Below are 54,294 nucleotides of genomic sequence, written 5' to 3' on the forward strand. Positions count from 1 at the left end.
AGGGCGAGCGCGAGGGCCCCGCCCGCGTACAGGGCGAGGGTGCCGGACGCGGCGTACAGCTGGGCCGTGCGGCGCTGCTTGCGCGTCTGCTCGCGCACCTCGTCGCGCACGGTCTCGCGTGCCACCAGCGCCAGCTCGTCCACCAGTTCTTTGTCCAGGTGCTCCAGGTGATCAAGGCCTGCCATGACCGCCGAGTACCCGTCCCGCGCGACCGGTAACACGGCCCACGGGAGCGCGGCGATCTTGTGAAGTGATCACCTGCCCCGACCGCCCGCAACTAGGCTCGTGCGCATGGAGATTCTGGGCGCCTCACTGCGTATCTGTGTCGACGACCTCGAGACCGCGATCCCCTTCTACGAACGCCTCGCGGGCGGCACCGCTCTCCGGTTCGAACGCGGCGGTGTCCAGGTGGCCGCCATCGGCTCCTTCCTGCTGATGAGCGGCCCCGAGTCCGAGCTGGAGGTGCTGCGCAAGGTGGCCGCGACGATAGCGGTCAAGGACGTGGACGAGGCCCACCGGCTGCTCACGGACCTCGGCGCCCACGTCCTCGCGGGCCCGGTCCCCACTCCGGCGGGCCGCAATCTGCTGGCGATGCATCCGGACGGCTCGCTGTTCGAGTACGTGGACCATCGCGCCTGATCCGGATCACCGGTCCTCGGCCACGGCCCGCGCCAGCCGGCGGGCCACCGGCCGCAGCTCGCGCTCCACGGCCCGCACGGTCCTGTCGTCGCAGACGACGGCCGGCTCGCCCGGGCCGCGCCGGTCGAGCAGGGCCATGCGCAGATGCGTGGGCGGGTGGGTGTCATCCACGTGGTGCCATGTCAACTCGCTGATCCGGCGCAGCCGTTCACGCTCACGGGCGGGTACGGCGGCCACGTGCTCGGCGAGCAGCGCCCACAGCCGCTCGTCCCGCGGCGCCTCCCCGTCCGCCGCCAGCCGCCGCAACTCCTCCTCGACGCGTTCGGCGTGCAGCAGCGTCTCGATGAGGCCCAGCGCGGCCTCGGTGGAGGCGATCCGCGCGGCCACGTCGTCGGCGAGGTACTCGCGGCGCGGGAAGCCGTGCACCGAGAGCCGGTCGAGGAGCCGGAGCACGGACTGGGCGGTGTGGTGCGGCACGGTGAGCAGCGCCCGGACGGCCCGGTACCGGCCGCGCTCCGGACGCAGCAGGTACTCCCACACGCGCAGCGTGTTCAGCGCGGTGCCCACGGTGAGCCCGTGCCGGGTGTCCCCGCCCGCGAAGTGACCCAGTTCGTGCCCGAGGAGCGCGACCCGCTGCTGGGGCGTGAGTACGTACCAGAGGCCGAGCCCGAGGTGCAGCACCCGCCGGCGGATCCCGTACGACCCCACGGCCGCATTGAACCAGGGGTCCACCACGACGACGTCGACGCTCCGCGTCCCGAGTTCCGCGGCGACGGAGTCGATCAGCCGGAACAGCCGTGGCGCGTCCGCCCGGCGCAGCCGGGTCGGGCCCGAGCCGAGCCGGGGGACGCGGGGGCGCAGGAACGGGAAGAGCAGTACGAGCACACCTCCGGCCGCGAGCGCGAAGGGCTGCGGCCACCCGAGGACGATCAGCGCGGCCCCGGCGGCGAGCAGGGCGAGCGACGACGCGTGGACCAGCAACCCGAGCGCGTACGACGCGAGATGAGCCGGTGTGAGCCGTACACGCCGCCCCTGAGTGCCGTCACGGGCCAGCTCCTCGAACACGTCAGTGCCGTGTCGCCCGGCCAGTTCGCGCCGCAAGGTCGCCGTGCCGCCGACGCCGTAGACGAACAGCTCGGGCGCCACGTTCCAGTCGCACGCGGCGCACCAGGCCGGGTAGCCCTCGTCGGCGGGCATGGCGGCTCCGCACTGCGGACAGCGCTGTGTGTCGTCGGCCACGGCACCCTCCTCGCCGAATCGGGACACGCCCCGGGTGTTGTCGGCGACGAAGGCCGCCGGTCGTCCGGTTCGCCCGCGGCGGTACCAACTGCCGTACGTCTCAAGGGGTGGTGGGACGCATACGGAAGTCGTAGCGGGCGGGCAGCGGCTCGTCGGTGAGACGGGACCACAACCGGCCGACGGCCTCGTCGCCCTCTCGCAGGTCGGCCACCTCGAAGCCCGCGTCGAACACGGCCCGGGCCTCCCCGCGCCGCCCCTCGACGAGCAGCAACTCGGCCTCGATCAGCCGGAATCGGCCGCCGGCCCGGGTCGCCGGGCGCAGCCGGTCCCACACCGCGCGGGCCTGGGCCGCCCGCCGGACCGCGAGCAGCGCCTGGAGGGCCTCGCGGCCGAGCGCGGCGGTGGCCGCGGTCCACTGCGCGCCGTCGTCGCGCCGCTCATGGCAGAGGTCGTCGAAGGCGTCGGCGTACCGGTCGGCGGCCCGTTCGTGCTGGCCGGACTCCCGGTCGGCGACGGCGAGGCAGCGCAGCAACGGCCAGAGCGACGGGGCGAGTTCGAGGGCCCTCTCCCAGCTGCGCACCGCCTGCGCGCGGTCGCCGGCGTGCCACTGGGCGACACCGAGGTGGTACTCGGTGAGCGGGGTGGCGGGCGCCGTCTCCAGCATGTCGCGCCAGTGCGGGGCGACCAGGGACTCACCCGGCGGCCGCACCCGGCGCGGTTCGGGGAAGGAGCCGGAGCGCAGCAGCTCAAGCCAGGGCGCCTGGGCCTCGCCCAGCGTGGACTCGTCGAAGGGAGTGCCGGGCAGCTTCCAGCCGCCGCGCCGCACTTCGAGCGCGCCCCAGCCGGACCCGGTGGCCAGAATCTCGCCGGGTTCGGCGTCGGCGTACGGCTTCCAGGCGGCGTACGCGGCGTCGACGTCCGCCCGTGGCAGGGCCGCCTGCAGCCGCTCCTCGGCGGTGCGCAGGACGGCGGGCCACTCGCCGTCCGGCGGTGCGTCGAGCGGGCCGTACGCCTCCAGCCAGGACACCTCGCTCTCCGCCTCGAGGCGTACGTGCTCCAGCTGGGTGCGGGCGAGACCGGCCTGGATCTCGCAGTAGCCGCCGGTACCGGGTTCGGTGAGCCACTCCTGCCAGCGCCGGCCGCCCGGCTCCACGCCCCAGACGAACAGCTTGCGTCCGCGCAGCACGCCCGTGGACGTCTGCACCAGTCCGTGCCCGTCGGCGTCGAGCGCGGCGATCCAGCGACGCCGGCCGTCGGGCACCTCGTAGAAGTAGTCGGCGGCGTAGGGGCTGTTGAGCGGGTACGTGCGGTCGATGCCGTCGTAGGACGGGACGGGCACCCGGCGCAGCATGCGCTCGTACCCGAAGTGCCAGGCCTCCTCGGCGGGGGCGAGCACCCGGCACTCCTCGGGCACGGCGATGTTGGACCACCAGTACGCCGGCACGGGCCGCTCGTGCGGATTGCGGACGCGGACGCCGACGTACAGGAAGTCGGAGCCGTCCGGCAGCCACAGGTCGACCTGGAAGGGCAGGTCGCGCAGCCGCTCCCACTCCCACAGGCGCAGCATCTCCCCGCCGTCGGGAGCGGGGACGCGGGCGGCGTGCAGGGGCGAGCAGGAGAGGGTGGTGTGGCCGGTGGCGCCGATGTTCCACTCGATGCCGCCGGAGTACCAGGCGCCGTTGAGGGCGAAGTTGGCGGGCTGGAACACCGGGTTGCGGTAGAGGAGTTCACGGCCGGTCGGCAGGTGGACCAGGGAGGCGACCCGGCCGCCGAGGCCGGGCAGGACGGTGGCGCGCAGCCGGTCGTTCTCCAGCACGAACGCGTCGAGGCCGCGCGGCTCATGCGCCCTGGCGTACCCGTCCCTCACCCGGACCGGCAGCAGGCTGCGCAGCGGCTCGTAGCCGACCTGCCGAGCCATGTCCCGTGGCAGTTCGTCGCGGTCCCGGTCCTCGATGCGGTGGACCTCGTCGAGCGGGCGGAGCGGGGGCAGGGGGTTGTCGGGACCCAACTCGGCTGCGGGCAGGGTCAGTACCTCACGTCGGATCGTCGTCACGATCACCATGGAACCCGCGGACCGGTGAGTCGGCCAGAGCCGCGACCGGTCAGGATTGCGCAAAAGCGGCGGGGACGCCGGAGGGGGCCGGAAATTCCGTGTGCGGGGGGTGCCTGGCGACGTACAGTCGCTCGTCCATCGAACGCGAAGCGGAACGGAACGGCACATGAGCGGTGAGCAGCACACCTACCGGGTCATCGTCCGGGGCACCTGGGACGGGCTGACCGACCGGGCCCGGGAGCGGCTGCTGGCCGAGGCGGCGGAGCACGGGCTGACGAGCATGCGGTTCACCGAGGAGGGCACGCTGTCGTACGAGCCCACGCCGCTGAAGCATTTCTCGATGCGGTTCGTGGTGGTGTCGGACGCGGCCGACGGCGAGGAGATGGCGGGCGCGATCGCGGAGGACCGCGCCGAGACCGTACTGCGCGGCCTCGGCTACGGCTTCACCGGACTGAAGTCGACCGTCACGGACCTCGACACCATGAAGATCAACTTCAAGCCCGCATCTCGGCGGTGATCGCCCAGCGCTCGTGGTCCCGCCAGGCCCCGTCGATGAAGATCATGTCGGGCGAGAAGCCCTCGAGCCGGAATCCGGCACCGCGGGCGAGGGCGATGGAGGCGGCGTTGCCGGGCTGCACGTTGATCTCCAGCCGGTGCAGCCGCATCGGCCCGAACGCGTACCCCACCACGAGGTCGAGGGCCTCGCGCATCAGCCCGCGCCCGGCCGCGTGCGCGAAGACGCCGTAGCCGAGGGCGCCGCACTGGAAGCCGCCCTCGACGATGTTGTTGATGTTGACGAACCCGGCGATGGCCCCACCGGCCTTCTCGCAGACCAGGAAGCCTGCCTTCGTCGGGTCCTCGATCAGCCGCCCCGCGTACGCGGCGTACGCCGCCTCCGTGACCGGCGGGAACAGCCACGGCTGGTGCAGGGCCTTGCTCTCCCGGGCCCGGGCGGTGAACTCGGCACCATCCTCGAGGGTGAAGTGACGTAGCCCCACGCGGGGCCCCTCGGCGAGATAGCGGGATGCGGTGTGCGGCATCCCGCCAGCCTACGCCGCCCGGCCCGGGTGACCGGGCTCAGCGCAGGGCGGGCTCGTCCAGGATCAGCGTGCCCGCGTCCGCGTCCAGTTCGGCCGTGACCCCGAGCGGCATCGTGAGCGCGCCCTCGCAGTGCCCGAAGCCGAACTCCTCCACGACCGGAACGCCCAGCCCGCCCAGTCGGTCGGCGAGCATCGGGCGCAGCTCCTCGTACGGCCCGCAGCGGTCCCAGGATCCGAGCGCGATACCGGTGACGTCGTCGAACCAGCCCGAGCGCAGGAGTTGGGTGATGCTCCGGTCCAGGCTGTACGCCCCCTCGCCGACGTCCTCCAGCAGGACGAGGCCGCCGCGCGCGCCGCCGTGGGTGAGCGGCGTGCCGAGCCCGGCGGCGAGCAGCCGCAGACAGCCGCCGAGCGTGCTGCCCCTGGCCCGCCCCGGCACCAGGGTGGCGCCCCGGGAGGTGATCGTGCGGACCGTCTCAGGCGCGAACAGGGTGGCGCGCAGATGCTCCTGCGCGTGGGCGTTCTTGACGAAGTCGACGCCGGCGGCCACTGGCCCGTACAGCGTGACCAGGCCGAGGCGCACGGCGAACGCCTCGTGCAGCGCGGTCGCGTCGCTGAACCCGACGAACACCTTCGGCCCGGCGGCGCGCATGGCGTCCCAGTCGAGGAGGTCCACGAGGCGCTGTGCGCCGTAGCCGCCGCGGGCGCAGAGCACGGCGGCCACGGACGGGTCGCACCAGGCGCGCTCCAGGTCCGCTGCGCGGTCGGCGTCGGCGCCCGCCAGATAGCCGAGGCCGTCGTGCACATCCAGGACGTGCGGGGCGACCACCGGTTCCAGGTCCCAGCCGCGCAGGATGTCGAGGCCGGCCTGCAGTCGCTCCTCCTGCACGGGCCCGCTGGGGGCGACGACCGCCACGCGGGCGCCGGGGGCCAGACGTGGCGGTCTCACGAGGTGGGTCACTTGGCCAGCTCCAGAGTGGGAATGCCGAGCGGGTTGAGCCCGAACACCTGTGCGTACAGGGACAGTTCCGCCTCGAGCGCGCGCACCATCGTGTCGGCCCGCCGGAATCCGTGCCCCTCCCCCTCGAAGGCGATGTACGCGTGCGGCACCCGCTCCTCGATCCTGGCCAGGAAGCGCTCGCACTGGGCGGGCGGGCAGATGACGTCGTCCAGGCCCTGGAGCAGCAGGAACGGCACGGTGAGCCGGTCGGCGTGCTCGCTGGGCGAGCGCTCGACGTACCGCTCGGGCACCTCGGCGAGCGGTCCGACCAGGCTCTCCAGGTACTGCGACTCGAAGTCGTGCGTCTCGCCCGTGCCCCAGCCGGTGAGGTCGAGGATGGGATAGATGATCGTGCCGCAGGCGTAGACGTCCGTGCTGGTCAAGGACGCGGCGCTGGTCCAGCCGCCGGCGCTGCCGCCGCGGATGGCGAGCCGGGCGCGGTCGGCGGTGCCCTCCTCGGCGAGGGCCAGCGCGACGGCCGCGCAGTCCTCGACGTCCACGACGCCCCACTGCTCGCGCAGCCGGTTCCGGTACTCCCGGCCGTACCCGGTCGAGCCGCCGTAGTTGACCTCGACGACGCCTATGCCGCGCGAGGTGAAGTAGGCGATCTCCAGGTCGAGCACCAGCGGCACCCGGCTGGTGGGACCGCCGTGTGCCCACACCACGTACGGCGGCAACTCGCCGGCCGGCCCGCTGACCTCGGGGTGGTGCGGCGGATAGACATGGGCGTGCACCTCGCGGCCGCCGGGGCCGGTGAAGGTGCGGGACCGCGGGTCGGGGTAGTAGGCGGGGTCCGCCGGGTCCCTGTGCGGGGCACCGATCACCCGCGTCCGGCCTGTCCGTGTGTCCAGCTCGACGACCTCGTGGGCGCTGCGCGGCCCTGCGCCCACGGCCACCACGCGCTCGCCGTGCGCCGCGAGCGTGGACCCGAACTCGGTCCAGGGTCCCGGTGCGTCGACGATCTCCCCGGTCTCGGGGTCCAGGACGCCGAGCGCGGTGCCGCCGCGGCCGTGCACGACGGCGAGCGTGCCGTTGCCCAGCGGGGCGAACCAGGTCAGCCCCAGCTTCCACACGGGTCCGGCGAACTCCTCCTCGCGCTGACACAGCCGCTCGCCGTCCCGGTACAGGTTCCACCAGCCGCCGCGGTCGCTCGCGTACAACAGCCGGCCGTCGGCCGACCAGTCGGCCTGCGCGATGGACTCTTCCGGTCCCCCGGCGACGGTCCGCGGCTCGCGCAGCGTGCCGTCGTCCGCGATGTCGGCCAGGATCAGCTCGGTGCCGTCCCACGGCATGCGCGGATGGTCCCAGGCCAGCCAGACGGCACGCCGCCCGTCGGGCGAGACCCGCGGACCGGTGACGAACCGATGCCGCTCGGGCGCGAGTTCACGTACGGCGGACCGGTCACCGGCCGCCGAGCCGTCCAGCGGCACCGCGGCCAGGACCCGGCGCACGTCGGTCGGTCCCTCGCCGGTGAACTCCTCCAGGACGCACCACACTTCGCCGCGCTCCAGGTCGATGCGCGGCTCGGCCCAGCGCAGTCCGCCGCCCACCGGCGACACCGGCGTCAGCGGCACCGGCTCGCCCCCCGGTTCGAACCGGTACAGGCGCTGGTCGGCGAAGTTCGTGAACACCACCAGCGGCCGTCCCTCGACCACTTCCCCGGCCCAGGGCAGTCCGCCGTACTCGATGACCCGGCTGCGTACGTTCCACGGCGCGGGCAGCACCGACTCCTGCGTGCCGTCCGGCCGCCGCCGCACCAGGGTTCGGCGCCCGCCTTCGGTGGGCCGGGGTTCCGTCCACCACGTCTCGTCGCCCACGAAGCCCACCCACTCGGGGTGTCCGTCGTGCGCGGCGGCCAGGGCCGCGTCGATCGGCGAGGGCCAGGAGCCGTACGCCATCGTCCGCATCTCTTCCCCCATCTTCTAGGCCGTCCGCAGGAAGCGGTCGAGGACCCGGACGCCGAAGTGCAGCGCCTCGACCGGTACGCGCTCGTCGACTCCGTGGAACATCGCCTGGTAGTCGTATCCCTCGGGGAGCTTCAGCGGTGTGAAGCCGTACCCCGTGATGCCGAGCCGGGAGAACTGCTTGGCGTCCGTGCCGCCCGACATGCAGAACGGCACCACGTGTCCCTCGGGCGCGAACTCCTGCACGGCGGCCCGCATCCCGGCGAACGTCGGCGAATCCACCGGCGCCTGGAGCGCGACCTCCCGGTGGTCGAACTCCCACTCCACGTCCGGCCCGGTCAGCCGGTCCAGCGCGGCGCGGAACTCGTCCTCGCCGCCGGGCAGGAAACGCCCGTCGACATGCGCGACGGCCTCCCCCGGGATGACGTTGACCTTGTAACCGGCCTCCAGCATCGTCGGGTTCGCGCTGTTGCGGATGGTGGCCTCGACCAGCTTCCCCGCCGGGCCCAGTTTCTGCAGGAGCCCGTCCACGTCGCTCAGGTCCGCCTCGATGCCGTACAGGGCGGCGAGTTCGGTGAGGGCGGCGCTGACCGTCGGCGTGAGCCGCAGCGGCCACTCGTGCTCACCGATGCGGGTGATCGCGGCGGCGAGCCTGGTCACCGCGTTCTCCCGGTTGACCTTGGAGCCGTGTCCGGCGCGGCCGCGCGCGGTGAGCTTGAGCCAGCCGGTGCCGCGCTCCCCGGCGGCGATCGGATAGATCTGCCGGCCGGTGCCGTCGTGGAAGGTGTACGCCCCCGACTCGCTGACGCCCTCCGTGCAGCCCTCGAACAGCTCGGCGTGCCGGTCGGCGAGGAACCCGGAGCCGTCCTCGGCGCTGGCCTCCTCGTCGGCGGTGAAGGCGATCACGAGGTCCCGCCGTGGCCGCACCCCGGTGCGCGACCAGTCCCGCACGACGGCGAGGATCATCGCGTCCATGTTCTTCATGTCGACCGCGCCCCGGCCCCAGACGACGCCGTCGCGGACCTCGCCGGAGAACGGGTGCACGCTCCACTCGTCCGCCTGCGCCGGCACCACGTCCAGGTGGCCGTGAACGAGCAGCCCCGGCGCCGAGGGGTCCGTGCCCTCGATGCGGGCGACGACATTGGTGCGCCCCTCGGTGCGCTCCAGGAGGACCGGCTCGAGACCCGCGCCCGCGAGCTGCTCGGCGGCGTACTCGGCGGCGGGCCGCTCCCGGCAGTCGCCGCCGCCGCGGTTGGTGGTGTCTATCCGAATGAGGTCGGACGTGAACCGGACGACCTCGTCCAGCGCTCGCTCGTCAGCCATACTGCTCCTCCACCGCGGCCGAGACGATCGTGGTGACCGCCTTGAAGGTGCGGATTCCCTCGTACATGGTGTCGCTCGTGTACGCCACTCTGCGTTCCCCGGTCTGCCGAACGCCCGGGACGACGGTGGCGGCCATCGCCAGGTGCTCGGCGTCGAACTCCAGGGCGACGGTGAACGGGCCGCCGGCGACGGGCTCGGACCGCACCGCGAGCCGGGCGGCCTCCTTGGCGGCGGCGCGGATGTCCGCGGCGGTCCTGGACGGTGTGCGGCACACGGCGGCGTACCGCGACACATGGTCCTTGACGGCGACCTTCAGCGCCTCGGGCGCGTACCCGAGCGCGTCCTCGCAGGCCACGTCGTCGCCCGTGACCAGGACGACGGGCACGCCGTACTCCGCGACCACGTGGGCGTTGAGCAGGCCCTCGCTCGCGCGGACGTCGTTCACCCACACTCCGGTGATGGAGTTGGCGAGGTAGGTGTGCGCGAGGACGCCCTCCATGCCGGCGCCCGCGTGATAGCCGACGAACGCGATGCCGTCCACGTCGCCGTGCTGCACGCCCTCCACCATGGACAGCGACTTGTGCCGCCCGGTGAGCATCTCGGCCCGCTCGTCCAGCCGCTCCAGGAGCAGATTGCGCATGGTCCAGTGGGCCTCGTTGACGAGCACCTCGTCGGCACCGCCGTCGAAGAAGCCCCGCACGGCGGCGTCGACGTCGGAGGTGAACATGCTCCGGCAGCGCTCCCACTGGGGTGTCCCCGGGAGCACGTCGGCGGGCCAGGTGACGCCGGTGGCACCTTCCATGTCGGCGCTGATGAGGATCTTCATGCAGCGCACGTTACGCGGTCGCGGGAGATCGCGGCAGGCCTGTGGATAACTCTCACCGGTGCAGACCAATGACGGTACGCAGGTCCGCTGGGCGGGCCGGCCTCCGTCAGTGCGTACGCCCCGCCACCAGCCACTTCGACGGCAGTTCGAGGCGTGTGCCGTCCGGTGTGAACTCGGTGGTGATCAGCGGGAGTTCGCCGCTCGCCAGCACCGAGAGCCCGGCCGAGCGCAGATACTCGGGGACCGCGTCGTCGGCCACCTCACCCGGCGCGATGCCGTGGCGGAAGACGGGAGCGAGCTTGGGCGGGGGGCCGGACGGACTCTGGGCGAGGCCGAGCAGGACGGGGCGGGCGGCCTCGGACAGCTCGACGAGGAAGGCCCGGCCGCGTCCGCCGACCAGGGCGGCGACGCCGTCCACCAGAGACTGGCGGTCGTCGGGTTCGGCCTGGTGCAGGACGCCCCGCATATAGACGTTGGCGTCCCCGAGTTCGGCGTGCAGTGTCTCGGCCTCGGTCTTCTCGGCGGCGTCCAGCAACCGGTAGGCCGCCTGCCCGGCCGGGTCGGCGTGCCGGGCGTGGGCGAGGGCGGCCTCGGCGATGTCGGCGCCGACGACGTGCGGGAAGCGTTCGGCGAGGTACCTGGTCTGTGTGCCGTTGCCGCAGCCGAGGTCGATCAGGGGCAGTGCGGGGTCGGTCAGAAGCGGTTCGAACAGGGCCAGATGGCGGCCGGCTGTCAGCGCGGGCTCGGCGTCCCAGAACACGGCCCCCGGTTCCTCCGGCGCCTCGCGCCAGAACTCCTCCCAGGACTCGCGGTACCGACTCGTCACGCTCATGTCCCACTCCCCAGGATGGATGCGACGCCGATCCGCCTTCACCAATGGACCGGTTGAGTCCCGTACGGTCTATCGCGCGGGGGTCGCGGCCACAAGCGGGCGGCGCGTTCCTTCACCCCGCTTTCGATCCGGGTACGCCGGCACACGCCCCGGGAGGTGTTCAGCGTCACCGCGCGGTGAGTTCGAACCAGACGGTCTTCCCGGCGCCCCTACGGCTCGTGCCCCACTCCCGGGCCAGCGTGCTGACGACGCGCAGCCCGCGCCCGGTCTCGGCGCCCGGCCCGGCGCTGAGCAGGGTCGGCAGGGTGAGGTCGTCGTCGTCCACCTCGCACAGCAGGGTCTCCCCCCGCACCAGCCGCAGCTGGATCCGACTGGTGTGCGCGTGCCGTACGGCGTTGGTGACCAGTTCGCCGGCCAGCAGCACGGCGTGGTCCGCCAGGTCGTCGAGTCCCCATGCGTGCAACTGCTCGCGGACCGCCGCACGCGCCCGGCGAGCCTCGGCCGCGTCGAGCGCGAACTGCCACTCGGCCACGTCCTGCGGCGCGATGCCGGACAGGCGGGCCATCAGCAGGGCCACGTCGTCCTTGCGGCCGCCGCGGCCACCCAGGGCGCGGATGATCGTGTCGCAGGCGTCGTCCATGGACGCGGCCGGGTGCGCGGCTGACTCGCAGAGGGTGGCGAGGCCCACGCCGATGTCCTCGCCGCGCACCTCCACGAGGCCGTCGGTGCACATCACCAGCCGGTCGCCGGGCCGCACGCGCACGCTTACCGCCTCGAAGGGCACCCCGCCGACACCGATGGGCGCTCCCGTCGGCAGCTCGAGCAGCTCGCTGCGCCCGTCCTCCGCACGCACCAGCACCGGCGGGATGTGACCGGCGTTGGCGATGTGCACCTCGCTCGCGATCGGGTCGTAGACGGCGTACAGGCAGGTCGCGAGGTGGGTGTCGCCGAGGCGCTGGGCGAGGTCGTCGAGGTTGCGCAGCAGCTGGGCGGGGGGCAGGTCGAGGGCGGCCATGGTCTGCACGGCCGTACGCAACTGGCCCATCATCGCAGCCGAGTTGAGGCCGTGACCCATGACGTCGCCGACGACCAGGGCGGTGCGGGCGCCGGGCAGTTTGACGGAGTCGAACCAGTCGCCGCCGACCCGGCCGAGGAGGGTGCCGGGCAGATAGCGGGTGGCGATGTCGCAGCCCGCCATGCGCCGCGGGATGCGCGGCAGCATGCTGTCCTGGAGCGTCTCGGCGACGTTCTCCTGATAGGTGTACATGCGCGCGTTGTCGAGCACGAGGCCCGCGCGGGCGGCGAGTTCGGCGCCGGTGACCCGGTCCATGTCGTTGAACTCGGCGCGCTCGGGGTGGCGCAGCAGGATCATGAAGCCGAGGACCACGTCCCTGGCTTTGAGCGGCACCACCAGCATGGAGCGGTTGTTGATCAGCGGCCGGATGTCACGCTTCTCGAACTGCGAGGCGATGGCGTGGCCCATCTGCTCGCTGATGCGCGGCACGAGCACGGGCTCCCCGGTGGTCATGCACCGGAAGAACGGGGTGTGCGCGGGAAAGGGCATGGCCTCGCCGACGGGCACGACGTCGTCCCAGCGGCCGGGCTCGTCGTTGTGCTCCACGGCCACCCGGTGCCACAGAGTGGTGGTGTCGGGCACGCCGTCCGGGAACCCCTCGCCGGCGACCACCTGTTCGCGCAGATAGGTCCCCGCGACATCGGTGAAGCGCGGAACGACGGCCTTGCTGACCTCGACGATGGTCCGCGCCAGGTCGAGGGAGGTGCCGATGCGGGAGCTGACCTCGTTGAGGAATTCCAGGCGCTCGCGGACGGCCGCGTACTCGAGGTCCTCGCCCTCGTCGTCGGCGAGGGCGGCCGGCACCGGTCGGCCCCGGGCCGCGGCCCGTGCCACTCGTTCCCGGCGTGCCTTGCGCTCGGTGCGCCGGGCCACGCCCCAGTCGGGAGTGACGGGCACCTGGTCGTTCTGGCTGAACTCCAGGACGGGATAGCCGAGTTCAAGAACCTGCGAGACGATCCGGGCGCCCTCGTCGACGCTCATGCTGGGCAGGATCTCGGGCAGCCGGCGGGCGAGTTCCTCGGCGCCGGGGAAGTCGGTGTGCAGGGCGAAGCCCGGCGCGATGCGTTCGAAGGCTGCCGTGACGTCGGCGTCGTCGGGCTCGTCGGCGCGCAGCCCCGCCGCATCGGCGGCGAGCACGAGAAGCCGCTCCCGTCCGGGGCCGACCAGCGGATACGCCCACCACAGGACGTCGGCCCGGGCGCGCTCGGCCAAGGTGAGGCGGGCGCGGCCGGCGGCCGGGTAGGCCAGCCGTCCGCCCAGGGAGGACTCGAGGTCGGGGCCGAGACCGTCATGCGCCCAGTAGGCGCCGTAGGGAGTGATCTCGTCGTGCTCTGGGAGCGCTCCCGTGACGGGCAGCAGATCGCCCACCGGGCGTCCGAGGACGTCCTCCTTGGCGGTGCCGAACAGCCGTCGCGCGCCCGTGCTCCAGTGGGACACGAGACCTTCGCGGTCGACCACGACCACGGCCAGCGGGATCCGTCCCGCCGCGCCCTCCCCGGCTCCGCGGCTGGCAGGCGTGTCTCCCACGGTGCCTCGGTCCATGGCCCAGGCCCCCTCTCCCCACGGCTGCGCAAAGATCTGTGCCCCCGGCCACTACCGTACGGCCGGGTACGGTTGCGATGTGTGGCAACACCGGAATCGGTGCCACCTGATCGCTCCGGCGCACGGCCGCACGCTCATCGCCGACGATACGTCAGTCCTCATGCCCCAGCTGGAGATCACGCTCGGTCCGGCCACCGCCCGCGACCTGCAGCACGGTGGCGACGGGCGGATACCCGGCCGCGATCACCGTGTACTCGCCGGAGGAGAGATCGACGAACCGGAACGTTCCGTCAGCGCCCGTGGTGAGCGTGTCCACGACGTTGCCCGCCGCGTCCAGGAGCGTCACGCGGGCGTCCTCGACGGGCCGTCCGCCACCGGCCCGCACCGTGCCGCGCAGCACGGCTCCGCCGGCCAGCTCGACGTCCTGGCGGGTCTCCCGTGCGGCCTGCACGGTGACCGGGAGCGCGGCGGGGCGAAAGGCGGGCGCGCTGCCGGCGAGGGTGTACTCACCGGCCACCAGTTCGGTGATGACGTAGCCCCCCTCGCGACCGCTGCGGGTGGAGGCGACGACCTCGCCGTGGACGTTGGTGAGCGTGACGGTGGCGTCCCGCACGGGCGAGCCGTCCGCCGTGAGCACGGTGCCCGCGAGGCGACCGGCACCGCCGAGGACGACATCGAGCTCCACGGGCCGTTCGCCGACGGTCACGGAGACGGCCTGCGGCTGGTGGCCGCCCGCGGCGGCGATCAGGACGTACGACCCGGAGCCGGGCGTGGCCAGCGCGTACCGCCCGTCCTCGCCGCTCGCGCCGCGCCCGATCTGCTGTCCGGCGACGTCGATGAGGGTGAGCGCGGCACGGGGCACCACGGTCCCGTCGGGGTGCTGCACGGTGCCGCAGACGGCGATCCCGGCCGCGTGGGGCGAGCGGAGCGAGGTGGGGGTCCCCCCGGCCGAGGGCTGGGGGCGGGCCTGCGGGATCTGGGCGTTCACGTTCGCGTGCTCCGATTCGGCGGTGTGATGGGACACCAGGGGTTTCTCCTTGAGGAAGAAGGCGATCAACAGGCCGAGGACGAGCACCGGAACGAGGTAGAGGAAGATCCGGGGCATGGCGTCGGCATAGGCGCGGATGTAGGCGTCGCGCAGCGCCGGGGGCAGGGCATGGACGAGTTGCGGGGTGAGGGACTCGGGGTCCGGAAGTCCGGCACCCGCGCGCGGGGGGAGCCGGTCGTGCAGGGCGTCGGTGAGCCGGTCGGCGAAGAGGGTGCCGAAGACGGCGGCGCCGACGCTGCCGCCGATCTGCCGGAAGTAGTTGTTGGCGCTGGTGGCGGTGCCCAGGTCGGCGGGCCGGACGGAGTTCTGCACGGCGAGGATCAGGACGGGCATCACCAGGCCGATGCCGGCCCCGAGGACGGCCATCCAGAGGCTGTAGTGCAGCCTGGGCGTGTCGACCTCGAGCCGGGACAGGAGCCACATTCCGACGGCGGACAGCAGTCCGCCGAGCACCGGGAAGACCTTGTATCGGCCGGTGTGGCTGATGAGCTGACCGGAGACGATGGAGGCGCCGACGATGCCGCCCATCATGGGCAGCATGAGCAGGCCCGACTCGGTGGCGGAGGCGCCGTCGACCATCTGCAGGAACGTCGGCAGATAGCTGGCGGCGCCGAACAGGGCGACGCCGACGACCAGTCCGACGAGGCCGGTGACGTTGAAGACGGAGTCCCGGAACAGCCTGAGCGGGATGAGGGGTTCGGCGGCGAAGCGCTCGGCGACGACGAAGAGCACGGCGGCGGCGAGGGCGCCCGCGCCGAGGCCGAGAATCTCCCGGGAGCCCCAGGAGTACTCGGTGCCGCCCCAACTGGTCAGCAGGACAAGGCAGATGGAAGCCGCGGCGAGCAGCAGTGCGCCGAGGACGTCGAGCCGGGCCTTCGCACGGGGCCTCGGGAGTTTGAGGACGGCGGTGATGACGGCCAGGGTGATCAGGCCGAAGGGCACGTTGATGTAGAAACACCAGCGCCACGAGAGGTGGTCGGTGAAGTAGCCGCCGAGCAGGGGCCCGGCGACGGAGGCCAGGCCGAAGGCGGCGCCGATCAGGCCCATGTAGCGGCCGCGCTGCCGGGGCGGCACGATGTCCGCGATGATCGCCTGCACACCGATCATGAGTCCGCCGGCGCCGATGCCCTGGATGGCACGGAAGGCGATCAACTGGTCCATGGTCTGCGCCCGTCCGGCGAGCGCGGAGCCGACGACGAAGACGAGGATCGCGAACTGGAAGACGCCCTTGCGCCCGACGAGGTCACCGAGCTTGCCGTAGATGGGCAGTCCGACGGTGGCCGTGAGCAGATACGCGGTGATCGCCCAGGACATCTTGTCGAGGCCGTGCAGCTCACCGACGATCTTCGGGAGCGCGGTGGCCACGATCATCTGGTCCAGGGCGGCGAGGAGCAGCGCGAGCATCAGCCCGAGAAAGACCAACCGTACGCGGCGCCGGCCGAGTTCGGGGGTGGGCGGGGCCGGTGGCGGGGTGATGACCTCCGGTGGTGCCACGACCACGACCGGTTCGTCCTGCACCAGAGTCGTCCCGCCCACGTACCGCTCCCCTCGCCGCGCTGCCGCACGATTCCCGCCTAAATCCCGCGTAAATCGACAACCACGAACAAGCGCGACGAGTTACGGCATCATGCCGATCGGCGTGGAGATCCACTCGAACCGGTGAGGTGGTCAACACGCCTGGAGCATCTGCCCTTTGGGCTACTTCTCGACCTCGGCCGCGAGCCTGGCGAGGATCGCGTCGTAGATCCGGCCGAGCCCCTTGGGCGCGAAGGTCTTCTCGAAGAAGCCGCCGATGCCGCCGGCGCCCTTCCAGGTGGTCGTCACGACGACGCGGGAGCTGCCCTCGCCGGCCGGGGTGACGCGCCAGGTGGTGACCATGGAGGAGTTGCGGTCCTTCTCGACCAGCTCACCGTCGGTCGGCTCGCTGACCTCGAGGAGGCAGTCGCGGACCCGCTTGCTGGTGGCCTGGAGCTTCCAGTGGACGAGGGTGCCCTCGCCGTCGCCGCCCTCGCGCACCTCGTACTCGCTGAAGTGCTCGGGCAGCAGCTTCGCGCGCGTGTCGCGGTAGTCGGCGAGGGTGTCGAACACCGTCTCCGGGTCCGCCGCGACGACCCGCTCCGTAGTGGCCTCGACCTGCGCCATTGCGTTCCTCCAGGACATGGGTTCTCGGGGTTGGAACAAGCCAACCACCCCGGTGCCCGGCCCCCCAAATCGGGGTGCCCGAGGCGATCGAAAACGAACCTTGCACGATCAAGCGAACAGGTGTTCTATTCTGGTGGCAGCGCTACCTAGGAGGCGTGATGCGCTGGGAGAACCTCACAGTGGAGTCCGAGCACGGCAGGGCCGACGTTGCACTGTTCGGCGCGGACGCGGTCACGACGCGGACGTTCGACACACCCGAATTCAGAGGGATCACGTTCCACGAGATCCGGGCGCGTTCGATCATCAACCGGGTGCCGGGCGCCTCACGGATGCCCTTCGAGTGGACGGTCAATCCCTACCGGGGCTGCACGCACGCGTGCGTGTACTGCTTCGCCAGAAAGACGCACAGCTATCTGGACCTCGACACTGGGATCGGCTTCGACACCCAGATCGTGGTCAAGGTGAACGCGCCCGAGCTGCTGCGCCGCCAGCTCGGCTCGCGCCGCTGGCAGGGCGAGCACATCGCGATGGGCACGAACGTCGACTGCTACCAGCGCGCCGAAGGCCGTTACCAGCTGATGCCGGGCATCATCTCCGCCCTGCGCGACCGTGCGAACCCCTTCTCCATCCTGACCAAGGGCACGCTGATCCTGCGCGACCTCGACCTGCTGAAGCAGGCGTCACAGGTCACGGACGTCGGCATCTCGGTCTCGGTCGGCTTCACCGACCCGGGCCTGTGGCGCACCGTCGAGCCGGGCACCCCCGCGCCCGAGCGGCGCCTGGAGGTCGTCCGGACCCTCACCGACCACGGCATCGGCTGTGGTGTGCTGATGGCGCCCGTGATCCCCTTCCTGAGCGACCACCCGGCCCAACTGCGTGCCACGGTACGGGCGATCGCGGCCGCCGGAGCCACCTCGGTCACTCCACTGGTGCTCCATCTGCGGCCCGGCGCCCGCGAATGGTTCATGGCCTGGCTCGCCGAGAACCACCCGCACCTGGTGCGGCGCTACGAGCGGCTGTACGCCGAGGGCGCCTACGCGCCGAAGTGGTACCAGCGGCGGATCACCCGTCAGGTCCATGAACTGGCCCAGGAGTACGGCATCGGGCCCGCGCGCGCGGGCATGCCGCGCCGGATCCGTCCGCCGGAGCCGGCGGATTCGTCGGTCTCTCCGGCCGGCCGACCGGAAATGTCCGAACCGACTCAACTCACGTTGATCTGAGAGCGTTCGAGGGCATCGCACGATCCAATTGGGTCAAGTATTGCCAGAACGCGTTCTTCCGGGTGCTCTCTCCGGGACGATGCGGCGAGGACCGCGATACACGCTGTCCGAAACCCCTCCGTCCTGGGAGGACCCATGAGAACTCGCGCAGCCGTGCTGTGCGCTGCCGCCGCCGTCGTGGCCGGGTCGTTCACGGCCGTCCCCGCCGGCGCGAGCACCCAGCACCCCGCGCAGGCGACCCGGGCCGCGACCGTCACCTGGAAGAAGTGCGGCACCACCGACTACCCGACGCTCCAGTGCGGTTCCCTGAAGGTGCCGCTCGACCACGCGAATCCGCATGGGAAACAGATCACGCTCGCCCTGTCCCGCGTCCCGCACACCGCCAAGACGTCACAGGGCCCGCTGCTGGTCAACCCCGGCGGACCCGGCGGCAGCGGTCTGACACTGGCCGGATTCGTCGCGTCCGCGCTGCCCAAGACGGTGGCGGCACAGTACGACGTCATCGGCTTCGACCCGCGCGGCGTGGGCGACAGCACACCCGCGCTCGACTGCAAGACCGGTCACTTCACCCCGGTCCGCCCGGACTCCGTGCCCGGCACACCCGCGCTCGAGAGGGCCAACCTCACGCGCGCGCAGTCGTTCGCCGCCGCCTGCGGCAAGAAGTACGCGAGCGTGCTGCCGTACATCGACACCGTCAGCGCCGTCCAGGACATGGACTCGATCCGCCAGGCCCTCGGCGCGCGGAAGATCAGCTACTTCGGCTACTCGTACGGCACCTATCTCGGCGCGGTCTACGCGAAACTGTTCCCGGAGCGGGTGCGGCGCCTGGTGCTGGACTCGATCGTCGACCCGACCGGCGTCTGGTACGACGACAACATCGGCCAGGACTACGCCTTCAACGACCGCCACCGGGCTCTGATGGCCTGGATCGCCAAGTACGACTCGACGTACAAGCTGGGCACCGATCCGGAGAAGATCGAGGCCAAGTGGTACACGATGCGGGCGGCTCTCGCCAAGAAGCCGGCCGGCGGCAAGGTCGGCGCCTCCGAGCTCGAGGACATCTTCATCCCGGGCGGCTACTACAACGGCTACTGGCCCCGTCTCGCCGAGGCGTTCGCGGCCTACGTGAACGACAAGGAGTCCGGACCGCTGGAGAAGGCGTACGACAACTTCGCCGCGATCGACGCCTCGGGCGACAACGGCTACAGCGTCTACACCTCGGTGCAGTGCCGTGACACCTCCTGGCCGCGCGGCTGGAACCAGTGGCGCAAGGACAACTGGCAGGTGTACGAGAAGGCGCCGTTCATGGCCTGGAACAACGCCTGGTACAACGCGCCGTGCGCCTTCTGGCCGGTGCCGTCGCAGCACCCGGTGAACATCGCCAACGGCAAGCTGCCGCCGGTGCTGCTCTTCCAGGCGACCGACGACGCTGCCACCCCGCACCAGGGCGGGGCGACGGTCCATCGGCTGCTGTACGGCTCCAGCCTGGTGGTCGAGCAGGGCGGCGGGAACCACGGCATCACGCTGAGCGGGAACGCCTGCCTGGACAAGTACCTGTCGACGTATCTGACGAACGGAAAGGTGCCACGCGGCCGCGGCGAGGCCGACGCGGTGTGCGAGAAGACGCCCGACCCGAAGCCACTGGCCGCGAAGGCGGCTTCGACGTCGGCACGCGGCTCCACTCTGCACGGCCTGCTCGGCTTCCGCGGCTGAGCGGTTCGCGCGGCCCGTCGGGGGCGTTGTCGGACTCATGGTCCACCATGGACGCATGACTGAGCCGACCAGGATCCCCGCCCCCGACGGCGTCGCGCCCGCCACCCAGTACAGCCATGTCGTCACGGCCACCGGCCGTTTCGTCGCCGTCTCCGGCCAGCTGGCCCTGGACGAGGACGGCGAGCTCGTGGGCGAGGGCGACCCGGCGGCACAGGCGCGCCAGGTCTTCGAGAATCTGCGGCGCTGTCTGACCGCCGCCGGGGCGACGTTCGACGACGTCGTCAAACTCACCTACTTCGTCACGGACATGACGCATCTGCCCGCGATCCGTGCGGCGCGCGCCGCACACATACCCGACGACCGGCTCCCGGCGTCCTCCGCCGTGCAGGTGGCCGCGCTGGTGGGGCCGCGGTTCCTGCTGGAGGTCGAGGCGTTCGCCGTGGTCGCCGCATGATCGGGCCGACGGTGCGGCTCATGACCGCCGCCGACATCGAGCGCGTCTCCGAGATCCGTGTCCGCGGTTGGCAGTTCGCCTACCGGGGGCTCATGCCGCAGCCGTACCTCGACGCGCTGGACGTGGCGAAGGACGCGGAGCGGCGCCGCGCCCGCTTCTCGCCGACCGCGAGGGACGGTGTGGTGAACCTGGTCGCCGAGCGGGACGGCGAGATCGTCGGGTGGGCGGCGCACGGTCCCTACCGGGACGACGACGTACGCACCGGCGACGCCGAGTTGTACGCGCTCTACGTCGACACCGCCCAGCTCGGAAGCGGGGTGGGAAGGGCGCTCCTGGAGAAGTCGGTACGGCAGTGCTTCCCGCACCCGCGCATGTTCCTGTGGGTCCTGAAGGAGAACACGCGCGCCCGGCGCTTCTACGAGCGGGCGGGATTCCGCGCGGACGGCATGGAGGAGCCCTTCGAGGCGGGCGGCGTGGACGTGCCGGAGCTGCGGTACGTGAAGGAGCCGCTCCACGGCTGAGAGGTCATCTCGGTCCGGGGATCCGCTCCAGCGCCTGCACGGCAGCCTCGGCGAGCGTCGGGTGGGCCAGTGCCTCGGTCAGGACACGCCGGGCGCGGACGTCCCCGAGCGTGCCGAGGCCCTCCACACAGGCGAGGGCCACGCGGCGGTGCGGGTCGTGCGGGCGCAGCCGCCGCTCCAGGGTGGTGATCAGCGCGGGCACGGATTCGGGGGCGCGCAGTTCGACCAGGAGCCGTACGGGGTGGAGGGCGTAGGCGACGCGCAGTTCGTTGGTGGCGAGGGCGGCGGCCGCGCGGGCCGTGCGGGGGTCCTGGAGCCGGGCGAGGGCGTGGGCGGCGGAGGCGCAGCGCGGGGGGTCGCGGTGGTTGAGCAGCAGGACGAGGGACTCGAACGCACGCCGGTCGCCCGCCACCCCCAGCCGGAACGCGGCCAGCTCCCTGGCCCACAGCGGCTGTCCGGCCGCGGTCAGCACATCCGCGAGTTCGTCGTGGTCGCCGGTCGCCGCCAGCCGCTCGTACGCCGGCGTCCCGTGCGACTCCTGCCATAGACGCTCCGTGAGCGATCGCAACTCTTCGTCCACGAAGCCCAGCGTAGGGGCGTCGTCGGACGGCCGGGGGGTACATCACAAACTACGGGGCTGGCGCGCTCGTTACTCTCCGGTTAAGCTCATACGAGCGAGTTACCCGCTCGCACCCGCTTGCGACGATTTGGTGACGCAGTCGTCGTGAGCGTTCGTCCGTTCGGTACGTCCACGTACCGCAGTACGACCCGGCTCCGGGACAGGGCCGGTCGGTCTCCGCCGTACCCGGGCGTGCGCGCCCGCGGCGACGGCACCGGGCGTGTGCGCCTGCAGCCCGGCATCACCCGCACTCCTCATCCGCACCCGGTGCGCCCCCTCGGCGCACCCGGCGCGCTCCCAGTCGTCACCCTCATTCCTGGAGTCCCGCGATGGCCACTCCCCTGTCCGACCCCCTGTCCCCGCTCCAGACCATTGCCGTCGTCGGCCTCGGCACGATGGGCACCGGTATCGCCGAGGTCCTCGCGAAGGCCGGCCGCGAGGTCATCGGCATCGACATCAGCGAGGCCGCCACCACCCACGCGACCGCTGCCCTGGAGGCCTCCACCGCCCACGCCGTGGAGCGTGGCCGGCTCACCGAGCAGGAGCGCGCGGACGCCCTCGCCCGGGTGCGCACCGGCACCGATCTGCGAGCCGCGGCCGACGCCGACCTCGTCATCGAGGTGGTCCCGGAGTCGTACGAGATCAAGCACCAGATCTTCCGCGAGCTGGACGGCATCGTGCGCCCGGAGACGATCCTGGCGACCGGCACCAACGCCCTGTCGGTGACCCGGCTGGCCGCGGACTCGGCGCGTCCCGAGCGCGTGCTCGGCCTGCACTTCTTCAACCCGGCGCCGGCGATGCGGCTCGTCGAGGTCGTCTCCTCGGTGCTGACCGCGCCGCAGGCCGTCGCCGCGGTCACCGACCTCGCGCTGGCCCTGGGCAAGGAGCCGGTCGCGGTCGGCGACCGGCCCGGCTTCGTCGCGGACGGGCTGCTGTTCGGCTACCTCAACCAGGCCGCCGCGATGTACGAGGCCAAGTACGCCTCCCGCGAGGACATCGACGCGGCGATGCGGCTGGGCTGCGGTCTGCCGATGGGCCCGCTGGCCCTGCTCGACCTGATCGGAGTCGACACCGCGCGGACGGTCCTGGAGGCCATGTACGCCGAGTCCCGCGACCGGCTGCACGCCCCCGCCCCGATCCTCAAGCAGCTCAGCGAGGCAGGCCTGACCGGCCGCAAGTCGGGCCGAGGCTTCTACACGTACGAGGCGCCCGGCAGCGCCACGGTCGTGCGGGACGCGCTGACCCCACTGGAAGGCGCCTCCCGCACCCCGGGCCGGGAAGTCCGCTCCGTCGGCGTCGCCGGGTCCGGCACCATGGCCTCCGGCATCGTCGAGGTCTTCGCCAAGGCCGGATACGACGTGGTGCTCGCTGCCCGCAGCGAGGAGAAGGCGCGGGCCGCCAAGGCGCGCATCGGCAAGTCACTGGCCCGTTCCGTGGACAAGGGCCGGATGACGGCAGAGGCCGCCGCGCAGACCCTGGACCGGATCACCGCGGCGGGCTCCTACGACGCGTTCGCGGACGTGGACCTGGCCGTCGAGGCGGTCGCCGAGGACCTGGAGATCAAGCAGCAGCTGTTCGCCACCCTGGACAAGGTCTGCAAGCCGGGCGCCGTCCTGGCCACCACGACCTCCTCCCTGCCCGTCGTCGCCTGCGCCCGCGCCACCTCGCGCCCGCAGGACGTCATCGGCATGCACTTCTTCAACCCGGCGCCGGCGATGAAGCTGGTCGAGGTCGTCCGTACGGTGCTGACGGCCGAGGACGTCCACTCGACGGTCCGCGAGGTGTGCGTCAGGATCAAGAAGCACGCGGTCGACTGCGGAGACCGCGCGGGCTTCATCGTGAACGCCCTGCTGTTCCCGTACCTCAACAACGCGATCAAGATGGTGCAGGAGCACTATGCGTCTCTTGACGACATCGACGCGGCGATGAGGCTGGGCGGCGGCTACCCGATGGGCCCCTTCGAACTGCTGGACGTCGTCGGGCTCGACGTCTCCCTGGCGATCGAGAAGGTGCTGCACCGCGAGTTCCGCGACCCGGGTCTCGCGCCCGCGCCGCTCCTGGAGCACCTGGTGGCCGCGGGCTGCCTCGGCCGCAAGACCGGGCGCGGCTTCCGTGAGTATGCCCGCCGCTGACGGCGCCGGCGACTGGTTCACAGGCGACAGGGAGTGGGGCGGACTGCTCGGTCCCACCGGGTATCCCCCGCCCGCCCAGGGCGGGGGATACCCCGGACATGCGCATCCAGCTGCGCACATGCAGTACGTTCGGGGCATGTCCCAGCCCGCCAGGTCCTCACGTACACCAGCCACGCCCGACGCGCCGGAGAGTGCCGCAGGAAGCCGTGCCGCCGCCCAGCGGCTCAAAATGCGGCGAGAACTGGCGGCCGCCGCGATGGAGCTGTTCGCGACCAAGGGGTACGAGGCGACCACCGTCGACGAGATCGCGGCCGCGGCCGGGGTCGCGCGCCGCACCTTCTTCCGTCACTTCCGCTCCAAGGAAGAGGCGATCTTCCCGGACCACGACGACACGTTGATCCGCGCCGAGGCGGTGCTCAACGCCGCCCCCGCGCACGAGCACCCGCTCGACACCGTGTGCCGCGGCATCAAGGAAGTCATGAAGATGTACGCGGGCAGCCCGGAGGTATCGGTGGCCCGCTACAAGCTGACGCGCGAGGTGCCCACCCTCCGCGAGGCCGAGATCGCGTCGGTGGCCCGCTACGAGCGGCTCTTCACCCGCTATCTGCTCGGCCACTTCGACGAGCACGCGCACGACGACGACGCCAACGACGACCCGCTGCTCGCCGAGGTCGCCGCGTCCGCGGTCGTCACCGCCCACAACCACGTCCTGCGGCGCTGGCTGCGGGCCGACGGCAAGGGCGACGTCGAGGCCCAGCTGGACCACGCGTTCGCGATCGTACGCAAGACGTTCGGCACGGGCATCGGCGCCGGACGCAAGGCCGCTCCGCGGACCCCGCCGGCGACCGTGGGCACCCGGGGGGAGGTCCTGGTGACGGTAGCCAGGACCGACGCCCCGCTCGACGACGTCCTGCGCACCATCGAGCAGGCACTCAAGGCACGGTCGTAGCCGGTCGATCCGGAGAAACGGGCAGTTGGTGGCACTGGGTGCCACCGACTGCCCGTTCGTTTGTCGTTCCGACCTGCAAGCTTTGATCGATCATCGCTCATTTGTTACGTAAAGATTTCATCTGAGAGCAAGTTCTGGCACCCAGTGCCTTGCGGCCTGACACACCGTGCCATACGGTGATGTTGTCCGGGCGGCCGGCGTGCAGAGACCTCTCGTACGCCGGCTGTCCCCGCAGCCTCCCGGCTCGCGCGCCCGGACGCCTGCGTCACAGGCAACCTCCCGCGCCACAAAGCGCTGCCGAAGCACCACACGCCGAACCGACGGCACTTCACCACCCACCCTCAGCAGCACCGACGTAACCCTCAGCGCCCCTCCCTCAGGGCGCTCATCGCCGGAGGCAACACCGTGACCGTGAAGGACATCCTGGACGCGATCCAGTCGCCGGACTCGACTCCGGCCGACTTCGCCGCACTGCCGCTCCCCGAGTCGTACCGCGCGATCACCGTGCACAAGGACGAGACGGAGATGTTCGCGGGGATCCCCGCCCGCGACAAGGACCCGCGCAAGTCGCTGCACCTGGACGAGGTGCCGCTGCCCGAGCTGGGCCCGGGCGAGGCCCTGGTGGCCGTCATGGCCTCCTCGGTCAACTACAACTCCGTGTGGACCTCGATCTTCGAGCCGCTGCCGACCTTCGGGTTCCTGGAGCGCTACGGCAAGCTCAGCGAGCTGACCAGGCGGCACGACCTGCCGTACCACATCATCGGCTCCGACCTGGCGGGTGTCGTCCTGCGCACCGGCCCCGGCGTCAACGCCTGGAAGCCCGGTGACGAGGTCGTCGCCCACTGCCTGTCCGTCGAGCTGGAGTCGTCCGACGGGCACAACGACACGATGCTCGACCCAGAACAGCGCATCTGGGGCTTCGAGACCAACTTCGGCGGGCTCGCCGAGATCGCCCTCGTCAAGTCCAACCAGCTGATGCCCAAGCCGGGCCATCTGAGCTGGGAGGAGGCCGCCGCTCCCGGTCTGGTCAACTCGACCGCCTACCGGCAGCTGGTCTCCCGCAACGGCGCCGGCATGAAGCAGGGCGACAACGTGCTCATCTGGGGCGCGAGCGGCGGTCTCGGCTCGTACGCCACGCAGTTCGCACTGGCCGGCGGCGCCACCCCCATCTGTGTGGTCAGCAGCCCGCAGAAGGCGGAGATCTGCCGCGCGATGGGCGCCGAGGCGATCATCGACCGCAACGCCGAGGGCTACAAGTTCTGGAAGGACGAGCACACCCAGGACCCCAAGGAGTGGAAGCGCTTCGGCAAGCGCATCCGCGAACTCACCGGCGGCGAGGACGTCGACATCGTCTTCGAGCACCCCGGCCGCGAGACCTTCGGCGCCTCGGTCTACGTCACACGCAAGGGCGGCACGATCGTCACCTGCGCCTCGACCTCGGGCTACACCCACGAGTACGACAACCGCTACCTGTGGATGTCCCTGAAGCGGATCATCGGCTCACACTTCGCCAACTACCGCGAGGCCTGGGAGGCCAACCGGCTCGTCGCGAAGGGCAAGATCCACCCGACGCTGTCCAGGGTCTACTCCCTGGAGGAGACCGGCCAGGCCGCGTTCGACGTGCACCGCAACCTCCACCAGGGCAAGGTCGGCGTCCTGTGCCTGGCTCCCGGGGAGGGTCTGGGCGTGCGCGACGAGGAACTCCGCGCGAAGCACGCCGACGCCATCAACCGCTTCCGGAACATCTAGAGGTCGTACATGAGTGAGCGTCAGACCACGCCTGCGGCGCAGGCGCAAAGGGAGAGAGAGCGGCCCTGGCTCATGCGTACCTACGCGGGCCACTCCACGGCCGAGGCGTCCAACGAGTTGTACCGGCGCAACCTCGCCAAGGGGCAGACCGGGCTGTCGGTGGCGTTCGATCTGCCGACGCAGACCGGCTACGACCCCGACCACGTCCTCGCCCGCGGTGAGGTCGGCCGGGTCGGCGTGCCCGTCTCGCACCTCGGCGACATGCGCCGGCTGTTCCAGGACATCCCCCTGGAACAGATGAACACCTCGATGACGATCAACGCCACCGCCATGTGGCTGCTGGCGCTCTACCAGGTGGTCGCCGAGGAGCAGGGCGCGGACATCACCAAGCTCCAGGGGACGACCCAGAACGACATCGTCAAGGAGTACCTGTCCCGGGGCACCCATGTGTTCCCGCCGGGGCCCTCGCTCCGTCTGACGACCGACATGATCGCCTACACCGTCTCCCACATCCCCAAGTGGAACCCGATCAACATCTGCAGCTACCACCTGCAGGAGGCCGGGGCCACGCCGGTACAGGAGATCGCCTACGCGATGTCCACCGCGATCGCCGTCCTCGACGCCGTACGCGACAGCGGCCAGGTGCCGCAGGAGCGCATGGGCGACGTGGTCGCGCGGATCTCCTTCTTCGTGAACGCGGGCGTCCGCTTCATCGAGGAGATGTGCAAGATGCGGGCGTTCGGCCGTATCTGGGACAGGATCACGCGTGAGCGGTACGGCATCGAGAACCCCAAGCAGCGCCGCTTCCGGTACGGCGTCCAGGTCAACTCGCTGGGCCTGACCGAGGCCCAGCCGGAGAACAACGTCCAGCGCATCGTGCTCGAGATGCTGGCCGTGACCCTCTCCAAGGACGCACGCGCACGTGCGGTCCAGCTCCCCGCCTGGAACGAGGCGTTGGGTCTGCCCCGGCCCTGGGACCAGCAGTGGTCGCTGCGCATCCAGCAGGTCCTCGCCCATGAGAGCGACCTGCTGGAGTACGAGGACATCTTCGAGGGCTCGCACGTCGTCGAGGCGAAGGTCGCGCAGCTCGTCGAGGAATCACTCGCCGAGATCCAGCGGATCCAGGAGATGGGCGGCGCGATGGCCGCCGTCGAGTCCGGCTACCTCAAGTCGCAGCTCGTCTCCTCGCACGCCGAGCGCCGGGCCCGTATCGAGTCCGGTCAGGAGAAGATCGTGGGCGTCAACGTCTTCGAGACGACCGAGCCCAATCCGTTGACGGCGGATCTGGACACGGCCGTCCAGACGGTCGATCCGGCCGTCGAGGCCCGTGTCGTCGCCGCGCTGCAGACCTGGCGCGACACCCGCTATCAGCCGCCTTTCAACCACCCACGCCCGTGCAAGGCGCTGGAGCGGCTGAAGGAGGCCGCCAAGGGCACCGACAACCTCATGGAGGCCACCCTGGAGTGCGCCCGTGCGGGTGTCACGACCGGCGAGTGGGCCGGGGCCCTGCGCGAGGTGTTCGGCGAGTTCCGGGCGCCGACCGGGGTCTCTTCGGCGCCGGTGGCCGTGCCGGCCGAGGAGGGCTCGGCGATGGCCGGCGTACGCCGCAAGGTGGAACTGACGGCGCGTGACCTGGGCGTCGGAAAGCTGCGCTTCCTGGTCGGCAAGCCGGGCCTGGACGGGCACTCCAACGGCGCCGAGCAGATCGCCGTACGCGCGCGTGACGCCGGGTTCGAGGTGGTCTACCAGGGCATCCGGCTGACACCCGAGCAGATCGTGGACGCGGCCCTCGCCGAGGACGTGCACGCGGTCGGCCTGTCCATCCTCTCCGGCTCGCACGCCCAGCTGGTGCCGGACGTGCTGGAGCGGCTGCGTGTGGCCGGTGCCACAGATATACCGGTGATCGCCGGTGGCATCATCCCGAATGGTGACGCCGAACGACTGAGGGCCGCCGGAGTGGCCGCAGTGTTCACCCCGAAGGACTTCGACATCACCGGGATCATCGGCCGCATCGTCGACGAGATCCGGAAAGCGAACAAGCTCGACCCCCTGGAGGTCCCCGCATGACTGTCAACCGTCTTCGTCCGCGGCGCTCCTGCCTGGCCGTACCGGGCTCGAATCCGCGCTTCCTGGAGAAGGCGCAGGGCCTCCCGGCGGACCAGGTCTTCCTCGACCTCGAGGACGCGTGCGCGCCGCTCGCCAAGCCCGAGGCCCGCCACACCATCGTCAAGTTCCTCAACGAAGGCGACTGGACCGGCAAGACGAGGGTGGTGCGCGTCAACGACTGGACGACCGAGTGGACGTACCGCGACGTCGTGACGGTGGTCGAGGGCGCCGGCCAGAACCTCGACTGCATCATGCTGCCGAAGGTGCAGGACGCCCAGCAGGTCGTCGCTCTCGATCTGCTGTTGACGCAGATCGAGAAGACCATGGGCTTCGAGGTGGGCCGCATCGGCATCGAGGCGCAGATCGAGAACGCCCAGGGCCTCAACAACGTCAATGAGATCGCTCAAGCCTCTCCACGTGTCGAGACGATCATCTTCGGCCCGGCCGACTTCATGGCGTCGATCAACATGAAGTCGCTCGTCGTGGGCGAGCAGCCGCCCGGCTACCCGGCGGACGCCTACCACTACATCCTGATGAAGATCCTGATGGCCGCCCGCGCCAACAACCTCCAGGCGATCGACGGCCCCTACCTGCAGATCCGCAACGTCGACGGCTACCGCGAGGTCGCCCAGCGCGCCGCGGCTCTCGGCTTCGACGGCAAGTGGGTGCTGCACCCGGGGCAGGTCGAGGCGTCCAACGAGATCTTCTCGCCGTCGCAGGAGGACTACGACCACGCCGAGCTGATCCTGGACGCGTACGACTACTACACGTCCGAGGCGGGCGGCAAGAAGGGCTCGGCGATGCTCGGCGACGAGATGATCGACGAGGCCAGCCGCAAGATGGCCCTGGTCGTCTCCGGCAAGGGACGCGCCGCCGGCATGCAGCGCACCAGCACGTTCGAGATCCCGGAGGCCTGAGCGCGATGCAGTTCGGACGCACCTACGAGGAGTTCGAGGTCGGCGCGGTGTACAAGCACTGGCCGGGCAAGACGGTCACGGAGTACGACGACCACCTGTTCTGTCTCCTCACCATGAACCACCACCCGCTCCACATGGACACCAACTATGCGGAGAAGACGACGGACTTCGGCAAGAACGTGGTCGTGGGCAACTACATCTACTCCCTCCTGCTCGGCATGTCCGTCCCGGACGTCTCCGGCAAGGCGATCGCCAACCTGGAGATCGAGTCGCTCAAGCATGTGGCGCCGACCTTCCACGGGGACACGATCTACGGCGAGACGACCGTGCTCGACAAGTGGCCGTCGAAGTCGAAGAACGACCGCGGCATCGTCCACGTCGAGACCAGGGGCTACAAGCAGGACGGCACGCTCGTGTGCGTGTTCCGCCGCAAGGTGATGGTGCCGACCGAGACGTACATCAAGGAGCGCGGCGGCGAGCAGCCCGGCCGCCCGGAGCCGCTGGACACTTCAAAGCGTGAGCAGGAGAAGTAGATGAGCCGCCTCGCCCAGACCGCCGGTCTGACGGACATCCAGCAGGAGATCGTCTCCACCGTCCGCGACTTCGTGGACAAGGAGATCATCCCGGTCGCGACCGAGCTGGAACACCGCGACGAGTACCCGCAGCAGATCGTCGACGGCCTCAAGGAACTCGGCCTGTTCGGGCTGATGATCCCCGAGGAGTACGGCGGCCTGGGCGAGTCTCTCCTCACCTACGCGCTGTGCGTCGAGGAGATCGCCCGCGGCTGGATGTCGGTGTCCGGCATCATCAACACCCACTTCATCGTGGCGTACATGCTCAAGCAGCACGGCACGCAGGAGCAGAAGGACCACTTCCTGTCGCGCATGGCGGCCGGCGACATCCGCGGCGCGTTCTCGATGTCGGAGCCGGGCCTCGGCTCGGACGTCTCGGCCATCACGTCGAAGGCGGTCAAGGAGGGCGACGAGTACGTCCTGACGGGTCAGAAGATGTGGCTGACGAACGGCGGCACGTCGTCCCTGGTGGCCGTCCTGGTCCGCAGTGACGAGGGCCGTCCCGAGGGCACGGCCCCGCACAAGTCGATGACGACCTTCCTGGTGGAGAAGGAGCCCGGCTTCGGAGAGGTCCGCCCGGGTCTGACCATCCCCGGCAAGATCGAGAAGATGGGCTACAAGGGCGTCGACACGACCGAGCTGATCATGGACGGTCTGCGGATTCCGGCCAATCGGGTGCTCGGTGGCACGACCGGCCGAGGTTTTTACCAAATGATGGACGGAGTCGAGGTCGGCCGCGTCAATGTGGCGGCCCGTGGCTGTGGCGTCGCGCAGCGTGCGTTCGAGCTCGGCGTCCAGTACGCCCAGCAGCGTCACACTTTCGGCAAGCCGATCGCCCAGCACCAGGCCATCCAGTTCAAGCTCGCCGAGATGGCCACCAAGGTCGAGGCGGCGCATGCGATGATGGTGAACGCTGCACGCAAAAAGGACTCCGGGGAACGAAACGACCTCGAGGCGGGGATGGCGAAGTACCTCGCCTCCGAGTACTGCAAGGAGGTCGTGGAGGACGCCTTCAGGATCCACGGCGGGTACGGCTTCTCCAAGGAGTACGAGATCGAGCGCCTCTACCGCGAGGCCCCGATGCTGCTGATCGGCGAAGGCACCGCCGAGATCCAGAAAATGATCATCGGGCGCAGGTTGCTCGAAGAGTATCGATTCCAGGGCTGATTGTCCGGGTACGGGGTGTTTTCTTCGAGAAGAAGGTCACACCCCGTAGGCGGTCTTCAGCCGCCGACTCGGCTTCCTGGCTTGCCCAGTTGTAGCCCGCGACCGGTACGATCCCGGGAAAGCCGCCGTCCCCGTTCACCGCGCGGCATCATCCGCTACGAAGGTCATCCATGCCCCACAGCCAAACCTCTGCACCAAGCGACAGCCGAGCAGGCCTACGCCTCGCGCGCGGAGCATCGCCGTGGCTCCTCCCGACCGTCGCCACCGCAGCCCTCAGCCTGGTCCGCGCTCGCCGCTCCGGCGCCGCCAAGGCCGTGGCCGTGCCCGCCACCGCGCTCGCGGCGGGCATGCTGTGGTTCTTCCGCGACCCCGAGCGCGAGATCGCCCGGGGCCGGGTCATCTCGCCCGCCGACGGTGTGGTGCAGAGCATCATGCCGTGGAAGGACGGGCGCACCCGCGTCGCGATCTTCATGAGCCCGCTCAACGTCCACGTGAACCGTGCCCCGCTCTCCGGCGAGGTCACGTCGGTCGAGCACATCCCTGGAGGCTTCGTCCCCGCCTTCAACAAGGAGAGCGAGAACAACGAGCGCGTAGTCTGGCATTTCGACACCGAACTCGGCGACATCGAGATGATCCAGATCGCCGGCGCGGTGGCCCGCCGCATCGTCCCCTACGTCCCGCGGGGCACGAAGGTCGAGCAGGGCGACCGGATCGGTCTGATCCGCTTCGGCTCGCGTGTCGACCTCTATCTGCCCGAGGGCGTGGAGGTCGCGGTCGAGGTCGGCCAGAAGACCGTGGCTGGGGTGACTCGCATTGACCGTGATTGATCCGGAGACTCAGGCGGGCTGGGTGCCCGAGGCCGACGACGCCGACGAAGAGGAGGAGATGCCGCTCTCTCTCCGCCTCTCGATAGCGGACACCCTCACGCTCGGCAACGCCACGTGCGGCTTCATGGCGGTGTACTTCACCACCACCGGCATCCTGATCCCGCACCTCACCGGCGACCAGGAGACCGGCATGGCCCGCCACAGCGCGGCCACGGCGGTCATCCTGATGCTCTGCGCCGCGGTCTTCGACCTGTTCGACGGCCTGGTGGCACGCAAGCTCCGCTCCTCCCCCATGGGCGCGGAACTGGACAACCTCTCGGACCTGATCAGCTTCGGTCTGGCTCCGGCGTACTTCGTCCTCGTGTACGGCATGGTGGCGGACGACGCGCACCAGAGAATGGCGGCGCTGGGGGCGATCGTGGTGCTCCTGGCCGTGGTCCTGCGGCTGGCGCGGTTCTCGTGCGTGACGATCAAGGACGGCATGTTCCAGGGCATGCCCTCGCCCTTCGGCGCGCTGACGGTGGTCTCCATCGTGCTGCTCGAGCTGCCGTTCGTGGCGACGCTGCTGGCGATCCTGGGTACGGCGTGGCTGATGGTGAGCCGGGTGGAGTACCCGAAGCCGCGGGGGCGTCTCGCCGGGGGTGTGCTCGCCTGGATCGTCCTGTCGATGGGGCTGCTGGCGGCGTGGGCCTTCGACGCGCCGAGCGGTCAGCTGCTGCTGCAGACCGGTTGCGCGCTGCAGCTGGTGATGGGCGCGGTGATTCCGCTGTTCGCCACCGCACGACGGGTGAACAACTTCCGCGACAATCGCCGGGAGGCGAGGGCGGCGCAGTTGCCCTGACCCTCGTCACACCGCCGACGGGTGTGGCCCGAGCCTCGAAGGCTCGGGCCACACCCGTTTCGCGTTCAAGGGCGTACGCGGTTTTCCTTTGACCCGTCAACTACCCCTGGTTCGAGCCGGTTTACCGAGAGCGAGGGACGGGAGGACGGTGGAATGGACGTACCCATCAGGGGGATTTGTTCCCATTCGGGGATGGGGATCGCCCCCTCTCACGGATCGGAGGACAGCCATGCCCGGACTCACCCCCAAGGACCACCTCGTCCCGCACATCTCGACCATCCCGGCGAACGAGGGCGACTCCGTGCACCTCTTCGTCCGGGAGTACGACGGCACCCAGGGCAACCAGCCCCGCTCCCCCCCCCGTGCTGATGCTGCACGGCAGGAGCGTGCCGGTGCTCGCCGGGTACGACCTCACCGGCCCCGGAGACGACATCACGTACAGCTGGGCGCGGAAGCTGGCCTCGCACCACTACGACGTGTTCCTCATGGATCTCCAGGGCAACGGCCGGTCCCCGCGTCCGAAGATGGACGAGCCCCGCAACGCCAACCCGGCGCAGCGGAGCGTGCTCACCCCCAACCCCCTGCCAGAGCCGTACACCGGTCCCCCTCTGTACCCTCACCAACTGGGCAGCTCCGGGAGCGAGTGGGCGGAACTTGCCACCGTGATCGCCTTCATCAAGGCGCAACCCAACATGACCACGCCGATCGACTTCATCGGCTGGTCCGCCGCCGGGCCGGTCATGGGGCCGTACACCCTCCAGCACCCCGAGGACGTCAAGAGCCTGTTCCTGCTCGCTCCGATCTTCACGCCGCTGGGCCGGTGGTCGGGGAGCGTCTCGGACCCCTTCGGCCTGCCCCCGAACACGATCCTGCCCGTTTCCCTGCCCCCCGCCGTCTTCGAGTCCCCATGCACGTCAACAGCAAGCTGAACTTCACGAGGGCGTGGGACAGCGAGCAGGGCAGCGTGTTCCAGCGGGATCCCGACATGGTGGGCAGGGCGTGGGCCGCCATGATGGCGAACGACCCCGTCGGCAGCACCTGGGGGCCCCAGCTGTCACCGGGCGTCTTCGAGGGCATCCACCGGTACCGCAACTCCTACTTCTGAGGCTGGAACAACCAGACCGTGCCGTTCGAGAACCCGCCGCACACCCACGTGCTCGGCGACCGGGTGCCCGTGGTCCTCGTCCACGGCGAACTGGACAAGACGGCCAACACCCCCGCGACCATCCCGGTCCCCGACGACCAGCGCTTTTCCGTCCCCGCGCTCTACGCGGCCATCGCCGGACAGCACAAGCTGATGTTCCAGCTGGAGGGCGCGGGACACTCCATGGTCTGGGAGCGCCCCGCCGAGGTCCTGCACGAGATCTCCAAGCACTGGCTCCTGAACAAGTACAAGGTGTGGGGTCTCACGAGCGGCAGCTACTACCGCGACGCGAACGGCGAGCTGATCCCGCTGGACTAGACCGTCCTCAGTGCAGGAAATCCCACCCGATCCGCTCCGCCACCCGCTCCAGGATCGGCCCGGCCTCGGCGATGCACTTCGCCACGTCCGGCTCGGCATCGGTCAGCGGGTAGGCGCGGCGGATCCCGGCCCGGCCCAGTGCCTCCGGCGGCAGGGCGAGGCGGCCGCACACCGCCACGACCTCCTTGCCAGCGGCACGCGCGGCCGCGGCCACCCCAGCCGGTGCCTTCCCGTGCAGTGTCTGCTCGTCCAGTGAGCCCTCGCCCGTGATCACCAGCGACGCCCGTTCCAGCGCGGGCGCGAAGCCCAGGACGTCGAGCATGACCTCGATCCCGGCCCGGAAGCGGGCGCCGAGGAGCAGTGCGCCGTAGCCGATGCCACCGGCCGCACCCGCCCCCGGTGACTCCGCGTACTGCGCCGCACGTGGTCCGACGGCCGTCGCCAGCACCTCCGCGAAGTGCGCCAGCGCCGCGTCCAGCGTTGCGACGTCGTCCGGCGAGGCGCCCTTCTGCGGGCCGTACACCGCCGGCGCGCCCTTCGGCCCGGTCAGCGGATTGTCGACGTCGCTCGCGAGGACGAGATCGACCGAGGAGAGTCGAGGATCGAGGCCGGACAGATCGGCCCGGGCCAGCGACGCCAGCCCGCCGCCCCCCGGCGGCACCGGCTCCCCGTCCGCGTCCAGGAGCCGCGCCCCGAGCGCGGACAGCATCCCGGCCCCACCGTCCGTCGTGGCGCTGCCGCCGACGCCGAACACGATGGTCCGCGCCCCCGCGTCCAGCGCGGCGCGCAGCAGTTCCCCGGAGCCGTACGTCGTCGCCGTGAGCGGCGCGAAGACCCCGGCCGGCAGCCGTTGCAGTCCGCTCGCCTCCGCCATCTCCACGACCGCTGTGTCGCCGCGCAGCGCGAACGCGGCGGTCACCTCCTGGCCGAGTGGCCCCGCGACCCGGACCTCCCGCCGTTCGAACCCGGCGGCCACGGCCGCGGCCACGGTTCCGTCGCCGCCGTCCGCGACCGGCAGCGACTCCACCTCGAGATCCGGCACGACACGGCGCAATCCGGCCGTCACCCGCTCGGCGACCTGCACGGCCGTCAGCGAGCCCTTGAACTTGTCCGCGGCGATGAGCACCCGCCGGGTGCCGTCCACTGCAGCGTCCGCCACTTGCATTCCCCTCGCTCTCCGGGCCCCGCGCACGTCAGGGCCAGTCGCGCCGCTGCGACTTTAACCGCAGCGCACCTCCGTCGTCATGCACCGACCGACCCCCGGGAACCTCCCGGCAACCCCCTGTGCCGAGCCCCCGATAGCGGGTAGACCAACTACATGACCCCTGTGGCCTCCGAGCCGGAGCTCGCCGACCGCATCCTCGGGGGCTGGCTGGGCCGGATCGCGGGCAACATGCTCGGCAAGCCGGTCGAGCAGGGCGACCTGTGGACGCGCGACCGTATCGACCGCTATCTGCGGCAGGCCGCCGCCCTGCCGCTCACCGACTACCTCCCCGAGCCAGCCACCGAGGCCGACGGTCTCGAGCTGCGCCCGGAGTGGCGCCAGTGCGTCCGCGGCCGCATCCACGGCAGCTGCCGCGACGACGACGTGGACTACGCGATCCTCGGCCTGCACCTCCTCGAGACCCACGGCTTCGACTTCAGCACCGAGCAGGTCGGCGACCTGTGGCTGCTGCGCCTGCCGTATCTGCAGACCTTCACGGCGGAGCGGGCGGCTTACCGCAACCTCGCGAACGGGATGAAACCGCCACTGACGGCGACGTACGAGAACCCGTACCAGGAGTGGATCGGCGCCCTGATCCGCGCCGACGTCTACGGCTGGACCCGCCCGGACGACCCGCACCGCGCCGCCGCCCTGGCCCGCCGGGACGCAGTGCTGTCCCACACCGGCAACGGTGTGTACGGGGCGATGTGGGCGGCGGCGCTGGTCTCGGCGGCGTTCACGGCCCCGACCGTGCGGCACGCCGTCGACACGGCGCTCACGGTGGTTCCGGCCAGCAGCCGGCTGGCCCGTACCGTGCGCCGGGTCGTCTCGCTCCACGACACCCGCATGACCTGGGAGGACACCCTGTCCACGGTGTCGGAGGAGACCGCCGGGCTCGGCTGGATCCACACGATCCCGAACGTCGCGGTGCTCACGGCGGGACTGCTGTACGGCGACGGCGACTTCACCCGGACCGTCGCGCTCACCGTCCGCGGCGGCCTCGACACCGACTCCAACGGCGCGACGGCGGGCTCGGTGGCCGGGGTCCTGACCGGTGCCGCCGCCATCCCGGCTCAGTGGAAGGACCCGCTGGAGGACACGGTCCGCAGCGCCGTGTTCGGTTTCGACGGGGTACGGATCAGCGACCTCGCGGAACGCACCCTGCGTCTGGTGGGGGCGGAGGCCTAGCCGACCGGGACGGGCGAGTCCGCGAAGGACTCCGCCGTTACGCCGATACGACCATCCGGCGGTCAGCGCCTTCGAGGTGTCGTACGTGCGACTGGCGATAGAGGAGGCGCCCTGGCTGAGCCTGATCTGTCACTTCGCGGAGCCGGGCAGTGTGTCGGAGGAGCGGCTGCGCAGGCTGGTTACCGGGTTCCTTGCAGAAAGCCCCGGCGTTCACGACTCCGTTGGGAAAGGCGTGATTCGAGCAGGGCTGTGTCGTTCGTCTTGCTGATGGCTATGGTCGTTGGCGGGAGGGGAGAGCGGGATGTCGCTGGAGTCGCGGTCGGATGACGGGGTGCCTGAGTTGACGGCTCGGGTCGTGCGGGCCTCGTTTCCCAAGGGGACTTTGGCCATCCGGATCGGGGAAGTGCTCGGTCCGGTGTTCAGGGACGATGACTTCGCGGTGGCCTTTCCCCGGCAGGGCCGGCCCGCGATCTCTCCGCGGGCCGGCCCTGGTGTCGGTGTTGCAGTACGCGGAGGGCCTTGAGGCTGTTGACCAGCTTGGAGACGGCGACCTTGGGCGGGTAGTGCACCAGGAGGTGGACGTGATCGCGTTCGCCGTTGAACTCCTTCAGCTCCGCTTCGAAGTCCTCGCACACCTTGCGCATGATCTCTTCGCAGCGCGTCAGCATCTCGTCGTCGAACACTCCGCGCCGGTACTTCGTCACGAAGACCAAGTGCACGTGCATCGCCGAAACCACGTGTCTGCCACGCCCCCATCCATGAGACCAAGCGTCGTAGGGTCTTGGGTCATGCAGCTCCGCTACAACTACCGGGCCTACCCGGACGCCTCCCAGCGCCGTGCGCTGGCGAAGGCGTTCGGGTGCGCCCGCGTGGTGTGGAACGACTGCCTGCGCGACCGGAAGGAAGCACACGCGGCAGGGCTGCCGTACGTGAAGTCGGCCGAGCTGTCCCGGCTGCGCATCACCCAGGCCAAGCGCACCGCCGAGCGCGCCTGGCTCGCCGACGTGTCGGCGGTCGTCCTGCAACAGTCCCTGCGGGACCTCGATACCGCCTACAAGAACTTCTTTCGACAGTCTCCAGGGCAAGCGGCAGGGCCGGAAGGTCGCTCCGCCCCGGTACAAGTCGAAGAAGGACACCCGGCAGTCGATCCGCCTCACCACCAACGCCTTCTCCCTCCAGGGCAACGGCACGGTGTACGTGGCCAAGGTCGGCAACCTCAAGGTCACATGGTCGCGTCGGCTTCCGGCAGCCCCGACGTCCCTGACCGTCACCAAGGACAGCTGTGGCCGGTACTTCTTCAGCTTCGTTGTCGACACCGAACCGGACATCCTGCCCGAGCTGGAAGCGGAGGCCGGTATCGACCTCGGCCTCTCCGCCTTCGCCGTCCTGTCCGACGGCCGGAAAATCGACAGCCCGCGCTTCCTGCGCAGGGCCGAGAAGAAACTCAAACGCCTGCAGCGGGAGTTGTCCCGCAAGGCCAAGGGATCGAAGAACCGGGCCAAGGCCCGTATCAAGGTTGCACGCCAGCACGCACGTGTGGCGGACCGGCGCCGGGACTTCCACCACAAGGCATCCACGCAGATCATTCGCGACAATCAAGCGGTGTATGTGGAAGACCTCGCGGTGTCCGGCCTCGGCCGTACCCGTCTTGCCAAGTCCGTGCACGACGCGGGATGGTCCGCGTTTGTCGGCATGCTGGAGTACAAGGCCATCAAGCACGGCCGCACCTTCGCCAAGGTGGACCGGGCCTTCCCCTCCTCTCAGCTCTGCTCGGCCTGCGGATTCCGGGACGGCCCGAAGCCTCTCCACGTCCGTGAGTGGGCGTGCGGTGAGTGCGGCACTGCATGACCGCGACCACAACGCAGCCCGCAACGTCCTCTTCGAAGGACGCCGTATCGTCGCCGCCGGACAGGCGCAGACGCTAAACGCCTGTGGAGCGCCGGTAAGACGGGCACACCTGCCCGCACAGCGCAGTGAAGCAGGAAGCCACCGGAAGGGTCAGACGACCCAGGCCGGAAACCCTGGACTTTAAGCCAGGGAGCACGTCAACCTTCCGGAGTGACCACGACTCAAGACTTCGCCACCTACATCGCGGGCCTGCCCCGCGTCCTCGCCGGTGCCGCCGCCCTGCTCCGTGACGCCGAGGGGCGGGTGTTGCTCGTCGAGCCCAACTACCGTGAGGGATGGGGGCTTCCGGGCGGCACGATCGAGTCCGACGACGGGGAGACCCCGCGCCAGGGGGCGTGCCGGGAGACGGCCGAGGAGATCGGCCTCGACGTCGAACTCGGCCGGCTGCTCGCGGTGGACTGGGTGCACGGACCGGGCCAGCCGCCGCTGGTGGCCTACCTGTACGACGGCGGCGTCCTCTCGGACGACGAGCTGCGCTCGATCCGGCTGCAGGAGGAGGAACTCCTCTCCTGGCGCCTGGTTCCCCGCGAGGAGATCACCGACCGTCTGCCCGGCGCCCTGGGCCGCCGCGTCCTGGCCGCCCTGGACGTCCTGGCGGAGGGCTCGGGAACGGCCGAACTCGAGAACGGAAACCGGGTCGCCTGACCTGGTCGGCGGGGTCGGTGGACTGCGGCGGGCCGGATGGCGAGTGGACCGCGCCTGGCTGAAAGGGCTAACCCTTGGCCGGGTCGGCGCCCGGCCGCTTGACGATCCGATCGCCGGCCGCGATCGACTTCCAGAGCCGGCGGCTGATGCGGACCTTCGCAGACTCGCCGTCGGCAAGGCGGACTTCGACGAAGTGGTACATGTTCGAGCCGTCGAGCATGCCCCGCGACTTGTCGATGACGACGCCTTCCCAGGAGTCATCTCGTCCGGCTTTGCGAGATTTGAACATGATGTGGAGCCTACGAGGAGCGGCAGCAGACCCTGCAGTGCTTCGGGGCACGTCCCGGGGATGACAGATGTCATGCCTGGGCGCTGGAACGGCTTCGGCGCGGCACAGGGTTCCCGCCGAGGCCGGCCGACAAGCTCCTGGCAGGTTCAGATCCGCTCCTCCTCCGAGTGTAATCCGGACGCCCCCGATACCCGCTCGCCACGAACGAACCGTCGTCTTACTCTCGGCCCATGAACAGACCCCTCGTCGCCATACTCAGTGGTGCCGGCATCTCCACCGACTCCGGGATCCCCGACTATCGCGGGCCGAACGGGCTGTGGCGGCGGGATCCCGGGGCCGAGAAGCTTGTGACGTACGAGTTCTACATGGGTGATCCGGAGATCCGGCGGCGGTCGTGGCAGATGCGGCGCAAGAACCGGACGCTGAGGGCCGAGCCGAACGCGGCGCACCGGGCCGTCGCCGAGCTGGAGCAGTCGGGTACGCCGGTGCGGGTGATCACCCAGAACGTGGACGGGCTGCACCAGCTCGCCGGGATGCCCGCCCGCAAGGTGCTCGAACTGCACGGCACTGTACGTAGTTTCGCTTGTACGAAGTGTCACACCCGCGGGCCGATGGAGGACGCGATCGCCCGGGTCGAGGCCGGTGAGGAAGATCCCCCGTGCCTGGAATGCGGAGGCATCCTCAAGTCGGCCACCGTGATGTTCGGCGAGCGGCTCGACCCGGTCGTCCTCGGCGAGGCGCTGTCCATCACCAAGGCCTGCACCGTGTTCATCGCCGTCGGCAGCAGCCTTCAGGTGCAGCCCGCCGCGGGGCTGGCCGGCGTCGCCGCCGACAACGGCGCCCGCCTGATCATCGTCAACGCCGAACCCACCCCGTACGACGACCGCGCCGACGAGATCATCCGCGAACCCATCGCCACCGCCCTGCCGACGCTCCTACGCCGCCTGAGCCCGGACACCGCTCGCTAGCTAGGGCCTGTTCTGAGTTGAAATCACATGTCAGGGAAAAGGCCTGGGCGGGCTGGTGATCACGCTCACCAGGATCAGATCGACATCGTCGCGAACCGCCGCCTCGGCGATCACCGCGTCCATGAGGGCCTGGAAGACTTCGTCACGTGCCCACATCCGGAACCGGTCGTAGATCGTCGACCAGGAGCCGTAGCTCTCCGGCACATCCCGCCAGGGACTGCCGGTACGGAACCGCCACATCACCGCGTTGAAGTAGCTGCACAGGTCAGGGATCGGTCCGAACGCCCCAGCGGCAGGTGCGGCTCGATCAACTCCCACTCGGCATCGGTCAGATCACCACGAGTCACGTGACCGGTCTACGTCAGCCAGCAAAAGGCGTCCATTTTCAGCCGCCAACACGAAGAGCCCTCCACCCGGGCCGCCACTCATGCAGCGGGTGACATACCGGCATGGCGAAATGTGTCGAGTGTGGAAAAACATTCGAATCGAAGACGCGCGAAACGAGTACAACTCCGAGTTCAACGGAGACCCTGATTTTGATGAATACTGCGGTGAAGGGGATCTCTGTGGAGGCTGCGCAGCATCGCAAACCGCATCGGAAATCAACCAGGGTCGCGCGATCTTCATGATGAATGGCGACGAAGATTATGACGATGACTTCGTGCAGAAGCATTTGGGAGTGACCTAGAAGCATTGACAACCCCATACCCGGCCACCAGTAAGGCAGCGAGCATGGGGCTATCTCTGCCATACGGTCATTGCAAGGTACGTGCGGCCGGTCCTTTCGGACACTCCGTAATGATCGGCCAGCATGCGACCGGTCACCGGACAGCCGCGCTCGGCGGGTGGCCTGACACTCGTTCACCGTGTCCGCCTCAGCGTCCGGCACGTTGTCCTCGAAATCGGCCTACAGGTCATCCGACGGCCGGCTACCAGGCAAGCTATCAATGCCCTCTGTCTGCAATCGTTACACACTTAGTCATTCGGTGTCCGCCCAACCGGTCACGCGCTGGCCATGTGCTGGAATGTCGAAATCGTCCGAGGCTCGCAGAACAAAGAGTCTGGGAGAACGAGCAGCGAGGAACGGCGTACGGTCGGCAGGTGGAACCTCCCGTCGGCCCCTTTCTTCAACGTCAGGATCGTGCTACTTTCCGCGCATGCTTGCTGAGATCTATGTCGAAAATAGCCCGACCGGCTATGTGATCATGCTCGTGGTCGTTTCACCGCTGGCTCTCGTAGCGCTGGTTTTCTGGGTACTCACGGTGATTCCGCGTCTGCGGAAATACGGTCCACCTCTCCCGAAAGACCGGATCGAAAAAGCACAGCATATAACTGGCTGTTCCCTGGCAACACTGGTCTTGTTGAGCATTGTCTTACTAAGCCTGCGGGCGCTGCTCCATACCATCTGAAAATGCACTTCGATGACGTCGGGGAGGTCCCAGCGGTAGTGGTCGAAGCTGACTACGCCAAGTCGCAGATGAAGCAAAGCGCCTCTCTTCCTCGCCGGTCTCATCACCACCATCTTCAATGGCCTAGTGCTGGTCAGGATGATTCCCGCGTACCGCCGAAGATGTCGCGTGTGACTTCTACCGATGCCTTGTGACTCCGGGATCCCCGGCTATCGCGGGCCGAACGGGCTGTGGCGGCGGGGTCCCGGGACCGAGAAGCTTGTGACATCGTGGGCCCTTACTTGCCGCGGGCCTCCGAGAGGGTATGTGCGACAAGGGCGTTGGCGTGGCCGTGGCCCAGACCGTGCTCGGCCTTGAGCCAGTTCACGAGCTCCATGTGCTTGGTCAGCCGCGAGGAGCGGATGAGGTCCTTCCACTCCGTTATCGGGCGACCGTACTTCTTCTCGATGGAGGGGAAGTAGCTGGCAGGGCCCTTGGTGGTATCAGTCATGTCGGCGGTGTCCCGTCTGTCTGTGGTCGACTCGTCGCTCGTACGACCGGCGGACCCGGCTCAAGTCATCGGCCAGTGATGGTGTGTTGGATCACACTTCGGGCCCAGGGCCGCCCAGAACGCAGGCGAGCCGTTGGCGAAGCGAAGGCTAGAACAGCGCCGTTCCCCTCTCGAAGTCCAGCAGGCGGCGCTTACGGTCGAGGCCACCGCCGTAGCCGGTGAGGCTGCCGTCGGAGCCGACGACCCGGTGACAGGGGACGATGATGCTGACCGGGTTGCGGCCGTTGGCGAGGCCGACCGCGCGGGACGCCTTGGGGTTGCCGAGGGCGTCGGCGAGTTCGCCGTACGTGCACGTCTCGCCGTACGGGATGCGGGTCAGCTGCTCCCAGACGGTTCGCTGGAACGGAGTGCCGTGCAGGCGGAGTTCGAGGGTGAACTCCTTCAACTCGCCTGCGAAATAGGCGGACAGCTGGTCCTCGGTCTCGGCGAAGAGCGAGTCGTCGCGGGTGCCGAAGGTCTCCTCCGGCGGGCGGTGGCGATGTTCGGTCATATAGAGGCCGCACAGGATGCCGTCGTCGGCGACGAGGGTGAGCGGGCCGTACGGGCTGTCGATCACGGTGTGCTGTTTCACGGGATGTCCTTACACCGGTAGGAAGTTGATCGGGTGGCTGTCCGTCGCCCACAGGTACTGGACGGCGTACGCCCGCCATGGCTGCCAGGCCGCCGCCCGTGCTGTCAGCGCGGCGGGCGTGGACGGCAGACCCAGATCCTTGGCGGCGCGGCGGATGCCGAGGTCCGTGGGAAGGAAGGCGTCGGGGTCGCCGAGGGCGCGCATCGCGATGACGTCGGCCGTCCAGGGACCGAAGCCGGGGAGGGCCAGGAGCCGGGAGCGGGTTTCCGCCCAGTCGCTCTCGACTCCCAGGTGAAGTGATCCTTCGGCCAGTTGGCTGACGAGTGTGGTGAAGGTGGTGCGGCGGGTGCGGGGCATCGCCAGGGATTCGGGGTCGAGGACCGACAGCACCTCGGGGCTCGGGAAGAGATGGGTGAGGCCGCCCCCGGGGTCGTCGACCGGGGTGCCGTGCGTGAGGACCAGACGGGCGGCGTGGGTGCGGGCGGCGGCCGTGGAGACCTGCTGTCCGAGGACGGCACGTACCGCGAACTCGGCCTCGTCGACCGTGCGTGGCACCCGGCGCCCCGGCGCCTTGTCGACCAGGGGCGCGAGGAACGGGTCCGTGCGCAGCTGGTCGTCGACCGCGACCGGGTCGGCGTCCAGGTCGAGCAGTCGGCGGCAGCGGCTGATGGCGACGGGCAGATCGCGCAGGTCGCTGAGGGTGAGACGGCAGGCGATGTGGTCGGGCCGGGGGGTGAGGGCCACGATGCCGTGGCCGTACGGCAGGCGGAGCGTGCGCCGGTACGCCCCGTCGCGCCACTCCTCCACGCCCGGTACGGCGGTCGCCGCGAGGTGGCCGAAGAGGTTGTCCGGGTTGAGCGGGGCGCGGAACGGAAGGCGTAGGGACAGCGCACCCGGGGTGTTCGGGGCGTCCTTCTTGGGCACGCGGGTCCGCAACTCGCTCGGGGAGAGGGCGAAGACCTCGCGGACGGTGTCGTTGAACGTGCGGATCGAGGAGAAACCGGCGGCGAAGGCGATCTCCGCCATCGGCAGCGGCGTCGTCTCCACCAGGAGCCGGGCTGTCTGCGCGCGCTGGGCGCGGGCGAGCGCGAGCGGGCCCGCGCCCAGCTCGGCGAGCAGCTGGCGTTCGACCTGGCGGGTGCTGTAGCCGAGCCGGGTGGCGAGGCCGGGCACGCCCTCGCGGTCCACCACGCCGTCGCCGATCAGCCGCATCGCGCGGGCCACCAGGTCGGCGCGGTGGTTCCACTCCGGGGAGCCGGGGCTGGTGTCGGGGCGGCAGCGCTTGCAGGCCCGGAATCCGGCCTGCTGGCAGGCCGCCGCGCTCGGGTAGAACGTCATGTTCTCGGCCTTCGGCGGTACGACCGGGCAGCTGGGCCGGCAGTAGATGCGGGTGGTCAGGACGGCGGTGTAGAACCAGCCGTCGAAGCGGGCGTCCTTGGACTGCACGGCGCGCACACAGCGTTCCCGGTCGGAGTGCATCCCTGTCTGCATGCGTCCAGCATCGGCCATGGGCCGGCCCGGGGCTGGCGGGAATCCGACATCAAGGTCGGCTGTCCTGGGCCTCCCCGGATCGCCGCGCGGGCCCATGCAGCAGCCGCAGCCCGTTCAGGCCCACGAGCACGGTAGACCCCTCGTGACCTGCGGCGCCGAGCGGGAGCGGAAGATCGCCGATCAGGTCCCGGACGACCGGCCCGGTGAGGAACACGCCGGGGAGATCACCAGATTGGCTCCCCCGGTTTGCCCGACACGGCGGGCCCGCACCGCGTCGCCGGGCTGTTCCCGGAGGGCCCGGTCGTCGAAAATCTGGCGGCCGGGCTCGTCCCGGAACCGGGCCGCCCACTGTGCCGTGGTGTGCAGCCCGCCGAACGTGTGGAAGTCCACCTTCAGCTCGCCGTGGAGCCCGTGGTCGTACTCCCGGGCCGGCTCGCGCGGAGACCGGTCCGGGCCGGCCGTACCCATGAGGTCGGTCGGCGAGGAACCGTGGTTGCGGGCGATGAAGGCGCTGGTGCCGACGCCGAAACGGGCGGCGTCGCACAGCAGCCGGAGTACGCCGGCGGGGCCGGGGAGGCCGATGCGGATCGGCAGGTCCACGTCGCGGTCGCGCACCGCCTCCACCCGGCGGAGCACCGGGTCGACCCGCGTGCTTGTCGGGGAACGCCGACCGCAGGGAGAGCCTGGTGATGGCGGGACGGCCCTCGGGACAGCCGCTGAGGCCGTGCGCCCCGGTCAGCGAGCGCCAGCCCCGTCAGGGAGCGCGCCAGACGTTGTCGAAGGCCGCCTCCTCGATGTTGCGGCGCTGGCGGGTGGCCTCGAGTTCCATCACCGCGTCGTTCACGGCGGCCACCACGGTGACGACGGTGTCGCCGACGCGGTCCGCGAAGTCCTCGGCGGGCTCGTCGTGGATGCCGAGGGCGGCCGCGAGGGCGGCGAGGACGGGCTCGTCCGACTCCCACCGCTCGGCGGCCCGGCGCCGGTCCGGCGAGTCGACCAGTTCCGTGCGGGCGGTGCGGATCGCGAACCTCGGGTGGCGCTGCCGCGTGACCAGTCCGTCCTTCTCCAGGCCGGCGAAATAGGCCGCGTACAGGCCACGGCCGCGCCGCCACAGCCAGTCCTCGACGGACTCGTACGGCGCCTGCCGCTTCAGCGCCGTGGCGGCAGCGTCGAGCTGAGGGTCGCCGAGGGCCGGCTGCAGGCGGGGCACGATGCTGTCGCCGTCCAGGGTGAGCGCCTCGGCGTCGAGGAGGTCGAGGAGTTCGGCCCCGGCGAGGGCGAGCGAGAGGTCGCCCTGCTCGACGGGCGGGTGGGGGGCGGCGTCCAGCGTGGCGATCAGGAGGTCCCGCGGTGTGGTCATGTCGGACTCCAGGTCAGAGACGTCGTAGGCACAGCGCCGGGCCGGATCGTCGCCTTGCGCGGCTGCGGCTGTGGGCCGTACCGACGGAATATGCCGCACCACCACCATGGGCTGAGGCGGGCGTCCGCGCAGCACGGACGGCTACTCCTTTGCCGCAGGGTTCCTGCCGGCCCCGCTCTCATGCCGTGCGGCCTCGCGCACCCGCTCGCGGATGCGGGACCGGTCGACCGGCCGGCCCTTGAAGTGGACGGACTCGATCCGGCGCGTGTTCGTGATGTCCCGCAGGGGGTCTCCCGCCAGGACGACGAAGTCGGCCCGCCTGCCCTCTTCGAGGGTGCCGCGGTCGGTGAGACCGAGCAGGGTCGCGGAGCGCTGTGTGGCGCTCTGGAGGACGGTGAGCGGCGGCAGTCCCGCCGCGGCCAGTGCCTCCAGCTCGCGGTGCTCGGCGAAGCCCGGGAACTGGGTGAGCAGACCGGTGTCCGCGGAGAACACGAGACGTACGCCGGCGTCGGCGAAGGTCCGCAGCGTGCTCTGCATGCGCTGGTACGCCTCGAGCGTGTCGAACAGCGGCTGCGGTGCGTTCGCCCTGATCCGGCTGCGCAGGTCAGCGATCGCCTCCGGGGTCACGAGGTCGGCAAGGGCCGGATCGTCGAGCCAGCTGTCGCCGTCCGGGCGCTGGATGCTCATCGACGTGAAGACCGCCACGTCGTGGGTGGTGAGCAGGGTGATGAGCTCCTCGTCGGGAGCGGGGGTGCGGGGCAGGTGCGCCAGGATGTCGGCGCCCGCTCGGATCGCCTCCTTGGCGTCGTCCACCGTGTAGATGTGGGCGGCCGCCTTGAGTCCGTGGCGGTGAGCCTCGTCGACGATCGCCCGGTAGACGTCCGGCTCGAGCCTGGCCTCGGTGCCGTGCCGGTCGTCGAGCCAGAACTTGACGGCGTCGACGTGCTTCGCCGCCAGCGCGCGCACGTGCCGGCGTGCGTCCTCGGGGCTCGTTGCCTCGTGGACCGCGTCGGCCGCGAAGAAGGGGCCGCCGTTGCCGGATCCCGGTGTGGGGGCGACGATTCCCGCTCCGGCGGTGTGGAGGGTCGCGAGGTCTTCGTCGTCGAGTTCGCCCTTGCGCTGCCGGTCGCGTACCCGGATCTCGGTGTCGTCCCGGTCGGTGCCGAGGGACTGGAACACGCTGACGCCGTAGTAGGCGAGCCGGCGGAGGTGGTCGATGACGTTGTCGGCGGAGAAGTTCCCGGCGTCCGCCGCGGCCCCCTTCCAGTAACCGATGTGCCCGTGCGGATTGACGAGGGCGGGCATCACGGTCCTGCCCGCCAGCGAGACCGTCTGCCGTGTGGGGTCGGGGCTGATGGCGTCCCTGGGCCCGATCCATTCGATCAGGCCGTCGCGGACGACGAGTCCGGCGTCGTCGATGACGGTCTCGCCGTCGCCCACGATCACCCGGGCGCCTTCGTAGAGGACGGCTGCGGTCCCCTCTCCCGATGACCTGCGTGCGCCGTCTCCGGCGGTGGCGCTCATGGCGCCTCCTTTCCCTGCGGGTGTCGGTTCGTCTACGACGCGGTGGGCGCCGTCGCGTAGCGCGCGCTGCGCCGCTCGAACTCGTCGTAGCCCATGAGGCCTTCGAAGGCGCGCTGGTCCGTCACCAGGTCCTTGACCGCGGCGACGTCATTGCGGGCGCGCAGGACGCTGAGGACGTCGGTCACGCCCTTGGACGCGGCGCCGAGGAGCGTGTACCAGAGCAGGATCACGTCGGCGCCGGCCACCGCGTACTCGTCGATCGTGTGCGCCGGGACGTCCGAGCCGGGTACGTCCAAGGAGCCCTTTCAGGGCGGCCCTGCGCGCGGTGTGGTCGTGCGACACGATGGTTCCTTCTGAGAGATCACGGGATGCGCGCGTGGTCGCGGCGGCGTCAGACCAGGAAGTCCCGGTACCGGCTCAGCTGCTTGCGCGCGGTCTGCATGTTGTGGCGTTTGAGCTGCTCGGCGCCCTCGGCGTCGCCGCGCACGAGCGCGTCGATGATCAGACGGTGCTCGGCGAGGCTCTGCTCCATCCGGCCCGGCGACATCAGGATGCGGCGCCGCAGGAGATGCGACTGGTCCCGCACACCGGCCAGCATCTCGGCGAGAAAGCCCTGGTCGGCCAGGCGGATGACGGTGTCGCGGTAGTCGTCGATCGCCGCGAGGAACACGTCGACGTCACCGTTCTCGGCGGCTTCGTCGAGACCGCCGCCCTCGGCGAACCTCGCCCGCAGTTCCGCCCAGTCGGCCGGTGTGGATTTCTGCGCCGCGAGCCGCGCCGCGAGGCCCTCGAGGAGTTCGAGGACGTCGTAGATCTCCTGCAGGCGGTTGTAGCCGAGCCGGGCCACGACCGCCCCCGCGTTGGGGACGCGCTCGACGAGGCCGCGGGACTCCAGGGACTGCAGTGCGGACCTGACCGCGAACCGCGACGTCCCCAGCTCCTCGGCCAGCTGCACCTCCGGCAGCCGGTCCCCCGGAGCGAGGTCCCCGCGCAGCACGCGCTCCCGCAGCCTGGCTTCGACGTCTTCACGCTTCACAGCGGATCCCGGCTCCTTCGACAGCTTCCGGCCTGGTCAACAGCGACGCTAGGTCCGCCCCCGCGACATTGTCAATCAGATTGGCGACAATCATGGATTGTATTGGCGACAATCAAAACTCGAATTGTCGCCAATCTGGTGTAGCTTGGGCTCGACCGAGTCACCAGCCTCGGGCGACGGGACGACGAGAGAGGACCAGGCAGCATGACGAAGCGCTCCGGCGTCGACGCCGTGCACAACTTCTGGGCGCAGGTCTGGGAGGCACCGCAGAACTACGACGCGATCGACGACCTCGTGGTGGAGGACTTCGTCCTCGTCACGGGCGGGGTGCGCGTCGAGTCACGCGCCGCGTTCAAGGAGTGGGCGAAGGAGTTCGGCGGCGCCATCGACAATCTCGAGTTCGAGGTCATCGAGTCGTTCGAGAACCACGACGGCACGCGGGTCGCCTCCCTGTGGCGCATCACCGGCACCAACAACGGAGCGCTGGGGACCGAACCCGACGGTGCGCCGATCGAGATGTGCGGGACGGCGGTGTGGGGCGTGCGCGAGGACGGCAAGCTGCTGTGGAACCAGGTGGAACGCAACGCCTTCGAAGTCCACCGTCGCCTCACCGACCCCGCACGAAGGAGGCCGGAGACGCACAGCGATGAGACGGAATCGCCGGGGTGACCGGACACCCTGGCATGGGCGGACGCAGAGGTGACGCCGAGATCGTCGCCGATCTCCAGTGACCGTCGGCAGCAGAAGGCGAGCAGCCGGAGCAGTCGCCGGAGGTCGACCCGACCGGGCCCACGGTGTGAACCTTTTACCCATCGGGTCACGCGGCCAGGGCTACAGCCCGAGCCCCCGTGCCGAGAGGAAATGTCACGAAGTCTCCTCCATGAGTCCTCAGCCCCGCCGTGCGACCGTCACGGCCAACGGCCACCGAGACCGTGTTGGGCGTGGACCTGCCGTGGGATCCGTCGAAGCGAACGGCCGGGCAGTTGCGCCACCAGTGGAGTGACGTGCTTCCGGCCTGTGCTGGAGAAGGGTGCTCACACGCCGGCCGGCGCCCGCCGCGGGGTGCGAGCCGCGGACGCGGAGGAGGGGGTGGCGGCACACCTGCCGCCACCCCCTCCTCCGCCACATGCCGTCAGCCGCGCTGGGCGGCGATCATCGACCGGTACCAGTGGTAGCTGTCCTTCGGGGTGCGGACCTGGGTGTCGTAGTCGACCCGGACGATCCCGAACCGCTTGTCGTAGCCGAAGGCCCACTCGAAGTTGTCCAGCAGCGACCACACGTAGTAGCCCCGGACGTCGACACCGGCGTCGATCGCAGCGCGCAGCGCGGTCAAGTGACCGCGCAGGTACTCGACCCGGTCGGTGTCGTGCACCGCGCCGTCCTCGCTCACGGCGTCGTGCTCGGCGGAGCCGTTCTCGGTGATGTGGATCGGAGGCAGGGCGTCGCCGTACTGCTTCTTCAGGGCCACCAGCAGATCGGTGAGGGTGTCCGGCGCGACCGCCCACCCCATCGCGGTCTCCCGGACGCCCGGCATCCGGACCTCCTCGTACCGGTTGTCGGTCGCCACCCGCTTCCCCGGGTCGGCCTCGCGCAGCGGGGCGTCGGCGACCACGATCGGCCGGTAGTAGTTGATGCCGAGGAAGTCCAGCGGCTGCGAGATCAGCTCCAGGTCGCCGTCCTGGCGGAAGTCCGCTCCGGTGATCAGCTCGCCGAAGGTGTCCTCCTCGGTCACCGCGTAGCGGCCCGCCAGGATCGGCTCGGTCCACACCAGGTTGTGCTGGGTGTCCGCGCGGACCACGGCCGCGAGGTCGGCCGCCGATTCGGTGGCGGGCAGGTTGCGGTCGAGGTTGAGGGTGATCCCGACCTCGCGTACCCCGGCCGACCGCAGCGCCTGCACGGCGAGGCCGTGCCCGACCAGCAGGTGGTGCACGGCGGCCAGCGCAGGACGGCCCTCCCTGGCGCCCGGCGCGTGCCGGCCGATGGAGTAGCCGAGGAACGCGCTGCACCAGGGCTCGTTGAGGGTGATCCAGCGCGGCACCCGGTCGCCCAGGTGCTCGGCCACCACGGCCGTGTACTCGGCGAACCGCTCCGCCGTCTCGCGCACCCGCCAGCCGCCACGGTCCTCCAGCGTCTGCGGCAGGTCCCAGTGGTACAGGGTGGCGGCCGGCTCGATGCCCGCCTCCAGCAGTTCGTCCACCAGCCGGGAGTAGAAGTCGAGGCCCTTGGGGTTCACCGGGCCGCTGCCGTCGGGCACGATCCGCGGCCAGGCGATGGAGAACCGGTACGAGTCCACGCCCAGGTCGCGCAGCAGCGCCACGTCCTCGGGGTAGCGGTGGTAGTGGTCGCAGGCCACGTCACCGGTGTCGCCGTTCACCACCAGACCGGGCGTGTGGCTGTAGGTGTCCCAGATGGAGGGGCCGCGGCCGTCCTCCCGGGCGGCGCCCTCGATCTGGTACGAGGCGGTGGCGGCGCCGAAGACGAAGCCGGAGGGGAATCCGGGGAAGCCACTCATCATGCGAACCTGTTCCAGGTGTGAGGTGGTCACTTGACGGAACCGCCGGTGATGCCGGCGGCGATGTACTTCTGCGCGAGCACGAGCAGCACCGCCGCGGGGATCGCGGAGAGCACGGAGGCGGCCATGACCGCACTCCAGTCGCCGACGTGCGCGCCGATGTACTGGTAGATGCCCAGGGTGATCGGCTTGACGTGGTCGGTGGTGTTCAGGGTGAGCGCGAACATGAAGTCGCTCCACGCGTACAGGAAGGAGAACAGCCCGGCGGTGATCAGCGAGTTGCGGCTCATCGGCAGCACGACCTGGACGAAGGTGCGCAGCCGGCCGGCTCCGTCCACCTCGGCCGCCTCGATGACCTCGCGCGGGATGGCCACCATGAAGGACCGCATCAGCACGATGGCGAACGGGATGCCCAGCGAGGCGTCGGCGAGCATCAGACCGAAGTACGAGTTGACCAGGCCGAGGTCCACGTACGCGCTGTACAGCGCGTTGGCTATGACGATGCCCGGGACCATCTGCGTGATCAGGGTGCCGAACACCACGGTCTTGGCGCCGCGCAACTTGAACTGCGCGAGGCCGTAGGCGGCCGGTGCGGAGAACGCCAGGCAGATCACGACGGCGCCGAGCGCCACCGCGAGCGAGGTCAGCAGATGGCCGCCCTGCTCTGTCAGGGCCGAGGAGAAGCCGGACAGGTCCAGGCTGTGCGGGACCGGGTCCACCTCCAGCAGACCGGACTCGGGCTGCAGCGCGGTGTTGATCATCCAGTACAACGGGAACAGCATCACACACAGGATGAGGATGCCGACGATCGTCGTGCCCCAACGGCGCTTCGGCTTGCCGGCGGCCGGGGCGGCGGGAGTGGTGGTCGCCATGCCGGTCACTTCCCCTCGTTGCGGTTGGCCCGCAGGTAGAACACCGCGAACACGGCGGAGATCAGGATCAGGATGTTGCCGACCACGGCGCCGGCCCCGAAGTCCAGCTGGACGAAGGAGCTCTGGTACGTCAGCGTGCCCAGGGTCTGCGTGGAGTCGGCGGGGCCGCCGTCGGTGAGCGCGAGGACCAGGTCGAGGATCTTGACCGTGGACATGAAGCCCAGCACGAGCACGACCGTGATGACCGGCTTCAGCAGCGGCAGTGTGATCGAGCGGAAGGTGCGCCAGGCAGAGGCGCCGTCGAGCGAGGCGGCCTCGTACACCTCGCGCGGGATCTCCTGGAGGCCGCCGTAGAGGATCACCATGTTGAAGGGGATGCCGATCCAGATGTTCACCAGGATCACGGCGAGCAGCGCCACATGGGTGCTGGTCAGCCACGGGGTGTGGCCGATGCCGAACAGCCCGAGGAAGGAGTTCAGCACACCGGTGTCCTGATCCAGGATGCGCCGCCAGACGATGCCGGAGACGACCATGGGCACGAGCCAGGGCAGCAGGATCAGCGCGCGCAGCACGCCGTTGAGAGGGAACCTGCGGTTGAAGAACACCGCCAGGCCCAGACCGATGCTGAACTGCCCGATCAGCGAGCCGATGGTGAAGACGATCGTCTGCCACAGGGCCTTGCCGAACAGGTCTTCGCCGAAGACCTTGCGCCAGTTGTCCAGGCCGTTGAAGGGGGCCTTGCCGGTGAAGAAGGTCGACGGCGTGTAGTGCTGGAAACTCATCACGATGTTGCGGACGAGCGGGTAGCCGAAGAACAGCAGCATGAACAGCACGGCGGGGGCCACGAAGCCCCACTGCGCGAGCGTGCGGCGCCGGCGGGTGCGGACCGGTTCGGGGGCGACTCCGGCGGTGGTGCCGGCGGCCGCGGGGGCGGGAACAGCAGTGGTGGTGGACATCGTCGTTACCTCACTTCCCGCTCTCGACGCGCGCCTGCGCGTGCTTCAGCGCGGACTCGCTGGGCTGCCCGGTGAGCGCGGACTGGAACGCGCTCTGCAGGGCGAGGGAGATCGAGGTCCAGCCGGAGCCGACCTTGGCGGTGCGCGAACGCGCCACCGCGACCTGGTCGGCCAGCGAGCTGAGTGACGGGACCTTCTTGCGCCAGGTGGCGGCCGCCTTCTGGTTGGCCGGGATCATCCAGCTGTTGAGCGCGTAGGTCACCTCCTCCTGCTCGCTCGTCATGCAGTTGACGATCTTCGCGGACGTCTTCTCGCGCGTGGTGTCGCCGATGTCCGGGACGGTCAGCTCACCGCCGCCCAGCGGGCCCACGGAGTTGTCCCCGGCCCTGGGAACGGGGATCTGCGCAATGCCCCAGTGCAGGCTCTTCTTGGTGTTGAGGGTCTCGACCTGCCAGGGGCCGTTGATCATCATGGCGGCATTTCCGGCCATGAATTGATCGTTGACGTCGGCCTGCGTCCAGTTGATCGTCGACTTGGACAGCGAGCCGTCGGAGAGCAGCGACTTCCAGTAGTCCAGCGCCTGGACCACCTGCCGGCTGCCGAGGTCGGTCTCGTCACCGCCGTTGGACCACATGAACGGCGTGAACTGGTAGACGCCGTCCTCGGCACCGCCGGCGCTCAGGGCGATGCCGTACTGGTGGCCCTGGGTGAGCTTCTTGGCCGTCTCGCGCATCTCGTCCCAGGTGGTGGGCACCTTGAGACCGGCCTTCTCGAGGATGTCCTTGTTGTAGAAGAGCGCGAGGGTGTTCACCGTGCGCGCCGCGCCGTAATACGTGCCCTTGTAGGAGCCGTAGTCGATGATGCCCTGCGGTACGTCGGTGGTGTCGACGCCCAGCTTCTTCAGGTCCATCAGACCTCCGGTCTCCGCGAAGGTCGGCATCTCGGAGCCGTCGAACTGGACGATGTCCGGAAGTGACTTCGAGGACGCCATCCGCAGCGACTTGGTCATGACCTGGTCGGCCGGGACCGACTGCTGCTGGATGGTGACGCCGAGCTGCTTGCTGCAGCGTTCGAGAGTCGCCGCGTCCCAGCTGTGGTACGAGTCGTCCGTCGACGAGTTCAGGACGGTGTACACGTCGGGGTCGCGGGACTGGCCGCAGCCGGTCAGCGCGACGGTGCCGACGAGCGCGGAGGCGACGGTGAGCGGGACGAGAACGCGTCGGCGGACCCGCCGGCGTCCGGGACGTGCCCCGTTCGGGAGGTGTGCTGTCACGGTGGTGCCCTTGCGTGGGAGGGGTGCCGGCTCCGGCGGACTCCAGTGTGTCCGGCGGAGAGGAGAGGGAACGGACCCGGGGCCCTGGGCGCGGTTCCGGCGGACGCGCGCCCGTGGGGGTGGCTGACCCCCGTGCCCGGCGCGCGCGGCGCAGAGCACGGGCCAGGTGGCCCGGGGGTCAGCGGGCGCCGAGGAGGTGGTCCATGGCGAGCTGGTCGAGGCGCTCGAAGGCCATGCCGCGCGCGGCGGCCGCGTCGACGTCGAAGTCCTCGAAGGCGGTGCGGTCGGCGAGCAGCGCCTGCAGGCCGTCGGCCGCGGTGGGCTGCGCCAGCTGGTCCAGGCGCGCGGCACGCAGCGCCTCCTGGACCTCCGGGTCGGCACGGAAGGCGGCGGCCCGCTCCTTGAGGATCAGGTAGTTGCGCATGCAGCCGGCCGCGGAGGCCCACACGCCGTCGAAGTCCTCGGTCCGCGGCGGCTTGAAGTCGAAGTGGCGCGGGCCCTCGTAGCCGGCGCTCTCCAGAAGGTCGACCAGCCAGAAGGCGGAACGCAGGTCACCGGCGCCGAAACGGAGGTCCTGGTCGTACTTGATGCCGGACTGGCCGTTGAGGTCGATGTGGAAGAGCTTG

The 54,294-nt window shown here is 70.2% G+C and carries 53 protein-coding genes and 2 pseudogenes (1 of these 55 cut by a window edge); 25 read left to right on the forward strand and 30 right to left on the reverse strand.

The features are described 5' to 3' along the window. Nucleotides 1-185: the start of a phage holin family protein gene (locus IEZ19_RS24905; RefSeq protein WP_189313512.1), read on the reverse strand. It extends 220 nt beyond the left edge of the window; 185 of the gene's 405 nt are visible here — the first part of the coding sequence; the start codon lies at nt 183-185; the stop codon falls past the left edge of the window. A gap of 106 nt (nt 186-291) precedes the next feature. Here IEZ19_RS24905 and IEZ19_RS24910 point away from each other — a divergent pair, with 106 nt between their 5' ends. After that, nucleotides 292-639, forward strand: coding sequence for a VOC family protein (locus IEZ19_RS24910; RefSeq protein ID WP_189313513.1), 348 nt, complete (start codon nt 292-294; stop codon nt 637-639). Nucleotides 640-645: 6 nt separating this feature from the next. Here IEZ19_RS24910 and IEZ19_RS24915 read toward each other — a convergent pair whose 3' ends face one another. Next, nucleotides 646-1,878, reverse strand: a complete 1,233-nt coding sequence (locus tag IEZ19_RS24915) for a M48 family metallopeptidase (protein ID WP_189313514.1) — start codon at nt 1,876-1,878, stop codon at nt 646-648. 100 nt (nt 1,879-1,978) lie between these two features. Then, complete coding sequence (locus IEZ19_RS24920) at nt 1,979-3,940, reverse strand: DUF5107 domain-containing protein (RefSeq protein ID WP_189313515.1); 1,962 nt, start codon at nt 3,938-3,940, stop codon at nt 1,979-1,981. A gap of 157 nt (nt 3,941-4,097) precedes the next feature. On the opposite strand from IEZ19_RS24920, the gene IEZ19_RS24925 reads away from it, so the two are divergent. After that, on the forward strand, nt 4,098-4,448 hold the full coding sequence (locus IEZ19_RS24925) for a DUF6204 family protein (protein WP_189313516.1): 351 nt from the start codon (nt 4,098-4,100) through the stop codon (nt 4,446-4,448). Here IEZ19_RS24925 and IEZ19_RS24930 read toward each other — a convergent pair. The 9 genes from IEZ19_RS24930 to IEZ19_RS24970 form a co-directional block, all read right to left on the reverse strand. Next, nucleotides 4,426-4,971, reverse strand: coding sequence for a GNAT family N-acetyltransferase (locus tag IEZ19_RS24930; RefSeq protein WP_189313517.1), 546 nt, complete (start codon nt 4,969-4,971; stop codon nt 4,426-4,428). The two genes, IEZ19_RS24925 and IEZ19_RS24930, sit on opposite strands and share 23 nt — an antisense overlap. A gap of 37 nt (nt 4,972-5,008) precedes the next feature. Continuing rightward, nucleotides 5,009-5,932 carry a S66 peptidase family protein gene (locus IEZ19_RS24935; RefSeq protein ID WP_189313518.1) on the reverse strand — a complete coding sequence of 308 codons (924 nt, stop codon included), beginning with the start codon at nt 5,930-5,932 and terminating at the stop codon, nt 5,009-5,011. Next, the gene (locus tag IEZ19_RS24940; RefSeq protein WP_189313519.1) at nt 5,929-7,890 is read right to left on the reverse strand and encodes an LpqB family beta-propeller domain-containing protein; all 1,962 of its coding nucleotides are present in this window, start codon (nt 7,888-7,890) and stop codon (nt 5,929-5,931) included. The genes IEZ19_RS24935 and IEZ19_RS24940 overlap by 4 nt, the downstream gene beginning before the upstream one ends. A gap of 3 nt (nt 7,891-7,893) precedes the next feature. Beyond that, a complete protein-coding gene (locus IEZ19_RS24945; protein ID WP_189313520.1) occupies nt 7,894-9,198 on the reverse strand; it encodes a M20/M25/M40 family metallo-hydrolase in 1,305 nt (434 codons plus the stop codon). After that, the gene (locus tag IEZ19_RS24950; protein WP_189313521.1) at nt 9,191-10,024 is read right to left on the reverse strand and encodes a M55 family metallopeptidase; all 834 of its coding nucleotides are present in this window, start codon (nt 10,022-10,024) and stop codon (nt 9,191-9,193) included. Before IEZ19_RS24950 ends, IEZ19_RS24945 begins: the two co-directional genes overlap by 8 nt. A gap of 106 nt (nt 10,025-10,130) precedes the next feature. Next, entirely contained in the window at nt 10,131-10,856 is a 726-nt protein-coding gene (locus IEZ19_RS24955; RefSeq protein ID WP_189313522.1) for a class I SAM-dependent methyltransferase, read from the reverse strand. A 166-nt stretch (nt 10,857-11,022) separates the two neighbouring features. After that, entirely contained in the window at nt 11,023-13,473 is a 2,451-nt protein-coding gene (locus tag IEZ19_RS24960; RefSeq protein WP_189313523.1) for a SpoIIE family protein phosphatase, read from the reverse strand. A 151-nt stretch (nt 13,474-13,624) separates the two neighbouring features. Further along, the gene (locus tag IEZ19_RS24965; RefSeq protein WP_189313524.1) at nt 13,625-16,057 is read right to left on the reverse strand and encodes an MFS transporter; all 2,433 of its coding nucleotides are present in this window, start codon (nt 16,055-16,057) and stop codon (nt 13,625-13,627) included. 162 nt (nt 16,058-16,219) lie between these two features. Then, complete coding sequence (locus IEZ19_RS24970) at nt 16,220-16,663, reverse strand: SRPBCC family protein (RefSeq protein ID WP_189313525.1); 444 nt, start codon at nt 16,661-16,663, stop codon at nt 16,220-16,222. A gap of 158 nt (nt 16,664-16,821) precedes the next feature. On the opposite strand from IEZ19_RS24970, the gene IEZ19_RS24975 reads away from it, so the two are divergent. The 4 genes from IEZ19_RS24975 (at nt 16,822) to IEZ19_RS24990 (ending at nt 20,571) form a co-directional block, all read left to right on the forward strand. Continuing rightward, the gene (locus IEZ19_RS24975) at nt 16,822-17,883 is read left to right on the forward strand and encodes an Rv2578c family radical SAM protein (protein ID WP_189313558.1); all 1,062 of its coding nucleotides are present in this window, start codon (nt 16,822-16,824) and stop codon (nt 17,881-17,883) included. 135 nt (nt 17,884-18,018) lie between these two features. Further along, nucleotides 18,019-19,596 (forward strand): alpha/beta hydrolase, encoded by a 1,578-nt coding sequence (locus IEZ19_RS24980; protein ID WP_189313526.1) that lies wholly within the window; start codon nt 18,019-18,021, stop codon nt 19,594-19,596. 55 nt (nt 19,597-19,651) lie between these two features. Beyond that, nucleotides 19,652-20,050: a RidA family protein gene (locus IEZ19_RS24985; RefSeq protein WP_189313527.1), complete on the forward strand. Its 399-nt coding sequence runs from the start codon at nt 19,652-19,654 to the stop codon at nt 20,048-20,050. A 20-nt stretch (nt 20,051-20,070) separates the two neighbouring features. After that, nucleotides 20,071-20,571: a GNAT family N-acetyltransferase gene (locus tag IEZ19_RS24990; protein ID WP_373297042.1), complete on the forward strand. Its 501-nt coding sequence runs from the start codon at nt 20,071-20,073 to the stop codon at nt 20,569-20,571. 4 nt (nt 20,572-20,575) lie between these two features. Here the strand turns inward: IEZ19_RS24990 and IEZ19_RS24995 are convergent, their stop codons facing one another. Beyond that, complete coding sequence (locus IEZ19_RS24995; RefSeq protein ID WP_189313529.1) at nt 20,576-21,151, reverse strand: adenylosuccinate lyase; 576 nt, start codon at nt 21,149-21,151, stop codon at nt 20,576-20,578. 368 nt (nt 21,152-21,519) lie between these two features. Between IEZ19_RS24995 and IEZ19_RS25000 the strand changes: the two genes are divergently transcribed. From IEZ19_RS25000 to IEZ19_RS50970, 12 genes are all read left to right on the forward strand, one after another. After that, on the forward strand, nt 21,520-23,322 hold the full coding sequence (locus IEZ19_RS25000) for a 3-hydroxyacyl-CoA dehydrogenase family protein (RefSeq protein ID WP_189313530.1): 1,803 nt from the start codon (nt 21,520-21,522) through the stop codon (nt 23,320-23,322). Between the two features lie 136 nt (nt 23,323-23,458). Beyond that, the gene (locus IEZ19_RS25005) at nt 23,459-24,271 is read left to right on the forward strand and encodes a TetR family transcriptional regulator (RefSeq protein ID WP_189313531.1); all 813 of its coding nucleotides are present in this window, start codon (nt 23,459-23,461) and stop codon (nt 24,269-24,271) included. 411 nt (nt 24,272-24,682) lie between these two features. Further along, nucleotides 24,683-26,020: a crotonyl-CoA carboxylase/reductase gene (ccrA, locus tag IEZ19_RS25010; protein ID WP_189313559.1), complete on the forward strand. Its 1,338-nt coding sequence runs from the start codon at nt 24,683-24,685 to the stop codon at nt 26,018-26,020. 9 nt (nt 26,021-26,029) lie between these two features. Beyond that, nucleotides 26,030-28,087, forward strand: a complete 2,058-nt coding sequence (locus IEZ19_RS25015; RefSeq protein ID WP_189313532.1) for an ethylmalonyl-CoA mutase — start codon at nt 26,030-26,032, stop codon at nt 28,085-28,087. Next, a complete protein-coding gene (locus IEZ19_RS25020) occupies nt 28,084-29,043 on the forward strand; it encodes an HpcH/HpaI aldolase/citrate lyase family protein (RefSeq protein ID WP_189313533.1) in 960 nt (319 codons plus the stop codon). The genes IEZ19_RS25015 and IEZ19_RS25020 overlap by 4 nt, the downstream gene beginning before the upstream one ends. 5 nt (nt 29,044-29,048) lie before the next feature. After that, nucleotides 29,049-29,576, forward strand: a complete 528-nt coding sequence (locus tag IEZ19_RS25025; protein WP_189313534.1) for a MaoC family dehydratase — start codon at nt 29,049-29,051, stop codon at nt 29,574-29,576. Further along, nucleotides 29,577-30,782 carry an acyl-CoA dehydrogenase family protein gene (locus IEZ19_RS25030; RefSeq protein WP_189313535.1) on the forward strand — a complete coding sequence of 402 codons (1,206 nt, stop codon included), beginning with the start codon at nt 29,577-29,579 and terminating at the stop codon, nt 30,780-30,782. A 170-nt stretch (nt 30,783-30,952) separates the two neighbouring features. Continuing rightward, a complete protein-coding gene (locus IEZ19_RS25035; RefSeq protein ID WP_189313536.1) occupies nt 30,953-31,609 on the forward strand; it encodes a phosphatidylserine decarboxylase in 657 nt (218 codons plus the stop codon). A 22-nt stretch (nt 31,610-31,631) separates the two neighbouring features. Beyond that, on the forward strand, nt 31,632-32,450 hold the full coding sequence (gene pssA, locus IEZ19_RS25040; RefSeq protein WP_189313560.1) for a CDP-diacylglycerol--serine O-phosphatidyltransferase: 819 nt from the start codon (nt 31,632-31,634) through the stop codon (nt 32,448-32,450). Between the two features lie 368 nt (nt 32,451-32,818). After that, on the forward strand, nt 32,819-33,379 hold the full coding sequence (locus tag IEZ19_RS50960) for an alpha/beta fold hydrolase (RefSeq protein ID WP_229840707.1): 561 nt from the start codon (nt 32,819-32,821) through the stop codon (nt 33,377-33,379). Further along, on the forward strand, nt 33,358-33,555 hold the full coding sequence (locus tag IEZ19_RS50965; protein WP_229840710.1) for a hypothetical protein: 198 nt from the start codon (nt 33,358-33,360) through the stop codon (nt 33,553-33,555). The genes IEZ19_RS50960 and IEZ19_RS50965 overlap by 22 nt, the downstream gene beginning before the upstream one ends. A gap of 18 nt (nt 33,556-33,573) precedes the next feature. Further along, nucleotides 33,574-33,912: a hypothetical protein gene (locus tag IEZ19_RS50970; protein ID WP_229840711.1), complete on the forward strand. Its 339-nt coding sequence runs from the start codon at nt 33,574-33,576 to the stop codon at nt 33,910-33,912. A 7-nt stretch (nt 33,913-33,919) separates the two neighbouring features. Here the strand turns inward: IEZ19_RS50970 and IEZ19_RS25050 are convergent, their stop codons facing one another. Further along, nucleotides 33,920-35,038 carry a glycerate kinase gene (locus tag IEZ19_RS25050; protein WP_189313561.1) on the reverse strand — a complete coding sequence of 373 codons (1,119 nt, stop codon included), beginning with the start codon at nt 35,036-35,038 and terminating at the stop codon, nt 33,920-33,922. A gap of 192 nt (nt 35,039-35,230) precedes the next feature. Between IEZ19_RS25050 and IEZ19_RS25055 the strand changes: the two genes are divergently transcribed. After that, complete coding sequence (locus tag IEZ19_RS25055) at nt 35,231-36,304, forward strand: ADP-ribosylglycohydrolase family protein (RefSeq protein WP_189313537.1); 1,074 nt, start codon at nt 35,231-35,233, stop codon at nt 36,302-36,304. A 512-nt stretch (nt 36,305-36,816) separates the two neighbouring features. Here the strand turns inward: IEZ19_RS25055 and tnpA are convergent. Continuing rightward, nucleotides 36,817-37,029 (reverse strand): annotated as a pseudogene (gene tnpA / locus IEZ19_RS25060) (IS200/IS605 family transposase); the annotation flags it as partial. A 63-nt stretch (nt 37,030-37,092) separates the two neighbouring features. Here tnpA and IEZ19_RS25065 point away from each other — a divergent pair. Together IEZ19_RS25065 and IEZ19_RS25070 are read left to right on the forward strand one after the other, a co-directional pair. After that, nucleotides 37,093-38,336, forward strand: a pseudogene (locus IEZ19_RS25065) (RNA-guided endonuclease InsQ/TnpB family protein). A 26-nt stretch (nt 38,337-38,362) separates the two neighbouring features. Continuing rightward, entirely contained in the window at nt 38,363-38,857 is a 495-nt protein-coding gene (locus tag IEZ19_RS25070; RefSeq protein ID WP_189313538.1) for an NUDIX domain-containing protein, read from the forward strand. 67 nt (nt 38,858-38,924) lie between these two features. Here the strand turns inward: IEZ19_RS25070 and IEZ19_RS25075 are convergent, their stop codons facing one another. Further along, entirely contained in the window at nt 38,925-39,146 is a 222-nt protein-coding gene (locus tag IEZ19_RS25075) for a DUF7489 domain-containing protein (RefSeq protein ID WP_189313565.1), read from the reverse strand. Nucleotides 39,147-39,376: 230 nt separating this feature from the next. Between IEZ19_RS25075 and IEZ19_RS25080 the strand changes: the two genes are divergently transcribed. After that, nucleotides 39,377-40,114, forward strand: coding sequence for an SIR2 family NAD-dependent protein deacylase (locus tag IEZ19_RS25080; RefSeq protein ID WP_189313539.1), 738 nt, complete (start codon nt 39,377-39,379; stop codon nt 40,112-40,114). Between the two features lie 30 nt (nt 40,115-40,144). Here the strand turns inward: IEZ19_RS25080 and IEZ19_RS53555 are convergent, their stop codons facing one another. Next, nucleotides 40,145-40,432 (reverse strand): transposase, encoded by a 288-nt coding sequence (locus tag IEZ19_RS53555; protein ID WP_189313540.1) that lies wholly within the window; start codon nt 40,430-40,432, stop codon nt 40,145-40,147. A 118-nt stretch (nt 40,433-40,550) separates the two neighbouring features. On the opposite strand from IEZ19_RS53555, the gene IEZ19_RS25090 reads away from it, so the two are divergent. Together IEZ19_RS25090 and IEZ19_RS25095 are read left to right on the forward strand one after the other, a co-directional pair. Next, entirely contained in the window at nt 40,551-40,802 is a 252-nt protein-coding gene (locus IEZ19_RS25090; protein ID WP_189313541.1) for a hypothetical protein, read from the forward strand. Between the two features lie 469 nt (nt 40,803-41,271). Beyond that, nucleotides 41,272-41,523, forward strand: a complete 252-nt coding sequence (locus tag IEZ19_RS25095) for a hypothetical protein (protein ID WP_189313542.1) — start codon at nt 41,272-41,274, stop codon at nt 41,521-41,523. A 277-nt stretch (nt 41,524-41,800) separates the two neighbouring features. Here the strand turns inward: IEZ19_RS25095 and IEZ19_RS25100 are convergent, their stop codons facing one another. The 8 genes from IEZ19_RS25100 to IEZ19_RS25135 all read right to left on the reverse strand — a co-directional run bounded on the left by IEZ19_RS25100 (nt 41,801) and on the right by IEZ19_RS25135 (nt 48,055). Beyond that, nucleotides 41,801-42,013: a DUF4287 domain-containing protein gene (locus IEZ19_RS25100; RefSeq protein ID WP_189313543.1), complete on the reverse strand. Its 213-nt coding sequence runs from the start codon at nt 42,011-42,013 to the stop codon at nt 41,801-41,803. 148 nt (nt 42,014-42,161) lie between these two features. Beyond that, nucleotides 42,162-42,644, reverse strand: coding sequence for a methylated-DNA--[protein]-cysteine S-methyltransferase (locus IEZ19_RS25105; protein ID WP_189313544.1), 483 nt, complete (start codon nt 42,642-42,644; stop codon nt 42,162-42,164). A 9-nt stretch (nt 42,645-42,653) separates the two neighbouring features. Further along, nucleotides 42,654-44,135, reverse strand: a complete 1,482-nt coding sequence (locus IEZ19_RS25110) for an AlkA N-terminal domain-containing protein (RefSeq protein WP_308428999.1) — start codon at nt 44,133-44,135, stop codon at nt 42,654-42,656. Between the two features lie 180 nt (nt 44,136-44,315). Continuing rightward, nucleotides 44,316-44,750, reverse strand: a complete 435-nt coding sequence (locus IEZ19_RS53560; protein WP_189313545.1) for a hypothetical protein — start codon at nt 44,748-44,750, stop codon at nt 44,316-44,318. 139 nt (nt 44,751-44,889) lie between these two features. Further along, nucleotides 44,890-45,495 carry a GPP34 family phosphoprotein gene (locus tag IEZ19_RS25120; protein ID WP_189313563.1) on the reverse strand — a complete coding sequence of 202 codons (606 nt, stop codon included), beginning with the start codon at nt 45,493-45,495 and terminating at the stop codon, nt 44,890-44,892. 141 nt (nt 45,496-45,636) lie between these two features. Further along, nucleotides 45,637-47,019, reverse strand: a complete 1,383-nt coding sequence (locus IEZ19_RS25125) for an amidohydrolase family protein (protein WP_189313546.1) — start codon at nt 47,017-47,019, stop codon at nt 45,637-45,639. Between the two features lie 32 nt (nt 47,020-47,051). Beyond that, nucleotides 47,052-47,315, reverse strand: a complete 264-nt coding sequence (locus tag IEZ19_RS25130) for a hypothetical protein (RefSeq protein WP_189313547.1) — start codon at nt 47,313-47,315, stop codon at nt 47,052-47,054. 95 nt (nt 47,316-47,410) lie between these two features. Then, the gene (locus IEZ19_RS25135; protein WP_189313548.1) at nt 47,411-48,055 is read right to left on the reverse strand and encodes a GntR family transcriptional regulator; all 645 of its coding nucleotides are present in this window, start codon (nt 48,053-48,055) and stop codon (nt 47,411-47,413) included. A 204-nt stretch (nt 48,056-48,259) separates the two neighbouring features. Here IEZ19_RS25135 and IEZ19_RS25140 point away from each other — a divergent pair, with 204 nt between their 5' ends. Continuing rightward, nucleotides 48,260-48,724: an ester cyclase gene (locus IEZ19_RS25140; RefSeq protein ID WP_189313549.1), complete on the forward strand. Its 465-nt coding sequence runs from the start codon at nt 48,260-48,262 to the stop codon at nt 48,722-48,724. Nucleotides 48,725-49,187: 463 nt separating this feature from the next. On the opposite strand, the gene IEZ19_RS25145 is transcribed toward IEZ19_RS25140, so the two are convergent. From IEZ19_RS25145 to IEZ19_RS25165, 5 genes are all read right to left on the reverse strand, one after another. Then, nucleotides 49,188-50,567 (reverse strand): GH1 family beta-glucosidase, encoded by a 1,380-nt coding sequence (locus IEZ19_RS25145; RefSeq protein ID WP_189313564.1) that lies wholly within the window; start codon nt 50,565-50,567, stop codon nt 49,188-49,190. Between the two features lie 29 nt (nt 50,568-50,596). Next, entirely contained in the window at nt 50,597-51,439 is an 843-nt protein-coding gene (locus tag IEZ19_RS25150; protein WP_189313550.1) for a carbohydrate ABC transporter permease, read from the reverse strand. A gap of 5 nt (nt 51,440-51,444) precedes the next feature. Beyond that, nucleotides 51,445-52,395, reverse strand: coding sequence for a carbohydrate ABC transporter permease (locus IEZ19_RS25155; protein WP_189313551.1), 951 nt, complete (start codon nt 52,393-52,395; stop codon nt 51,445-51,447). A 10-nt stretch (nt 52,396-52,405) separates the two neighbouring features. After that, entirely contained in the window at nt 52,406-53,668 is a 1,263-nt protein-coding gene (locus IEZ19_RS25160) for a sugar ABC transporter substrate-binding protein (protein WP_189313552.1), read from the reverse strand. A gap of 178 nt (nt 53,669-53,846) precedes the next feature. Next, nucleotides 53,847-54,294: apurinic/apyrimidinic endonuclease family protein (locus IEZ19_RS25165; RefSeq protein WP_506005002.1), on the reverse strand; the 448-nt coding region annotated here is incomplete at its 5' end.

It is taken from the genome of Streptomyces brasiliensis, assembly GCF_014647875.1.
GTDB lineage: Bacteria > Actinomycetota > Actinomycetes > Streptomycetales > Streptomycetaceae > Streptomyces > Streptomyces brasiliensis.

Bases quoted from the DNA above. Each gene is read 5' to 3' on its own strand.
- IEZ19_RS24910 (WP_189313513.1), top strand. From the start codon at position 292: ATGGAGATTCTGGGCGCCTCACTGCGTATCTGTGTCGACGACCTCGAG.
- IEZ19_RS24920 (WP_189313515.1), bottom strand. From the start codon at position 3,940: ATGGTGATCGTGACGACGATCCGACGTGAGGTACTGACCCTGCCCGCA.
- IEZ19_RS24925 (WP_189313516.1), top strand. From the start codon at position 4,098: ATGAGCGGTGAGCAGCACACCTACCGGGTCATCGTCCGGGGCACCTGG.
- IEZ19_RS24930 (WP_189313517.1), bottom strand. From the start codon at position 4,971: ATGCCGCACACCGCATCCCGCTATCTCGCCGAGGGGCCCCGCGTGGGG.
- IEZ19_RS24940 (WP_189313519.1), bottom strand. From the start codon at position 7,890: ATGGGGGAAGAGATGCGGACGATGGCGTACGGCTCCTGGCCCTCGCCG.
- IEZ19_RS24945 (WP_189313520.1), bottom strand. From the start codon at position 9,198: ATGGCTGACGAGCGAGCGCTGGACGAGGTCGTCCGGTTCACGTCCGAC.
- IEZ19_RS24950 (WP_189313521.1), bottom strand. From the start codon at position 10,024: ATGAAGATCCTCATCAGCGCCGACATGGAAGGTGCCACCGGCGTCACC.
- IEZ19_RS24955 (WP_189313522.1), bottom strand. From the start codon at position 10,856: ATGAGCGTGACGAGTCGGTACCGCGAGTCCTGGGAGGAGTTCTGGCGC.
- IEZ19_RS24960 (WP_189313523.1), bottom strand. From the start codon at position 13,473: ATGGACCGAGGCACCGTGGGAGACACGCCTGCCAGCCGCGGAGCCGGG.
- IEZ19_RS24970 (WP_189313525.1), bottom strand. From the start codon at position 16,663: ATGGCGCAGGTCGAGGCCACTACGGAGCGGGTCGTCGCGGCGGACCCG.
- IEZ19_RS24975 (WP_189313558.1), top strand. From the start codon at position 16,822: ATGCGCTGGGAGAACCTCACAGTGGAGTCCGAGCACGGCAGGGCCGAC.
- IEZ19_RS24980 (WP_189313526.1), top strand. From the start codon at position 18,019: ATGAGAACTCGCGCAGCCGTGCTGTGCGCTGCCGCCGCCGTCGTGGCC.
- IEZ19_RS24985 (WP_189313527.1), top strand. From the start codon at position 19,652: ATGACTGAGCCGACCAGGATCCCCGCCCCCGACGGCGTCGCGCCCGCC.
- IEZ19_RS24990 (WP_373297042.1), top strand. From the start codon at position 20,071: ATGACCGCCGCCGACATCGAGCGCGTCTCCGAGATCCGTGTCCGCGGT.
- IEZ19_RS25000 (WP_189313530.1), top strand. From the start codon at position 21,520: ATGGCCACTCCCCTGTCCGACCCCCTGTCCCCGCTCCAGACCATTGCC.
- IEZ19_RS25005 (WP_189313531.1), top strand. From the start codon at position 23,459: ATGTCCCAGCCCGCCAGGTCCTCACGTACACCAGCCACGCCCGACGCG.
- IEZ19_RS25015 (WP_189313532.1), top strand. From the start codon at position 26,030: ATGAGTGAGCGTCAGACCACGCCTGCGGCGCAGGCGCAAAGGGAGAGA.
- IEZ19_RS25020 (WP_189313533.1), top strand. From the start codon at position 28,084: ATGACTGTCAACCGTCTTCGTCCGCGGCGCTCCTGCCTGGCCGTACCG.
- IEZ19_RS25025 (WP_189313534.1), top strand. From the start codon at position 29,049: ATGCAGTTCGGACGCACCTACGAGGAGTTCGAGGTCGGCGCGGTGTAC.
- IEZ19_RS25030 (WP_189313535.1), top strand. From the start codon at position 29,577: ATGAGCCGCCTCGCCCAGACCGCCGGTCTGACGGACATCCAGCAGGAG.
- IEZ19_RS25035 (WP_189313536.1), top strand. From the start codon at position 30,953: ATGCCCCACAGCCAAACCTCTGCACCAAGCGACAGCCGAGCAGGCCTA.
- IEZ19_RS50960 (WP_229840707.1), top strand. From the start codon at position 32,819: ATGCTGCACGGCAGGAGCGTGCCGGTGCTCGCCGGGTACGACCTCACC.
- IEZ19_RS50965 (WP_229840710.1), top strand. From the start codon at position 33,358: ATGCACGTCAACAGCAAGCTGAACTTCACGAGGGCGTGGGACAGCGAG.
- IEZ19_RS25055 (WP_189313537.1), top strand. From the start codon at position 35,231: ATGACCCCTGTGGCCTCCGAGCCGGAGCTCGCCGACCGCATCCTCGGG.
- IEZ19_RS25075 (WP_189313565.1), bottom strand. From the start codon at position 39,146: ATGTTCAAATCTCGCAAAGCCGGACGAGATGACTCCTGGGAAGGCGTC.
- IEZ19_RS25080 (WP_189313539.1), top strand. From the start codon at position 39,377: ATGAACAGACCCCTCGTCGCCATACTCAGTGGTGCCGGCATCTCCACC.
- IEZ19_RS25095 (WP_189313542.1), top strand. From the start codon at position 41,272: ATGCTTGCTGAGATCTATGTCGAAAATAGCCCGACCGGCTATGTGATC.
- IEZ19_RS25100 (WP_189313543.1), bottom strand. From the start codon at position 42,013: ATGACTGATACCACCAAGGGCCCTGCCAGCTACTTCCCCTCCATCGAG.
- IEZ19_RS25110 (WP_308428999.1), bottom strand. From the start codon at position 44,135: ATGCAGACAGGGATGCACTCCGACCGGGAACGCTGTGTGCGCGCCGTG.
- IEZ19_RS25120 (WP_189313563.1), bottom strand. From the start codon at position 45,495: ATGACCACACCGCGGGACCTCCTGATCGCCACGCTGGACGCCGCCCCC.
- IEZ19_RS25125 (WP_189313546.1), bottom strand. From the start codon at position 47,019: ATGAGCGCCACCGCCGGAGACGGCGCACGCAGGTCATCGGGAGAGGGG.
- IEZ19_RS25140 (WP_189313549.1), top strand. From the start codon at position 48,260: ATGACGAAGCGCTCCGGCGTCGACGCCGTGCACAACTTCTGGGCGCAG.
- IEZ19_RS25145 (WP_189313564.1), bottom strand. From the start codon at position 50,567: ATGAGTGGCTTCCCCGGATTCCCCTCCGGCTTCGTCTTCGGCGCCGCC.
- IEZ19_RS25150 (WP_189313550.1), bottom strand. From the start codon at position 51,439: ATGGCGACCACCACTCCCGCCGCCCCGGCCGCCGGCAAGCCGAAGCGC.
- IEZ19_RS25155 (WP_189313551.1), bottom strand. From the start codon at position 52,395: ATGTCCACCACCACTGCTGTTCCCGCCCCCGCGGCCGCCGGCACCACC.